The following is a 56800-nucleotide window of genomic DNA, read 5'->3' as shown; positions in this document are numbered from 1 at the left end:
AGACGAGAACGGGATAATTCGCCCATGCGCACAATTCGAAAATATCCCAACCGTCGTCTGTACGACACCGAGACCGGGCGTTTCATCAAACTCTCCGATCTGCGCTCGCTGATTGTGTCCGGAGACGATATTCGCGTAGAAGACAAGAACAGCGGCGAAGACATCACGCGTAGCCTGTTGTTGCAGGTCGTTAGCGAGGCGGAGGCCGAGGGTGGGCCGATCCTGAGTGAGCGTCTGCTCACTGATCTGATCCGGTTGCACGATCATCCGCTGCACGGTTACATGACACCCTATCTCGAGCGTAGCGTTGCGCTGTTCATGTACCAGATCGAGCAGATGCAATCTCGGGTCGGCAAGCTCGTGGAAACTGGCCCAATCAAGGCATGGCAGACCTACACCCAGGACAGTCTGAGCTGGTGGACACAGCTAATGCGCGGGGATGATCCGCCCGGTAGCGGCCCGAAATCCTGACACGCTGGGCACTCGCCGGTTTGGCCGCTGCGTTGCCGCGGTTCGAATAGACAAGAGCAAATCTTAAAGCTAAATCGGCCCAGCGCTGTTGATCAACCCAGCACGTTATCTATTTTAATGCCAAGTTGATAGCGCACCCTAAAGCCGCATTCCGCCATCGACTTCGATCACCCGCCCATGGACAAACTCGTTTTGAAAAATGAAAAGGACCGTTTGGCCGATTTCGTCGGGATCGCCCAACCGTTTCAGCGGAATCTTCTCTTTCAGCCTTTCGCGCATATTCTCTTTCATGTTGGCGACTAACCGGGTGTTGCAGAAGCCCGGCGCGACAGCGGCCACGCGAATACCGTGGCGTGCGAGCTCCCCGGCCCAGGTTGTCGTCATCGCGACCACGCCGGCCTTGGCCGCGGCGTAATTGGTCTGTCCGATATTTCCGGCGCGCGATATGCTGGAAATGTTGACGATGAGACCGCTCCCTCCGGGCGCACGCTCGGCAGAGCCTCGCTCGATCATCTTGACCACCGCCTCCCGCGTGCATAGAAAAACGCTGCGCAAGTCGACCGCCATGACCGTATCCCAGTCCTCGGACGACATCTTGCCGGTGACATTCCCGTCCTTGACCTTGACCAACAGCGCATCCCGGGTGACGCCGGCGTTGTTGACCAGACCGTCAATTTGGCCGAAATCGCCGGCTACATCGTTGAAAAGCTGTTCTACGGCCCGCTCATCGGTGACGTCTACAGGATATGTTCGGGTCTGCGCGCCGGCGTCCTGGCAGGCCGCCCCGGCCTGCGTCAGACTTTCTTCGTTTATATCCACCAGCGCCAGACGGGCTGCGTTGGCTGCCAATGTTTGCGCAATGGCCCGGCCAAGGCCCCGCCCAGCCCCAGTAATTACGATCACTTTATCTTCAACATTCATTCCCAGTCCCGACAGCAGCGCTAACCATATATTTTGAATGAGAAATAAACGAAAATAAGAATACGTCGCTCTATTTTATCGCGTCCGAATTCATATTAAATGAACTGTCGCAAAGCGGTTAGTTTCGCCCAAGTGTGCCTAAAATCACATATAAACGCCGCCGTTGACATTAATCTGCTGACCGGTGATGTAGTCGCCTTCCGCGGCGATGAACGCCACCGCGCGGGCGATTTCATCGGGGTGCGCAAAGCGACCCATAGGCACCCGCGCCAGTATTTTTTCGCGGATTTTATCCGGGACCTGGGCCAGCATCTCGGTTTCGACGAAGCCGGGTGCGATCGCGTTCACGGTGATATTGTAACGGGCCATTTCCAGCGCCATCGTCTTCGTGAACGCGATGATGCCGCCCTTGCTCGCCGCATAGTTCGCTTGGCCGAAATTGCCGATCTGACCGACGAACGAGGTGATGTTGATGATGCGCCCGTAATTTTGTTCGATCATGATCGGCCATACTTCCGAGCAGGTGGCGTACACGCTGCCAAGATTGGTATCCAATACGGCTTTCCAATCTTCGTCGGTCAGCTTCTTCATGGTTTTGTCGCGCGTGATGCCGGCATTGTTGATCAGAATATCAATATGGCCCCATTGCTCATTCACCTGCTTGATCAAAGTGCGCGCTTCCTGCATCTGGGCCATATCGGCCTGAATTGCCATGGCTTTCACGCTCTGTGCTTTCATTTTGTTGACGACGCTATCCGCCTCGGCCTTGCGCGAGCGATAGCCGATAGCGACATTGGCGCCGCGGCGTGCCAATTGCAGTGCGATGTACTCGCCGATGCCGCGCGATCCGCCGGTTACGATTGCACTTTTGCCTTTCATGCTTCGCATTTTTCCCTCTCAGCCGTTTCATACCTATAAGCTGTATGGAACGGCCATAACGTGGCAGAGCGCCCGAAAAAAAAACTTTGAGGCAGGGTTGTGTCTGCCTTTGTTTCACGTTAATCAAACCGGTTCGCTGGCTAGATGCTCATCATGTCGCGCTTCGTTTGTTGCCAAGGGTGCGAAATCCAGCGGCAGACGCACGAGCGTGGCGCCCCACGACAACCCGACACCGAAGCCGACGAGCAGCAAAAGCGCGCCTGGCTTGATTTGGCCCGAGAGCACCGCGCGCTTGAGTGCGATCGGTATGCTGCAGGAGACAGTGTTGCCGATATCTTCCATGCAGCTTATGAAGCGCGCGTCTGGCAGGCCGAGCCGTTCACGGACACCCTTTAGTACGATCGCGCTCGCCTGATGGGGCACTACGGCATCCACGTCGTCGAGGGTGATCCCGCCCTTATCGCAGACTTGCCAGACGGCGCGGGGCACTTCGCGTAGCGTGAATTCCACCACGGCACGCCCGTTCATGACGATTTTATGCGCGCTGCGCTTATTGCCGCGGTGGTCGATGTATTCCTGAGTGGCAGCGGCCGGCCGCGGGTATCGCATGCCGCTGCTGGGTACGATTAACTCCGGACCACCACTGCCGTCGGTGCCGTAAATGAACGGTCCGATGGTCGGAGCGTCGCCGCCGCCGTCGTCGTCGTCGTGATACGAAAGCAGCGTGGCCGCGGCGGCGTCGCCGAACAGCGCGCGGACACCCCGATCGTCGGGGTCGATAAATTTGCTATAGGTGTCGGCCGTGATGAGCAACAGTCGACGGGCTTGCCCCGACTCGATCAGGGCTTTGGCCACGCCGAGCGAGTAGATATAGCCCGAGCAGCCGAGGTTGATGTCCAGAGCGCCGGTGTGCGTGCCGAGCCCAAGCCGCTGCTGAACAAGGCAAGCGGTCGTCGGCGCCAGGTAATCGGGCGTCTGCGTACAAAAGATCAGAAAATCGATGTCGTCGACCGCGGTATCGCTGTTTTCGAGTAATAACTGCGCTGCGGTCAAGCCGAGATCAGAGGCGCATTCCTCATCGGCGGCGATACGCCGTGTCCGAATGCCGGTTTTTTCAATGACCTGATCCAGCGGCCAGTCGGGAAAACGCGCAGCGAGGTCTTCGATCGATTCAGTGCGCGCCGGCAGTGCATATTCAATAGCGTCGATAATGGCAGGCATGACGAATCCCGAGACGGGTACTCTGTACACAACTCACCATAGAACGCTAGGGGCAGTGCCGATATACGGCATGCTCCTATACGGCATGCTCCTTACGGCATAGCCTGGGTGGCTTGGATTGCGCGGAAGCTACGATCGCCGGCCGCTCGGGCAGGCCTTGTCACGAGACCCGGGGCCGGGACGCCGTCCAGGCTGGGTTGCACTTGATTAGCGACAGCCTGATGTGGGGTAGCATCCGGAAACAGCAGGGATGCGTTTCGTTACCAAACTGTCTCTGAAATCAGCGCGTTAAGGGCGATTATCTTGGTGTATTCATTTTATGAATGCCGGAAATAGGCGGCATTTCATATTTATATTCTAGGCATGCTCTTAGAATGACAACCACGCTTTCGGAAAATCATCATTTCCGGAATATCAGTCATTGTGCAATGCTACTTAGCAAGAGGGAGCCCATCATGTCCGACTACAGAAACGACATCAGCGATATCGGCTCGCTGCGGCAACGCTTCGGCGACGCCTGGAACGCCATCGACCCCGAGCATGCCGCGCGTCTGCGCGCGCAGAACCGTTTTCAGACCGGGCTGGATATTGCGCGCCATACGGCGAAAATCATGCGCGAGGACATGGCGGCCTACGACGCCGACCCGTCGAACTACACCCAGTCGCTGGGCTGTTGGCACGGTTTCATCGGGCAACAGAAAGCGATCTCGATCAAGAAGCATTTCGGCAGTCTGAAGGGCCGATATCTGTATCTGTCGGGCTGGATGGTCGCCGCGCTCAGATCCGAATTCGGCCCGCTGCCGGATCAGTCGATGCACGAAAAGACCGCCGTGCCGGCGCTGATCGAGGAGCTCTATACCTTTCTCAAGCAGGCCGACGCCTGGGAGCTCAATCATTGTTTCCGCGCGCTGGAGGCGGCCCGCGACACCGGCGACCAAGTCGCGGCGCAGAAGGCCCAGAGCAAAATCGACAATTTCGAGACCCATGTCATCCCGATCATCGCCGACATCGATGCCGGTTTCGGTAACGAGGAAGCCACCTACCTGCTGGCGAAGAAGATGATCGAGGCCGGCGCTTGCGCGATCCAGATCGAGAACCAAGTCTCGGACGTCAAGCAGTGCGGCCATCAGGACGGCAAGGTCACCGTGCCGCATGCCGCGTTTCTGGCCAAGATCAATGCCGTGCGCTATGCCTTTCTCGAACTCGGGGTGGACGACGGCGTCATCGTCGCCCGCACCGACAGTCTGGGCGCCGGGCTGACCCAGCAGCTCGCGGTTTCGCAGGAGCCGGGCGATTTGGGCGATCGGTACAACAGTTATCTCGACGGCGAGCAGATCGGCGACCCGTCCGAGATCGGCGCCTCCGATGTCGTGATCAAGCAGAACGGCAAGCTGGTGCGGCTCAAGCGGCTGGCCTCGGGTCTGTTCGAGTTCAAGAAAAACACCGGCGAGGACCGTGTGGTGCTGGATTGCATCACCAGCCTAAATAACGGCGCCGATCTGCTGTGGATCGAGACTTCGACCCCGAACGTCGAGCACATCGGCGGCATGGTCAGGCGTATTCGCGAGGCCGTGCCGAACGCCAAGCTGGTCTACAACAACAGCCCGTCGTTCAACTGGACGCTCAATTTCCGGCAACAAGTGTTCGACGCCTGGACGCGCGAAGGGCGCGAGGTTTCGGCTTACGAGCGCGACCGGTTGATGAGCGCCGAGTACGACGGCAGCGAATTGGCGCTCGAAGCCGATCGCTGGACCCAGGCGTTCCAGGCCCGGGCGGCGCGCGAGGCGGGCGTGTTTCATCATCTGATCACGCTGCCGACGTATCACACGACGGCGCTGTCGACCGATCGACTCGCGCGCAATTATTTCGGCGATGAGGGTATGCTGGCTTATGTGCGCGATGTCCAGCGGGCCGAGCTTCGCGACGGGATTGCCACGGTCAAGCATCAGGATATGGCCGGCTCGAACATCGGCGACGATCACAAGGCGTTCTTCTCCCGCGAGCATGCGCTCAAGGCGGGAGGGGTTCACAACACCATGAACCAGTTTGGCTAGTCTGGCGACGGTGTTGGGACCGCGGTGACTTCGACCGCCGCGGCTGGACGGGGCCCTCGGGCCCCGTCTTTTTATTTCCGTGCAACGTTGCATGGGCTTCATTTGTGCGTCAAGCCGGTATATCTTATTGATCGAATAGCAAATGGAGTATGTGTTGGGGGACACATCCACCCAGCCGGCGACCGGAGTACGGCTTAAGCAGCTTCGCCAAAGCAAGGAATTGTCGATCCGCGAGCTCGCACGCCGCTGCGGGGTCAGCCACGTATCCATCTCGCTGATCGAGCGCGGGCGGCACAGCCCATCGGTCAGCTCGCTCAAAGCCGTGCTCGAGGCGCTCGACACCACCATGAGCGCGTTTTTTTCCGACCCGTTGCCGGATGCTTCGCCGGTGGTATTTCGCGCGGACGAGCTGGTCGAACTCGCCAACGGCGTGTCGCTGTCCTATCGCCAGGTCGGGCGTAATCTCGGCGGCTCGGCGATGATGATTCTCCACGAGCGCTATGCGCCCGGCGCGGATACCGGCGAACCGCCCTACCAGCACGCCGCGGAAGAGGGCGGCGTGGTCGTGGCCGGGCGGCTCGAGCTGACCGTCGACGGCGAAGTCAGCATTCTGGAAGCCGGCGACGCCTATTATTTCGACAGCCGCCGCCCGCACCGGATGCGCAACCCCTTCGACGAACTCTGCGTCGTGGTCAGCGCCGTCACCCCGCCCACGTTCTAACGTCGAACCCTAACGTAGAACCGGCGGCCGAAAAGCACCGGATTTGTGTCGATCGCATGTCTTTCGGCCCTTTCGGCTCGTGCCGGGAGCGGCGGTACCAGCGCCTGCAACTTTCGTCGTATACCTGTCGTTCGCGATTGCGTTCATCAGGATTGGAAAATAATCTTTCCACATCGATCAGCCGAATTTTTCTCAACCATGCGCGATCTGCCTTTCGAACTCGCTGCCCGTGTCCGCTATCTGAAATCGGCGGAGCAAGCCGATCCGGGCGCGGGTGTTCAGCTCGCCGATACGGTGGGCGAAATTGTCGCCGGTGTGCGCGAACGCGGTGACGCCGGGCTCGCCGAATACACCGAGCGCTTCGACAAGGTCGAACTCGATCGCTTCGAAGTGGCGCGGGACGCGCGCCGGCGCGCGGTCGACGAACTCGACCCCCAAACCCGGCGGGACACGGAATTCGCCATCGAGCAGGTGCGCCGTTTCGCGGCCGCCCAGCGCGAGACGATGCAGCCGCTCGAGATCGAGACGCTGCCGGGCGTGCATCTGGGCCATCGCATCGTCCCGATCGCGCGCGTCGGCTGCTATGTGCCGGGCGGGCGCTATCCTCTGCTTTCGGCGCCGATCATGTCGCTGGCGCCGGGCGTGGTGGCCGGCTGCGAGGAAATCGTGGCCTGCCTGCCGCCCACGGCTCCCGAAGCCATGGTCGGCATTTGTCATCTGGCCGGCGCGACGCGCATCTTCCGCATTGGCGGCGCGCAGGCGATCGCGGCCATGGCCTACGGCACCGAAAGCGTGCCGGCGGTCGACAAAATCATGGGCCCGGGCAACGCCTTCGTGAACGAGGCCAAGCGCCAGGTTTTCGGCGTGGTGGGGATCGATGCGCTGGCCGGGCCGAGCGAAATTTTCACCGCGGCCGACGAGTCCGCCGATGCCCGCGTGCTCGCCGCCGATATGCTCGCCCAGGCCGAGCACGACCCGATGGCGCGGCCCAGCTTGGCGACCACTTCGGAGCGTCTGGCGCAACAGGCGATCGATGAAGTCGAGCGCCAATTGGCCTCTCTTTCGTCGGCGGAAGTCGCGGGCGCGGCGTGGCGCAACAAGGGCGAGGTCGTGGTCTGCGAGGACGACGACGCGCTGGTCGCGTTCGCCGATTACATGGCGACCGAGCATCTCCAGATCCAGACGCGCGATCCGGACGCGCTGCTCGCGCGTATCTCGAATTACGGCTCGGCGTTTCTCGGCGAGCGCTCCAGCGTGGTCTTTTCCGACAAGTGCTGCGGCACCAACCATACGCTGCCCACCGGTCAGGCCGCGCGTTATACCGGCGGGCTGTGGGTCGGCGCCTATCTCAAGACGGTCACGCATCAACGCATCGAATCCGACGGCGTGGCCGCGGTGGCGCCCTCGACGATCCGCCAGTCGCGCACCGAGCGCATGGAAGGCCACGCGCGGGCCGCGGCACTGCGGCTGTATCCGAACGAGATCGACGCCATCACCTCGGGCCGGCTCGAGGATGTCGTCGACCGGCCCTATAACTGATCAAACCCGCGGCACCACGCCGGTACGCGAAAAAAAGGGGTAGAAGGCATGAGCACGACCACGAATACGACCACCGCTACGGGCGGCGCGCCGGGCGCCGGGCTCGAGCGCACGCTCACCCTGTCGTCGGTGTGCATCATCGGTATCGCCTGGGTGACGCCGCTGGTGGTGCTGGCGACCATCGGCATCATCGCGCACTTGTCGGGCGGCAGCGCGCCGACCGCTTATATCCTGACGCTCGTGGCGATGGTGTTCACCGCCTACAGCTACGGCCGCATGGCGCAGGTGCACCACACCAAATCCGGCTCGGCCTATACCTATATCGGCGAGGAAATGTCCTCGCACCTCGGTTTTCTCACCGGCTGGATGATCCTGCTGGATTATTTCTTCATTCCGCTGGTGGTGTGGCTGATCGGAGCGGCCTATCTCGCCAATCAGTTCCCCGCGGTCCCGATGGCGGCCTGGATCGTGGCTTTCATCCTGCCGACCACGTTGCTCAACCTGATCGGCATCAAGACGACGACCCGTACCGACTATCTGCTGGTCGCCTTCCAGTTGCTGGTGATCGCGATCTTCGTCGCGCTGTGTTTGGCCCAGTGGGCCGGCGCGCCGGCCGGGCCGGGCGCGCTCGAACCGTTCTACAATGACGGCACCACATTTTCGGCGATCGCCGCGGCGGCCGCGGTCGCCGCGTACTCGTTCATCGGCTTCGACGGGCTGACGCTGCTCACCGAGGAAACCAAGGACCCCAAGCGCACGATTCCGCGGGCGATGATCATCGTGGTGCTGTTCTTCGGCGTACTGTTCATCACCGTGGCCTGGGTCACCCAGCTCGTGCATCCGGGCGCGCAGTTCGCCCACCCCGCCTCGGCCGCGCTGGGTATCTCGCGCGCGGTGGGCGGCAATCTGTTCGCGGCCTTCGTGCTGGCCGGGCTGGTCGTCGGTCAGTTCGCCTGCGGCCTGACCATCCAGGCGGGCGCCTCGAGACTGCTGTTCACGATGGGGCGCGACGGCGCGCTGCCGGCGCCGCTGGCGCGGCTGTCCTCGCGCGGCACACCGGTCATCAGCATCGTGTTGATCGGCCTGGCCGGGCTGATCGGCCTGTTCGTCGATGTCACGACTTCGGCCTCGTTCATCAACTTCGGCGCGTTTTCCGCCTTTACGCTGGTCAATCTCGCGGTGATCGCGCACTGGCTCAAGCATCGCCCGCAGCGCGGCGCGGCCGGGGTATTCTGGTGGGTCGTCCTGCCGGCGCTGGGCGCGATCGTCGATTTTTATCTATTGTGCAACCTGGATATCGACGCGGTGATCGTCGGTCTGATATGGCTGGTGCTCGGCATCGCCTGGCTGGGCTGGATCACCCGCGGGTTCCGCCAGCCGCCGCCGAAGCTGACTTTCGAGGAGAAACCCGAGCTTGACTGAGCAAACCGGCAATCTGCGTATCGCCCTGGCACAGAAAGCGCCCGTCGTCGGAGAGACGAACGCCAACCTCGTGTGCGTCGAGACCACGCTGGCCGGCCGTCCGGATGCCGATTTGATGGTCTGGCCCGAGCTTTATCTGTGCGGCTATACCACCGCGCGCGCCGAAACGCTGGCCGAATCGTTAGCCGGTGACCGGGTAGGGCGTTTGCGCGCGGCGGCCGAGCGACACGAAACCGCGATCGTGATCGGCTTCGCCGAGCGCCGCGACGACGGGCGGGTCGCCAACAGCGTGCTGGCGATCGATCGCGACGGCCGGATCGCCGGCTGCTATCGCAAGATCCAACTGTTCGGCGACGAGGCCGGGGCGTTCACGCCGGGCGACCATCTGGAAATCGTCGAACTGGCCGGCGTGCGCGTCGGGCTGATGATTTGCTTCGATATCGAGTTCCCCGAGATCGCCCGTGCGCTGGCGGTCGGCGGCGCCGAGCTGTTGCTCAGCGTGTCGGCGAACATGCGCCCGTTCGGGCCCGATCACCGGCTATGCGTGCAAGCGCGCGCGCTCGAAAACCGCCGGCCGCATGTCTATGTCAATCAGGTCGGCCAGGGCGAGACCTTCCTGTTCACCGGCGACAGTTGTCACGCGGATACGGCGGGCCGGGTACGCGCGAGCTGCCCGCCGCACGCCGAGGCGCTGGTGCTCGCCGATGTGGCGCTCGCGGTGGAAACCGAAGTCCGCCCGGACTATCTCGCCCTGCGGCGCGCCGTACCGGCGGTCCGCACCGCAAACGAGACTCAAAACAGCTCGGCCTGACGGGGCGGCTCGACTCGCGACGGGTCGTGGCGCGGCTCGAGCCAGGCCACGATCACGTCGCAGACATAGCGTTGTTCGTCTTCGCTTAGCGCGCGCTCTGCGCCGATGCCGTGCCATTTCGCCAGGCAGCTCCGGCAGCAGGTGGCCGTGGCGTGCTGGGCGACGAACACCGGATGATTGCGCATCGGGGTCTGTTTGCCGTCGTTTGCAGGCTCGGCCGGGGCCAGGCGCTCGCCGATAAAGCGCGCGGCATGCCGACGAATAACCTCCAGTCCGTGACGATCCAGATCGTGTTGTTCGCGCGGTCCGAGCGCGAATCGCGAACGGAAAGACGAGCGTGCCAGTGCCGTGAACAGCTCGGCGTACGGCCGGCCGGCGAGGGCGTTGTCGGAAGTTGTCGACATAGCGTTCTCCGCGTGCCGGCGAGTCTAGAGCCTGTTCATGCCGATGCGTCGACGGGTCCGGCGGCCAGGCCAAGACCGATCTCGGCCGCCTCTTGGGCGCCGATGCCCGCCCCGACCAGCGGCGCGCGCGCGCCGAAGCGCGAGACATGAATCTCGACCGGCATCGGCAGGTTCGACTGTACGGCACGTTGCAATTGTGTATTGAAGGATGGCATGTCCATGAGGCTACCGGCCAGCACGATCGCGCCGGGGTTCAGGGTGATCGCGGTGTTGGCGATGACCCAGGCAAAAGCCTCGACGACCGCGCCTGCGCCGCGGCTGTCGGCTTCCGTCTCGAACAGGGCTTGCAGCCGGGCGCTGTCCAGCGAAGTACGATCGGGTAGCGCGACGTCCAATTCCTGCAAGCGCTGCATCAGCGTCTGGGCCGGCCCGAGTCGGGCGTATCCGATCTCGCCGGCCAGCCCGGTCGCGCCGCGATACAGCGCGCCGTTGACATAAAGCGCGGCGCCGACGCCCGCGCCGATGTAGACGTAGAGAAAATTGCGCTGCGACCGCATGACGCCGAGCCGACTTTCGGCGAGCGCGGCCCAGTTAACGTCGTTGTCGACGCGCAGAATCGGCACGTCCGGCGTGAAAATTCGCTCGCGGATCGCGATGTGGCCGGCGGGAAACGGCGAATCGGGCAGGGAGACGACCGCACCGGTGTCCGGGTCGACCGGATCGGCCACCGAACATGTGGCGCCCAGGCAATCGCCGTGGGCTTTTGCCCGCGCCTGTGCCAGTAGGTCGCGGCTGGTCGCGATGAGCTGTTCCCCGCTCGTTTCGACCGCCAACGGCACGATCTTTTCCCAGACGACCCGGCGCGCCAGATCGCAGGCCCGAAGACCGACCCAGCCGCGATCCATGGCCAGGCTCAGTGTATAGCCGCGTTCGGCGTTGACGGCATACAGCAGCGGCGCGCGTCCGCGCTGGCCGGTCTGTTGTCCGGCGGGCCGGATGAGCCCGGCGCCCAGCAGCCGGCGCGCCGATTCCGAGGCCGTCGGGCGCGCGATGCCGATCGCGGCCGATATGCCGGCGCGCGAGCCGGGGCCGTGCTCGATCAGGTGACGGAAAAAGGCGCGGTCGATCTCGGTGATAACGGTTTCCGGCGCGGTGCCGTGTGAAACGGCAACAGGCCCTTGCCTGTCGGACATTGTGCTTTTGTCTTACTCGGGTGCCGAAAGCGTGACAGCAATCATCGGCGGCGGCTATGCTTCGTTTTAGTTGTTAGTAGTGCTTACAAAAAGAGAGGAGGAACCGCATGGCCAATCCCGAGTTGCGTGTCGCGGCGGCACGTCTGCCTTCCGATGTCCCCGGTGAGATTCGTGCGCTGAAACAGGCCGCGCGCGACAAGATCGGCGATGTCGAGTCGTTGTTCGCCGACGTCGAGACGTTTGTTGCGCAGGAAATCGCGGATATCGAACAGGCCCGGGCCGAAGGGCGCGATATCTGGCCCGAGATCGATTACGACGACTTGGCCGCGGGCCGGGTCGGCGAAGCCGAAAGACAACGGATTCGACGCCGTGGTTGCGCCGTGATCCGCAATCATTTCCCCCATCAGCGCGCCCGCGAGTGGGATCAGCGCCTGGTGGCCTATCTCGACGACAACGATTTCGACCGGATATATCGCGGGCCGGGCGACGATTTCTTCGGCAGCCTCTCGGCGTCCCGGCCGCCGATTCTGCCGGTCTACTGGTCGCAGCCGCAGATGGAAGCCCGCCAGGATGAGCGCATGGCCGCGGTGCAGTCGTTCATGAACCGGCTCTGGACCTGCCAGTCCGACGGTCGGCAATGGTTCGATCCCGATCGTAACCTGCTGTACCCGGACCGGGTACGACGCCGGCCGCCGGGCACCGACTCGGACGGCCTCGGCGCGCACGTCGATTCCGGCGCGATCGAGCGCTGGCTGCACCCCGCCTACCAGGCGGTCTACCGGCATGTGCTCAACCACCGTTTCGATCGCTATGATCCATGGGACGCGGCCTGGCGGGCCGAGATCGACGAATACGAAAGCTCGACCATGTGTTCGGCGTTTCGCACGTTCCAGGGCTGGACGGCGCTGTCCGACATTCCGGCCGGCCAGGGGTGTCTGCATACGGTGCCGATTCCGGCCGCGATCATCTATGTCCTGCTGCGCCCGTTGCTGGCCGACGTGCCCGAGGATTCACTGTGCGGCGCGATCCCGCATCGCGTGCTGCCGATCAGCCAGACGTGGCATCCGCTGCTGATGCGGGCCCTGACCAGTATCCCGACGCTGCGGGCCGGCGATTCGGTGTGGTGGCACTGCGACGTTATCCATGCGGTGGCGCCGGTCGAGAATCAGCAAGGCTGGAGCAATGTCATGTATATCCCGGCCGCGCCGTGGTGCGATCGCAACGCCGCTTATGCCGAGCGTGTGCGCCACGCCCTGGCGCGGGGCCATTCGCCCGGCGATTTTCCCGACGAGCACTACGAGGCCGATTGGAAAAATCGTTTTACGGCCGATGCGCTCAATCGTTGCGGACGACAGGGTCTCGGGCTGGGCGCGTAGCCTGGGCGCCGTCGCGGCCCGGCCTGCTTCGGACGCCCGGTAAGCCCGTATTGGGATTACGCGTTGGCGGCCATTGCGCGAATGCGCTCGGCAACGCGCGCATGGGCCGGTAGCGCCATGCCCAGCGATGTGCCCTGACGCAGCAGCCAACCGTTGATGGATTCGATTTCGGTGACCGCGCCGGCATGAATATCGGCCCGCATCGACGACGTGTTGGCCGCCGTGGCCGAAACCACGGCGGCGACCCGCTCGTGTGAATTTCCCGGCCAGTTCGGATCCAACCGGGCGAGCAGCGCGTCGGCCTCGTCGATTAGCGCGGTCATCTCGGCGTACAGATCGGCGCGCTCGAGCAGAGCGCCGTTGGCCACGTCGTCGATCGCCGTCAACGGATTGAGCGCGGCGTTGACCACCAGCTTGCGCCATTGCGCCGGCCGAACGTCCTCGGCCCACGCCAAGCCCGGCCAGCCGGCGGCCAGCGCGTCGAACCAGGGCGGGCGCGGCCCGCCGCCGAACGTCGTCGTGTTCTCGGCCACGACCCGCACGGCGCCGTCGGCCGCGCTCATCACGGCGCTTGTCGTTACCCCCTCGATCAGGCGCTGGCCTGCGGCCAACCGACCGTCCAGGCTGCCGAGTCCGTTTTGCAGACGAATCACGGTGGCGTCGTCGGTCAGCCGTACGCGCCCGAGCGCCGCCGCGGAGTAGGGCGTTTTACAGGCGACGATGAGCCGCGAGACCGGCGGGCATTCGGCGGGCGGCTGCACGGGCAAGTCGAACTCGTGACGCCGCACACCCTCGGCGCGGTCGAAAACCAGCCTGATTTGGCGACGATGCGCCGGGCCCGGGCGAACGATGGTGATCCCGATGCCCGCCCGGCGCAGGTAGAAAGCGGCCAATGTGCCGACGCGGCCGGCGCCCACCAGATGCCAGTGCGTGCCGTCGTCGTCTGCGCCAATGTTCGTTGCTTCATGCATACTCTGTTTCCAACGGCCATCGACGCCTCGCGGGCCCTGTTATCGTTGCGCCGGGGTTCGTGGTTATCCGAATAACCAAAAAGAGGGTATTTCGACAGCCATATCAGAGTTTCGCCCAAGCGCTGATACGCGTGGTTGAATGGACGATACCCGGCTTGTTTTTAGCGCAAAGCCCTTGGCGTGCCCGCACGCGGGCGTCGGCTCGGTAATCCTCTTTCGATTCGTGTTTGGCGAGATCGCGAGCGGCTGATAACGTCGCTGTCCAAGCCGTTGCCAGACGACGCGCCGACCGGGTATCGGCGCGTCGGCCGGGGCGCAGAGTATCGGGCTGGCTTGCCGTCGTCGCGGTCCCATGCGGCGGGTGGTCCGGCTCGGTATCGGGCGGCGGGGGATACCCCCGCCGCCCATCCCGATTCGAACGCCAGGATTTCCCGCCGGACCTGGCCGTAGGCAAACAGCGAGCACAGTACCGCGATATCGGCGGCCGCGCCGGATCGCCACAGCGAGATCAGCAGGCCGGTTCATCTCCTGCCCGCCGCCATAGCGCGCGCTCGGGTAGAAGGCCCGCGCGGACAGCCGGGTCTTGGGGCTTCGATCCTCGGGCATGCGTTGGGTGAATAAAAATCAATTGTTCCCTAGCCAGGGCTTGTTGCCGTTTCATACGGCACCGCGTTGCAACCCCAAATCGTGTCAGCCAAGGCGCAGAGCGCCGACCGCAGTCATTCTGCGGTCAAGCTCTGCAACGCCGGATGGCGCGATTTGGGGCCGCAACCCGAAGGGCCGGGGGCCCCATGTTAATTATTTATGGGCCGCAATCTAGCGTTGCAGCGCGCTACGGTAGAATGACTACCGTACGCCCGCTGCGCCTTGTCTTGCGACAGCTCGAATACATTCGGGCGGCCGCCGGCGCGGCGTCGTATGAAGCGGCAACAGGCCCCAACCTGCGCCTGTGTGCTCCGAGGCTGTTGCTGCGTAATACAGTGGACGCCGCCGCCGCGCGCGAAGATCGCGCGGGCGTCCACGCCGACGATGCGCCGGCCCGGATACAGCTCGGCCAGAATCGAGCGGGCTTCGGCGTCGGCCGGGTCGTCGAAGGTGCCCACGATCACCGCCCCGTTGATCGGCAGATGATTGATATAGCTGTAGTCGACGAAGCCGTGGGCATCGCGCAGCCGCCGCGGCGCGGGCAAGGCCGCGATGCGCCAGGCACCGCCGGCGGCCGTGGCGGCCGATTCGAATACGCGCTTAGTTTCGCGGCTGATCGCGTGATCGGGGTGGCCGGGATCGCGCTGGTCGTGTACGACCACGCACTCCGGCGAGGCCAGCGCGGCCACGATGTCGACATGGCCGAAGGTGCCAAAGCGCTCGGCGTCGCGGTGTAGCCCACGGGCCAGCCAGATGGCGTGATCGGCGCCGAGCGTGCGGGCCATTTCGGCTTCCACGTCCGCCCGCGAAAGCCTGGGGTTGCGGCGCGGATCGCGTTGGACCGTGTCGGTGAGCAACACCGTGCCGGCGCCGTCGACGGCGATGCCGCCGCCCTCGTTGACCAGATCGGAATCGATACGCGCCGCGCCGGCGAGGCGCGCGATCGTGCTCGCCACGCGATCGTCGCGTTCCCAGCGCGCCCATTCGCGCCGGCCCCAACCGTTGAAGCGCCAGTTCACCGCACCCAGCGCGCCGTCGTCATCGAGCACGAAACTCGGCCCAATATCGCGCAGCCAGGCATCGTCGAGCGGCACGGTCACGCGTTCGACCGCCGCCGAGACATAGCGCGGCGCGATGTCCTCATCGGCCGGGTCGACCAGCATCGTCACCGGCTGGAACTCGGCGATGGCGTGGGCCACGGCGGCCCAGGCGCGTCGAGCCTCGGCTATGTCGTCGGCGTTTTCGCCGGCGGTCGGCCCGACCGGCGGAAAACCCATCCAGACCCGGGCTTGCGCCACGGTTTCGGCCGGCATCCGCCAGCCGGTGACGACCTCACTCATCGCCATCGCCCTCGGCAGCCGGCCCGCCGAGCGGCCGGTCGGCGGCGACCGGCGCGGTCAGCGCGCCGTAGGTGTCCGGGCGCCGGGTCGCCAGAAACGGGAACAGCGTCAGCCAGTCGCGCCGCTGATCCAGATCGAGATCGGCCACCAGAATCGCTTCGGCATCGCGCGGCGCGGCGACCAGCACCCGGCCGTAGGGATCGGAGATGAACGAGCTGCCGTAGAAGGTCAGCCGACCTTCGTCGCCGATGCGGTTGGGCACGATCATGAACGTGCCTGCCGTGATGCCGTTGGCCACGATTACCTGGCGCCACAGCGGTTGGGTGTCGAAATCGGGGAAATCCGGTTCGGAACCGATCGCGGTCGGGTAGACCAGGATCTCCGCGCCGCCGAGCGAATAGGCACGGGCGACCTCGGGGAACCATTCGTCCCAGCAGGTCGGCAAGCCGATCGCGGCATCGGCCAGCGCGCCGTGGCGATAGACCGGGTAGGGGTCGTCGGCTGGACCTTCGCGAAAATAAGTGTTCTCGAAATAGCCTTCGGTGACCGGGATATGCAGTTTATGGGTGGCGCCGATCAGCGTGCCGTCGGGGGCGACCAGGATGGCGGTGTTCAGCCCGAGCCCGTCCGCGCCCTCGGCGCGCTGATAGAGCGATGCGTGCACCGCCACACCGTGGCGCCGCGCGGCGTCGCGGGCGAAGGTCATCGTCGGCCCGGTTTCCAGATCCTCGGCGCCGTCGGCCGCGGTGCCCGTCGCGCGCCGGTCGGCCGGGTAGCGCATGAGCGTGATTTCCGGCATAAACACCGCCGCGGCGCCGGCTTCGGCGGCGCGGCCGATGGCGGCGTCCAGCGCGGCGACGAGCTTGTCGCGATCGGCGCGCCAGGCGTGCTGCACCAGTGCTACGCGCAGCGGTGCGCGCGGCGACGGCTTGGCGCGGGCCGGTGAAAGGGGCGGGTTCGTGTTCTGAATCAGTTGCATGGGGTACTCCCGGCGGCATCGCCGCCGAATTGCCGGATCAGGGCGCGGCGTAGCAGGGCGCGCGCCTCGTCCGTGGACAGGCGGCCGGTGAGCCAGCGCTGCGACAGGCCGTCGACCAAGGCCGTGGCGATCGCCGCCTGGGCATCGGCGGCTTGCCGGTTCGGTGGCGCGGTTTTGCCGGCGGTCTGCATCAGGCCGTCGGCGATGCGCCGCTGCCAGTCGGCCGTGGTGGCGCGCAGATGCGCGGCCAGGGCGCTGTCGAAGACCGCCGATGCATTGATTTCGTGCCAGGCGGCGGCGTGATCGCGTACCTCGGGGTCATCCGAGATTTCGTCTACCAGGTTATCGATCAGCGCATCGCGCCCATCGCCGGCCGCGCGCGCCCGGCCGGCTGCGGCCGTATCGTTGACGTGGGCCAGGGTCGCGGCGAGCAGGCCGTCGCGATTGGCGAAATGGTAATACAGCAGGCCCGAGGACACGCCGGCCTCGCGCCCGATATCCGCCATGCGCAAACCGCGCACGCCGTGCCGGGCCAGGCAGCGTACGGCCGCCGCCACGATACGCGTCCGGGCTTCGTCACTATCGGGCCGGCGGGTCATGGCAAGTCGATTCCCAAGATAATGGTCAGGGTAATTGCAGGGCGCTTGAGGGCCGTTCATGCGCCATTCGAACGCCGCTCTGGCATCGATTATCATACTGACTGAATATTCAGTCAAATACTGGATATTACCGGGCCGATCGATGTTTCGGCCGCGACGATCGCCCAACGGCGGCCGGCCCGGGTAGGATAAAGTCATTCATTCAGGCGCCGGCGCGACGCCGGCACCGCGACAAGGATTTCGTCGATGGCCAAGAACACGATCGCCGATGTGCTGGCCGATCTGCTCATCCAGGCCGGCGTAGCGAACGTCTGGGGTCTGCCGGGCGATTCGCTCAACGGCTTTACCGAAGCGCTGCGCAGGCGGGAGAAAATCCGCTGGATCGGCGTGCGCCACGAAGAGGTCGCGGCACTCGCGGCCGCCGGCGAGGCCGATGCGCATGGCGGATTGGCGGTTTGTGCCGGCTCCTGCGGGCCGGGCAATTTGCATCTGATCAACGGCCTGTTCGAGGCCCAGCGCGCCAATGTGCCGATGCTGGCCGTGGCCGCCCAGATTCCATCATCCGAGATCGGGCTCGGCTATTTTCAGGAAACGCACCCGCAGAATCTGTTTATCGAATGCAGCGATTACTGCGAGTTGATTTCCAACCCGGACCAGATACCGCAGGTGCTGGAAGCCGCGATGAGCAGCGCGATCGTCAACCGCTCGGTATCGGTCATCGTGTTGCCCGGCGATGTGGCGTTGTCCGAAGCCCCCGAGCATTCGCTGCGCTGGCAGCCGCCGGTGCGCCCGAGCGTGGTGCCGCCGAACGACGCGCTCGACGTGTTGGCCGGGCATCTCAACGCGGCGTCGAAGATCACCATTCTCGGCGGTTACGGCTGCGAGGGCTATCACGACGAAGTGCTGGCCCTTGCCGAGCGCATCAAGGCGCCGATCGTGCATGCGCTGCGCGGCAAGCAATCGCTGGAATACGACAACCCCTACGATGTCGGCATGACCGGCCTGATCGGCTACTCGTCGGGCTATCACGCCATGCGCGAATGCGATCTGCTGATCATGCTGGGCACGAACTTCCCGTACCGGGAATTCTTCCCCGCGCACGGCCATATCGTGCAAATCGATATCCGCGGCTCGCACCTCGGCCGACGCAGCCCGCTAACGATGGGGCTGGTCGGCGATATCGGGCCCACGCTGGCGGCGCTCGTTCCCAAACTCGAACAAAACGCGAGCACCAAGTTTCTTGACGCCTGCCAGTCGCACTACAAGAAAGCGCGCGAAAATCTCGACGATCTGGCCACGCCGCGCGCCGACGACCAGCCGTTGCACCCCCAGTATCTGACCGCCCGCGTCTCGGCGCTGGCGCACGACGACGCCGTGTTCACCACCGATGTGGGCACGCCGACCGTCTGGGCCGCGCGCTATATTCACATGACCCGCGAACGCAGGTTGACCGGCTCGTTCATGCACGGTTCGATGGCGGTGGCCGTGCCGGCCGCGCTCGGTTGGCAGGTCGCCTATCCGGAACGCCAGGTGGTGGCGCTGGCCGGCGACGGCGGTGTGACCATGCTCATGGGCGATCTGATCACGCTGGCCGTCGAGAAGCTGCCGGTGAAGGTCGTCGTCTACAACAACGAATCGCTCGGCTTCGTCGCCATGGAAATGAAAGCGGCCGGTTATGTCGATTCCACCACCGACATTCCGCGGGTCGACTTCGCCAAACTGGCCGAATCGCTCGGCATTCGCGGTATCCAGGTCACCGCCTCGGCCGATCTCGACGAAGCGCTCAAGCGCGCCTTCGAACACGACGGCCCGGTCGTAGTCGATGTGCGTACCGCCAAACAGGAACTGTCGATGCCGCCCAAGATCGAGGCCAAACAGGCCCGCGGCTTCTCGCTCTACATGCTGCGCGCGGTCATGAACGGGCGGGGCGATGAAGTCGTGGATTTGGGCCGGACTAATTGGTGGGGGCGGTAGTCTTCCAGCGTGTCGCGATGGCGCGGGGCATAACGCCGCCCAGGCGTGGCCGCCGAGCGACTGGCTCATCCGCGACAACGTAGTGTCGGTCGATCCACTTCTTCAGCATTTGTCGCGCATTGGTGCGAGGCGGCGGTACCGGCGTGCATATTTCCAATTCTTGAAAATTCAATTATTGCAACACGTTATTATTGTATAGTGCACTGACCGCGCTTTAACGGCTTCAATAAGCCGCGCGTTCGGGGTACGGTCGAATCAAGATCGAGGCGAGGGGACGCCGTGGAGACCCGATTGCATCTCAAGCCGGGCCAGAATGGGACCAAACAATTGGTTCGGAAGTATGGCGACAGGCTGGTTTGCGTCCGCTATCGCTACGACAGCGATACCGGGCGAATAGCCGGGAGTAGCATTTGATGCAGCGGCCGACAGATGAGCCCGTGCTCGTCCGAATCGCTTACGAAGAACGAGACCTTCGAGAACGGGTCCGACAAGCGGGTGGACGCTGGCAGCCGGCGGAACGCGCCTGGGTGCTGCCTTATGGTATAGCGGCCGAGTTCGAACTGACCGCTCGCATCGTTGGAGATATATAGATATGGATGGGATATATATAGGACTAGATATATGTCGTCTACTTGGCGTTAGCGCTTAAAAGGGGGATCAATGAGTTTGGAAGAGCAACTTACTAGATGGACATCACCTTCGAGTGATACTGAGCAGGATAAGCAAGAACGTACTGAGCGGATGATTCGCCAAGCCGTGGATGCACACACCACGTTCAATAATTGTGACCTGAAAATCTATGCGAAAGGGTCCTATGCCAACAACACCAACGTTCGGGCTGATAGCGACGTGGATATTGCTGTCGAGTGCACGGAGGTTCTCTACTGGGAGGAAGCAGAACAAGGGCTCCATCCGCCTGGCAACAAATATGAGGGCGTTTGGACTCCCACAAAACTCAGATCTGAACTGCTTGCTTCCCTGAAAGCAAAGTTTGGTGAAAACGTGGATAGTAGCGGATCGACCGCAATACAGATAAATTCTGGATCTTCCCGAGTCGATGCTGATGTAGTTCCGTGCTTTAGCTATAAATATTATCTACAAAATGAAGTTCGCCCGGGGACCAAAATTTTCAAAACTGACGGAAGTAGCTTGGTCAACTATCCAGTTCAACAGTTGGATTATGGGATCGCTAAAAATAAGCGCACAGGCTACTCCTATAAAAGGGGCGCGCGGTTGCTAAAACGTATCGAGAACGTTATGGCTGAGGGTGACGAGTTTCGAGAATTGCCGTCATTCTTCGTTGAATGCCTAGCATATAACTGTCTGGATACAATATTCGCACGGTCGACTTGGACGGATCGCCTTCGAGGGATGCTTGTACACATTTGGGAGCAGCTTCAGGGTGAAGAGCCGACTAATGGGCGGTGGGTCGAAGCGAACGAGTGTTTCTATCTATTTTATCCGTCTCAAGACTGGTCACGCGAAGATGGACGTGACTTCGCCAAAGCGGCTTGGAATCATTTTGGGTTTAAATAATGCGCAACGTGACGTTACGGAGCTCAATGTACTTATTGATTGGCGCGTCCGCTATCGTGTGGTTTTCTCTTGCATATCTTAATGGGCTAGATCTATCAAAAGCCAAGGACTTCTTCAGGTTGATTCCGAAAGTCGTAAGCATTGATCTTTTGTTGATAGCGGTGTTCGTCAAATGGGGGTGGGAGTTCAAATTATTTCGTGGGTGGCTGGTTCCGTTCCCCAACCTAAGCGGAACATGGATGGGGTGCATTTATTCTGACTGGAAGAATCCACAAACCGGCGAGAAACCACCACCAATACCCGTAATGCTGAACGTATCACAGTCATTCTTCCATCTAAGTTGTGTCATGAGAACTGGAGAAATGGAAAGCCGCTCCTTTTCGGAGGGGTTTCTGATAGATCCTGATCGCCAGTTAAAGGAATTCGCGTATTCGTACACAAGTAAACCGCTTGTTAGCTTAAGTGAAAGAAGTACTCCACACGACGGTTCGGTGGTGTTTAGGATTATTGAAAAGCCAAAGCGAAAGTTAGTTGGCCGATACTGGACAGAGCGCCTGACAAAAGGGGAAATAGCACTTGAATATCACACTAGCGAATTGCTTGAAGAGTTACCATGCTCGATTGGCGAGCACCCGGTCACCGAGGATAACAGCAGGCGCTAACAAATCGCTGCAGCCGACCGTCATCCCGCTACGCGGGCTGCCGGCGGCTGAGCTCAAGCGTTAGGCGGCGCGATATCTCTTTATTGTTGTGAGGTTAAATGTTCAAGTTACAGGTTATTGATCGCCTGACGTCTGAATTCGGAAAACCAAGCCGAACAACCGTCAAGGTTACAGCTTTTGATATTGCTACTTCGCTGGGGGTAGTCGTTCAGACAGACCAGCCTAACAAGGAAGATGCCGCGTTCGTCTGGCTGCCATACCCGCCAGACGACCAAACCATTCCAGAAATTGCATTCGGAAAGGGGTCAGACACGTTTTCCCGGAAAGGCGGAAAGGGGTCAGACACGTTTTCCCGGAAAGGGTCTCGGAAAGGGGTCAGACACGTTTTCCAGACACGTTTTCTGTGCACGGAAAGGGGTCAGACACGTTTCCAGACACGTTTTCCACTAGGCTCTGCAGTTGACTGCCAAACCGCTTCGCGGTTTGGTCCCTCCGCAGCCTTCGGCTGCTCTGGCGGCAAGTGAGCTTGGGCATTGGGCATTAGGCATCAAAGAGAATCTTGTTACTTGATACTAATGGGAATATCATAACCCATGAGTAAGGCCGACAAAATTCTGGAGAAGATGCGTCGTAATCCGAAGGATTGGCGTATGGAGTCCTTAGAGACGGTTGCCCAGAGACATGGCGTTGATGTTCGAAAAACGGGTGGCAGCCACTTTGTTTTTCTGCACCCGGATTCGGAATTAGCAGTTACCGTGCCGTTCAAACGTCCTATTAAGCCGGTTTACATTACCCAGTTTCTTGCTCTACTGGAAGATATCGGAGTTCAGTGATGCAGCAGGAATTTGATTACCCGTTCGAGTTACGGCCTCTGGCCAACGAAGAAGGTGGCGGCTGGCTAATTTCCTTTCCGGATTTGCCAGGGTGCATTTCCGATGGTGAAACACCGGAGGAAGCTATTGCAAACGGTAAAGATGCCTACGCGGCGTGGCTCCAGGCAGCAAGAGAGGCCGGGCGCGAAGTGCCTAATCCCGGTGAGCTTCCCAGTGGAAAATTTATTGCCAGAGTTCCGCGTAGTTTGCATGCGCGCCTTACTGCTCGCGCGCGGCAGGAAGGCGTTAGCATGAATGCTCTTGTTTCCTCATTTCTGGCCGAGAGTCTCGGACGTAAGGAAGGAACTCGACGGTAATGCCCACGAGAAGGCCAACAAACCTGTCTCTTGATAATGCCTCGTTCCAGGAAGCGAAGGCACTTGGGGCCAACGCATCAAGGTCCGTTGAGGCAGGTATTGCTGAAGCCGTGAGACATTCAAAACGGGAGCAGTGGCTTTAGGATAATGAAGCTGCCTTGAAGAGTTCTAACGAGTATGTCGACTCCAACAGCCTTCCGCTATCCCAGCATCGCCAGTTCTGATGGCGCGTTTCGACGTGTGTCGAAACCAGGGCGGTAGCTGATTCCGAAGAAGCCGAAGGTTGGTACGAAAATCGGCAGGGCGTGGTCGCAATATTCGGCGGCCCGGTTGTCGCGGGCGCGATCCCAGACGTTGCTCGTGTTCGAGCCTCTAGCAGCAGGCAGGCGACGGCGCGACGAAACCGCCGCGTCGCCGCCGGTCCTTGGTCGTTATACGCCGATCTTGTTCAGCGCCTTGCCGGACAGCAGGTTCTTTTCGATCTTCTCCAGCGAGATGCCTTTGGTTTCGGGTACGAGGCACAGCGTGAACACGATGAACAAGGCGTTGACCGCGGCCAGGATACCGAAGGTCCACGGCCCGCCGATGCCGGCAATCATGACCGGGAAGAAGAAGCCGATGCAGAAGTTGCCGATCCAGTTGGCGCCGGTCGAGGCCCCGATCCCGAAATCCCGGCCCCGAATCGGCTGGATTTCGGCGCACAGCGTCCAGATCAGCGGGCCCGCGGACATGGCGAAGCCGACCACGAACAGCAGTACCATCGCCAGCGCGCCGTATTGCAGCAAGGCCGTGCTGGCGCCGAACGTCAGGATGAAGCTCAGCAACGCCATGGTCACAGCCATGATGGCAAAGCCGGCGTAGAGAATCGGTTTACGGCCCCAACGATCGATGAAGGCGATGGCGATGAAGGTGGCCAGCACGTTGGTCAGACCGGTGATCACGGTCGCCCAAAGACTGGCCGACGTGCCGTCGAAGCCCGACATCTTAAAGATTTCCGGGGCGTAATACATGATGACGTTCATGCCGGTGAACTGCTGCACGAGTTGCAGCGCGATGCCCAGAAAAACGGACCGGCGGAAGTTCGGGTTGTGCTTGAACAGCGCGTAACCCTGCGACTCGGACTCCTGTTCGATCGCTTCCTGGATCTCGCCCATCTCGTATTCGACCTCCTCGGAGGTGCCACGCAGCCGGGACAATACGTTGCGGGCCTCGTCGATCCGGTCCTTTGCGGCAAGCCAACGCGGGCTGTTGGGCACCGCCAGGGCGCCGAAGAACAGCAGCACGGCCGGGATCACCAGCACGCCGAACATCCAGCGCCAGCTCTCGATATAAGAGAACAGCAGGTTGGAGACGAAGGCGGCCAAAATACCGATGGTCACCATCAGTTGATAAAACGAGATCGTCGTGCCGCGGATGCGCTCGGGCGTGACTTCCGACAGATACAGCGGCGCGGTGAACGAGGCCACGCCCACCGCCAGCCCGAGCACGATACGGCCGATCCACAGCAGCGTCGGCCCGGGCGTGACCACGCAGATTATCGCGCCGACGATGAACAGCAGCGACGAGACCAGCAGTGCGCGTTTGCGGCCCATGCTCTTGGAGATCGAGCCGGCGGACAGGGCGCCGATGGCGGCGCCCACCATCATGGAGGACACGATCCAGCCTTCCATCGCCGAGGACAGGTTGAAGTCCTGCTTGATGAAGGGTAGCGCGCCCGATATGACGCCGATGTCCATGCCGAACAGCAGGCCGGCCAAGGCGGCCAAGCCGCAGGACAGCCAGACCATGGGCACGATTTCGGCGTGCGTGACGCTTTCGGGCGTCGATTTCGATGTCGATGTTGCAGCACCAGTAGCACCGGCCATATCGAATCTCCTTGAATACAGGGGGAAATAGAAAAAGCTACGTCTAAAATATCCGCGATGGCAGGCCCTGCCCATCGCCGAAGGCTAGGCATAAGACTAATGTCTCAGATAGCTGGAACTTATGTTCCGCTTGTTGGAACTTTTTGGCATACGGCGGATGAGCAGGCGATGAATACGACTCCGTCCGGGCGAGCGATCCCGCGCAGCGCGGCCCACATGCGCTCGAGCGCCGCCTCGGCCTCGCTGTTGATCACGTAGCCGGCCGCGGCGTGGTCCGCGACACCCCGCCAGGTGGGCCTGCCAGGTGGGCTATATCGGCAAGCGTACGGGCGTTCATCGCGAATCGGTTCTTCTTGTGTAAGACTTTTGTCTGGAGCGCTGATTTTTACTTGATTTTGCGTCGGCATGGTTTCAGCTATACGCCGAAAGATGTAGCCGCCGTTGTCGCGGATCGCCCGTTCCCGGAGTTGCCATGCTCGAACTTACTCCCGATGCCGTTCTGCTCGATCAGACCGCCGACGACTGGCGCGACGCCCTGATCCAGGCCGGTGCGGCGCTCTCCCGGGCCGGTTTGGTCGATCCCGCCTACGGTCAGGCGTTGTTTCAGCGCGAGGGCGAGTCTTCGACCTATGTCGGCAACGGCATCGCCATTCCACACGGCACGCCGGCATCGCGCGATTACGTCAAGACCACCGGTCTGCGCCTGCTGCAATATCCCGACGGGCTGGATTGGCACGACGGCAACCGGGTATCGCTGATCATTACCATCGCCGCGGTCAACGACGAACATCTGGATATCCTGCGCCGGCTCACCCATGTGCTGGATGCGCCCGGCGTGGCCGAAGGGCTGGCGAGGGCCGAAAAAGCCGCCGATGTCATCGCGCTGTTGTCGCGGACGCCGGTCGAGCCGCGGCTGGATCGCGCGACGGTGGCGGCGCGGGTGCCGGTGTCCTCGCGTGAGAGTCTGGCTATGGTGGCCGCCGCACGGCTGCTGGAAGCCGGCGTGGCCGGGCCGGCCTTCATCGGCGAGATCGTGGGTCAGACCCCGGTATCGCTCGGCGACAAGCTCTGGCTTGTCGAGGGCAGCGCCGAGGTCACGCAGCCGGCGCTCGGCGTGGCCACGCCGGCCGAGGTGGCCGATGCCGCCGCGGTGTTCGTGTTGGCACGCGCGGCGCACGCCGGCCGCGCCGCCGCCGACGCGACGCGAAGCCTGCTCGAACGTATTCTGGCGGTGCTCGAATCCGGCGAAGCGGCCGGTCTGGCGCAGCTCGACGCCGCCGAGCTTATCGGCCGTCTGGCCGGCGAATCGGCCGCCACCGAGGTGCTGCGCGTGCGCGTGCGCAACGCCCACGGCCTGCATGCGCGCCCGGCCAAGAATCTGGTACAGGTCGCGCGCGAGCAGCGCCTGCCGATCAAGGTAAGGCTGGAGTCGGGCGGCGCTGATCCGGTATCCGCGGCGAGTCTGACCCGGGTGCTCGGGCTCGGCGCGCGACGCGGCCAGATGCTGGTGTTCTCGGCCGAAGGCCAAGGCGGGAACGAGGGCGCGACCGCCGCGCTCGAGGCGATCGGCAACGCCGTGCGTTCCGGCCTCGGAGAAGACGTGTTGCCGCTGGAGGACACCGGCGCGGCCCGGCCGTCGCGCAACAAGGCCGAGCCGCGTGTCTATGCGCCGGCGCCGGCCGCCGATACCGCGCTCGACGCGGTGCCGGCCTCGCCCGGCATGGCGATCGCGCCGGTGTTCGTGCTGCGGTTGCCGGAATTCGATTACGCCGAAACCTCGGACGACTCGATCGGCGAGCGCAAGCGGCTCGATGCCGCCATTCGGGCCGCCTACGGCCAGCTTGCCGTGCTGACCCGGGCGGCCGACGGCGGCGACATGGCCGAGATCCTGTCCATGCACGAAGAGATGCTGCGCGATCCCGAGCTGCGCGAGGCCGCGATCGAGGCGATCAACGAAGGCGCGTCCGCCGAGGCCGGTTGGTGGTCGGCCGTCGAGACCTCGGCCCGGGCCCAGGCCGCGCTGCCCGACCGGATTCTCGCCGAGCGCGCCGCCGATCTGCGCGACGTCGGCCGGCGTGTGCTGGGGCTGCTTTGCGGCGTGGCCATGCCTCAGCCGCCGGACCATCCCTATATTCTGGTGGCCGAGGACATCGGGCCGGCGGACGTGGCCCAGCTCGATACCGAGCGCGTGCGCGGCCTGCTCACGGCCAAGGGCGGGGCCACCTCGCACAGCGCGATCCTGGCGCGCTCGCTCGGCATCGCCGCGGTGGTCGGCGCTGGCGAGGGCGTGCTGTCGCTCGCCGACGGTATCGAGATGATCATCGACGGCGAGCGCGGTCGCGTGGTGCCCTCGCCCGCCGCCGAGCGCCGCGAGCGCGCCGAGCGGGCGATCGCCGAACGCGCCGAACTCGAGGCCGAGGCGTTCGCCACCCGCTTCGAACCGGCGATTACCACCGATGATGTGCGCATCGAGGTCGCGGCCAACCTCGGCAATACCGCGCACGCCGCCGACGCGGTCGAACGCGGCGCCGAGGGCGTGGGCTTGCTGCGGACCGAATTCATCTTCATGGCCCATCCCGCCGCGCCTGATCTGGACACCCAGGTCGCCGAGTACAGACGGGCTTTCGACGCGCTCGGCCCGGATCGGCCGCTGGTGGCGCGCACGCTGGATGTCGGCGGCGACAAACCGCTCGACTATTGGCCGGTGCCGCCGGAGGGCAATCCGTTTCTCGGGCTGCGCGGTATTCGGCTGGCGCTCAATCGGCCGCAGATCCTGGAAACCCAGATACGCGCGTTGATTACCGCGGCCGAAGGCCGTCCGTTGCGCATCATGTTCCCGATGGTCAAGGACGCGGCCGAGTTCCATGCGGCCAAGGCCATCTACGAGCGCGTGCTCGGCGAGTTCGAGCGCGTCGATGTCCAGCTCGGCGTGATGGTCGAGGTGCCATCTTGTGCGTTGCTGGCCGACACGCTGGCGCCGCACGTCGACTTCTTCTCCATCGGCACCAACGATCTGACTCAGTACACGCTGGCGATCGACCGCGGCCATCCGCAGTTGTCGGGCCAGGCCGACGGCCTGCATCCGGCCGTGCTGCGCTTGATCCTGATGACCGTGGCGGCGGCCGAAGCGCATGATTGCTGGGTCGGCGTCTGCGGCGAGCTGGCCAGCGATGCCCAAGCGGTCGACGTACTGGTCGGGCTCGGCGTCAACGAACTTTCGGTCAACGCGCGTCAAGTGCCACTGGTCAAGGCGCGCGTTCGCCGGCTGTCGCAGGCCGAATCCTCCACCCGTGTTGAAACGCTGTTGGCGTTGGCCACCGCCGCCGAGGTGCGCGAACAGCTCGAGACCGCCGATTTCCGGGCGCCGGCGGATTGAAAAAACAGACCCTGGAGTCGAAGAATGAATATCACCATAGTCACGGCCTGTCCCGGCGGAAATGCCACGTCGTGGCTGGCGGCGCAGCGGCTGGCGCGGGCGGCCGAGCGGGCCGGGCATACGCCGGCCGTTCACGGCGAGAATCCGGGCGCGGCCGATCTGGTCATCGTTGCCGCCAGCGCGCCGGTCGATCTGTCGCGCTACGCAGGCCGGCCGCTGTATCGCGCGACGCCGGCCGATGCGCTGGCCGATCCCGGACGCGTGATCGAAACCGCGCGAGGGGCGGCGACGCCCTACGATCCGGCCGAGGATGCCGAGCTCGAACCGGAGCCGGCGGCCGAGCCGGTGAGTCGGGCCGGCGGCGACGGCGCCCGCATCGTCGGCATCGCGGCCTGCCCGTCCGGCGTGGCGCATACCTTCATGGTCGCCGAGGCATTGACCGATGCCGGACGTTCGATGGGCCACGAGGTGCGGATCGAAACCCAGGGCTCGGTCGGAGCCCGGGACGCGCTCACCGACGAGGAGATCGCGGCGGCGGATATCGTGCTGCTGGCCTGCGATATCGAAGTGGACGACTCTCGCTTTGCCGGTAAGCGGGTCTATCGCGCCTCGACCGGCGCGGCGTTGCAGCGCGCGCGGGCGACGATCGAGGCCGCGTTGGCGGAGGCCGCGGTCGAGCCCGAAGGCCCGGCCGAAGGCGGCGCACCGGCGCCGGAGCCGGAGCCCCAGGACGCCGTGAAAGACGGCATCAAGGACCGCGGCGTCTATAAACATTTGTCGGCTGGCGCGTCGTTCATGCTGCCGATGGTGGTGGCCGGCGGTTTGTGCATCGCGTTGTCGTTCGCGTTCGGCATTCATGCCGCGGACGAACAGGGCAGCTTCGCGGCCGCGCTGATGCAGATCGGCGCCGGCTCGGCGTTCAAGCTGATGGTGCCGGTGCTGGCCGGTTATATCGCCTATTCCATCGCCGGCCGGCCGGGCTTGACGCCGGGGCTGATCGGCGGCTGGTTGGCCACCGGTATCGGTACCGGCTTCATCGGCGGTATTGTCGCCGGCTTTCTCGGCGGCTATACCGCGCTCGCGGTCAAGCGTCTCGTACCGCTGCCGGCGAGCATCCAGTCGCTCAACCCGGTTCTGATTATCCCGCTGCTGTCGAGTCTGGCGACCGGGCTAGTCATGATCTATGTCATCGGCGCGCCGGCGGCGGCGACCCTCAGCACGCTCACGAGCTTCCTGAATTCGATGGGTTCGACCGATGCCGTGATGCTGGGTCTGCTGCTGGGCGGCATGATGTGCCTCGACATGGGCGGGCCGATCAACAAGGCCGCCTATGCGTTCGGCGTGGGCTTGTTGTCCACGCATACCTATCTGCCGATGGCCGCGATCATGGCCGGCGGCATGGTGCCGCCGATCGGGCTGGGCGTGGCCAGCCTGGTCGCCCGGCCGAAGTTCGATGCCGCCGAGCGCGAAGGCGGCCTGGCCGCGCTGGTGCTCGGGCTGTGCTTCATCACCGAGGGCGCGATTCCGTTCGCCGCCCGCGACCCGTTACGGGTGATCCCTTGCTGCATCGCGGGTGGCGCGGTGGCCGGCGGCTTGAGCATGTACTTCAGTTGCAAGCTGATGGCGCCGCACGGCGGTTTGTTCGTGCTGCTCATTCCCAACGCGATCAACCACATCGGCCTTTATTTGGGCGCGATTGCCGCCGGTTCGCTGGTAACCGGGCTGGTTTACGCCGTGATCAAGCCGCGCCTGACCGGCGGGGCGGGCGCGGCCGATGTCGCCGATTCGCTCGATCTGAATCCCTCGCGGGCATCCTGACGCTCGCCATCCCGCTCTTTCGTAGCGCGACGCACCGGCGCATATTGGGCGGGTTGATTACTCGCTTTTAGCGGAGATTAGGAATGGCTTATATTCAGGTCGCCACGGAAAACTCGGCTCCGGTCGAGCTTTATTACGAGGATGTCGGCGCCGGGCGCCCGGTCGTGTTGATTCACGGCTGGCCGCTGTCCGGCCGCTCCTGGGAGAACCAGGTCCGCCCGCTGGTCGAGGCCGGCTATCGCGTGATCACCTACGATCGGCGCGGCTTCGGCCATTCGTCCCAGCCGTGGAACGGCTACGACTACGATACCCTGGCCGCCGATCTCAACGCGCTAATGGAACGGCTGGATCTGCACGATGCCACCCTGGTCGGCTTTTCCATGGGCGGCGGCGAAGTGGCGCGCTATCTCGGCACCTACGGCGGTTCGCGTATTGCGGGCGCGGTGTTCGCCGCGGCCGTGCCGCCGTATCTGTACCAGACCGACGACAATCCCGAGGGCGGTCTGGACGACGCCACCATCGAGCAGTTCGAGGCCGGCGTGACCGGCGACCGGCTGGCCTTCATGGACGATTTCTCGTTCAAATTCTTCTCGACCGAGGAAGATGGCCTGTGGGTCAGCGAGGCGGCGCGCATCTATCACCGCAATCTGGCGTGGGGCGCGTCGCCTAAAGGCACGCTGGACTGCATCGCAGCCTTCGGCCGGACCGATTTTCGCGCCGACCTGGCGCGCATCGATGTGCCCACGCTGGTCATCCACGGCGATGCCGATGGCATCGTGCCGTTGGAGGTTTCCGGCCAGCGCACCGCCGAAAGCATAACGGATGCCTCGCTGGTGGTGATCCAGGGCGCGCCACACGCCGTCAACGCCACGCATGTCGATGAATTCAATCGCGCGTTGATCGAGTTTCTGGACTAATACCAACCGCTACCATGATGTAACGATAGCCGATAAGAAAAAGAGCAAGTCCGCAAATAAACGCCGATGTATGCAAATAAAGAAAAATTTATTTTTATTTGCGTTTTTCGCGTTCATTTGCGGACTGTTTTCTTCTTCCTTTTGTATCCTTGTTTTGCAGGCCAGCCTGCAAAAATATTAGGCGGCTTTGTGTTTCATCGAAGCCATGTCGATCACGAAGCGATACCGGACATCGCCCGCTTTCATGCGTTCGAAGGCCTGGTTGATGTCGTTGATGTCGATCATCTCGACATCGCAGGTGATGCCGCGCTCGGCGCAGAAATCGAGCACTTCCTGGGTCTCCGGCATGCCGCCGATCAGCGAACCGCCGATCACGCGGCGCTTGAAGATCAGGTTCATGCCGGTGATGGCCGGCTCGATCGGGTCCAACAGGCCGACCAGAATATGAGTGCCGTCGTACTTCAGCGCGCCCAGATACGGATCGATCGGATGCTGGACCGGCACCGTGTCGAGCATGAAGTCGAAGGTTTCCGCCACGGCGTTCATCTGATCGTCGTCGGTCGAGACCACGACATGATCGGCGCCGTTGGACTTGGCCTCGGCGACCTTGGACTCGGAGCGGGTGAACACCGTGACTTCTGCGCCCAGCGCCCGGGCGAGCTTGACGCCCATATGGCCCAGACCGCCCATACCGATCACGCCGATCTTGTGGCCGGGTTTGACGCCGTAGTGCTTGAGCGGCGAATAGGTGGTGATGCCGGCACACATCAGCGGCGCGGCGGATTTCAGGTCGATGCCGTCGGGCATCCTGAGCACGAAGCGCTCGGCAACGACCACGAAATTGGAATAGCCGCCCTGGGTCATCGTGCCGTCGTGGCGATCTTCGCTGCCGTAGGTCATGGTGAAACCGTTCAGGCAGTACTGTTCCAGCCCGTCGTTGCAGGCTTGGCATTCGCGGCAGGAATCGACCATGCAGCCGACGCCGACCAGATCGCCTTCCTTGTAATTGCGGACCTCGGGGCCGACCTGCGTGACCCGGCCGACGATCTCGTGGCCCGGCACGACCGGAAATTCGGTGAAGCCCCAGTCGTTCTTGGCAAAGTGTAAATCCGAGTGGCAGACGCCACAGTAGAGGATCTCGATCGAAACATCGTCCGGCCGCGGATCGCGACGCTCGAAATGCCAGTGCTCGAGCGGCTGGTCGGCCGCGTGCGCGGCGTAGGCTTGGGTCTCGGTAGGCATGGGGTCTCCTTTGCATCGGATGAGTGCAGGCGCCGGCCTGCCGTCGATATTCAGGATGGGTTCGCCGGCCGGTTGAAACCATAGGCGTTTCTGGCTTGTTTATGCCCGAAACTATGAAAGACGGCGGCGTAGGCGCGGTAACCGGGGCGAGTTCGTGCACAATTGTATGCCTGTTCAGCAGTACGGCTTCGTGATGACCGAGCAGACGATCCGGCAGACAAGAAGGTCCGATTCGGCGTTACACGGCCGCATGGTCCGAACGATCGAACGCCATATACGCCATGACGGCTTCAACGACACGGCGCTGCATGCACTGTCGCTGGTGGCGTCGCACTGCCGGCGCGCACGCGAGCCGATCGTGTACGAACCGGGGCTCATCTTCATCGTTCAGGGCGAAAAAACCGGGTTTATCGACGACCGCGTGATTCGCTACGGCGCCGGTCATTACCTGGTGCAGGCGATGCCCTTGCCGTTCGAGTGCGAAACCGGCGGCTCGGCCGACGAGCCGTTGCTGGGCGCCGCGCTGCGTATCGCGCCCGAACTGCTGGCCGAACTCGCGGGCGCCGTGGGTCCGGTCGAGGCCGGCCGGGACATTGCGCACGCCGCGGACACCTTGCCCATGGCCGCGGTGACGCTCGACGGCGCCATCGGCGAGGCGTTGGAGCGGTTGCTTGATTGCCTGGATGATCCGGCGGCTGTGCGGGCGCTCGGCCATGCCCGAATTCGCGAAGTGATCTTCGAGGCCCTGCGCGGGCCGCAGGGGCATCTGCTGCGCCAGTTGCTCCAATCCCAGGGCGCCTACGCGCGGATCGGCGGAGCGATCGAGACGTTGCGCGCCGATTATGCGTTACCGCTGTCGGTGCCCGCGCTCGCGGCGCGCGCGCATATGAGCGTGTCGAGCTTCCATGCCCACTTCAAGCAACTCACGCGGATCTCGCCGCTGCAATACCAGAAGCGTATCCGCCTGTTGCGGGCGCGCGATCTGCTGATTCGGAACGCGGCCAACGTCAGCGGCGCGGCCAGCGCGGTCGGCTACCAGAGCGCGTCCCAGTTTTCGCGCGAGTACAAACGCTATTTCGGCGTCGCGCCGACCCACGATCACGGGTTCGGGGCCGACGCGGTCGACGAGTCGATCGCCTCCTAGTCCGAAGATCTTCCCCGGCCGCGCAGCACCTTGAGCCGGCCGCGGCGCTTTTTGTCGTCGGTGCGTTTGCGGCGGGCCGCCTTCGACGGCCGGGTCGGCCGGCGTTTTTTCGGTGTCCGGCCGGCGGCGGCCACGATCGCGGCCAGCCGTCGGCGCGCATCCTCCAAATTGGCTTCCCGGCTTCGATACTGCTGGGCCTTGATCACGATTGTGCCGTCGCGCGTAAAACGCTGATCGGCGCCCGCACGCCCCATCAGCCGGGTCTTGTAAACCTCGGGCAGCGACGATGTCTGGATCGCGAAACGCAGGTGTACGGCCGAATTGGTCTTGTTGACCTTTTGTCCGCCCGCGCCTTGCGCGCGCACGGCCCACCATTCGATCTCGTGTTCCCCCAGAACGACGGTATTGGAAATACGCAGCATCGCGACGATCGGCGCGGATGAATGGCTTCATGCTGGTACAGGTGGGCGATTGCGGCAAGCCCGGGACGAAGGGGTGCATCCGATCGCTAAAAAGCTGTATAAATAGACAGTATGGAGACGATCGAAAAACTGGCGATTCTCGCGGACGCCGCCAAATACGACGCGTCCTGTGCCTCGAGCGGTACCGCATCGCGTTCGTCGCTCGGCGGGCGCGGGGTCGGTTCGGCCGGGGGCTCGGGTATCTGCCATGCGTACGCCCCGGACGGCCGCTGTATCTCGCTGCTCAAAATTCTGTTGACCAATTTCTGTATCTACGAATGCAGCTACTGCATCAACCGCAACTCGTCGAACGTGCGCCGGGCGCGATTCACGCCCAAGGAAGTGGTCGATCTGACCCTGGATTTCTATAAACGCAACTATATCGAGGGGCTGTTTCTGTCCTCGGGCGTGATCCAGACCGCCGACTACACCATGGCCCGGTTGGTCGAGGTCGCGCGCTGCCTGCGCATCGAGCACGATTTTCGTGGCTATATCCATCTCAAGACCATTCCCGACGCCGACGGCGAATTATTGGCCGAAGCGGGGCGATACGCCGATCGTCTGTCGATCAACGTGGAGCTGCCGACGCGGGTCGCACTGCGCGAGCTCGCGCCGGAGAAGGATCATCGCACCATCAAACTCTCGATGGCGCGTATTCGCGCCCGTCGGGAAGAGCAGGCCGAGGCGCGCCGCGCCGCCCGGCGTATTACCAGCGCACGGCCCAAACCCGCGGCGATCGAGCGCTTCGCGCCGGCCGGCCAGTCCACGCAGATGATTATCGGCGCCGAGCCGTCGACCGACGCCGAGATTCTGGCGACCACGGCCGATTTGTATTCGTCGTATCGGCTGAAGCGCGTCTATTTTTCCGCCTTCTCGCCGATTCCGGACGCCTCGGCGAAGCTGCCGGCGCGGCGCACGTCACTGGTCCGCGAGCACCGGCTGTACCAGTCCGACTGGCTGATTCGTTTCTATGGCTATCGCCACGACGAGATCACCGCCGGCGACGACGCGGCGGCCGGTATGCTCGATTTGGAGGTCGATCCCAAATTGGGCTGGGCGCTGCGCAACCGCGCTTATTTTCCGGTGAATCTCAATCGTGACGATCGCGAGCGGTTGCTGCGCGTACCGGGGCTCGGCGTGAAATCGGTCGACCGTATTCTCGCCCTGCGGCGCTGGCAGAAAGTGCGGCTCGAAGACCTGGTCGCGCTCAAGGCCGGGGTCAAGAAGGCCATGCCGTTCATAGTCTGCGCCAACCATCACCCGGGCATCGGCGAGGCGAGCAGCGCACGGCTCGCCGCGCGATTTGCGCCGCCCGCGGCCGCGCAGCACAGTTTTGACTTCTAGCCCGTGCGATCAGGGAGAACGAGCAGCTATGGCCGACCCGATTTTCTGTGTGTTGACCGGCGATATCGTGAAATCGTCCGCGTTATCCGAGCGCGCGCTAGATACCGTCATGCAGGCGCTGTCCGATATGGCGGCGCGCATGGGCACCTGGCCGGGCGAGACCGACGTGCGCTATGAGCGGTTTCGCGGCGATGGCTGGCAAATGCGGCTGCACGCGCCGGCGCACGCGCTGCGCGCCTGTCTGTTCGCCCGGGCGGCGGTTCGCCTCGCCTGCGATCGGGGCGAAACGCGTATCGGCGTGGGCATCGGCGCCGCCGAGGCCGGGGCGAGTTTGGCCGCCTCCTCCGGCTTGGCGTTCGAGCGCTCGGGGCGCGGTTTGGAAGCCTTGGGCGTACATCGGCTCTGGCGTATCGAAGGCGGTTTCGATACGTCGGCCGCCCGGGCGCTCGCGCTCGGCCTATTCGCGGTTTGCGACGAACGTTCCCGGCACTGGACCGCGCGCCAGGCGGATATTTTCATGCGCCTGGCCGGCCCGGCGCCGCCGCCGATGAACGATGTGGCCGACGCGCTGTCGGTCCAGCCGCAGACGATTCAGACGCATTTCACGCGCGCCGGCGGCCATGCATTGTTTGAAGCGATCGAGGCTTTCGAATCGGCATGGGCATGAGGTTATGCCGGGCCGGCGGCGCCCATAACAGCCATTTTCGACTGTTTTTAAATAAACAGCCGAAAATGGCTGTCTGGATACGCCCAGGCGTGGCCGGGCGAATGAGCGCGCCATGATGCTAAAAAGCCTCGTCGCGCTTGTGTTCGCGCATGTCCTCGCCGACTTCCTGTTCCAAACCCGTGGTCTGGTCGTGGCCAAGCACCGGCCGACGATTTTCGCGCTGCATATCGGCTGCGTCGCGATCACGGCAGCGCTCGCGCTCGGCGCGGCGTCGCTCGGCGCCTGGGCCGCGGTGGCGCTTGTTGCCGGTTCCCACGGCATCATCGATGCGTGCAAAATTCATCCGCGCGTCGCGGCCTGGGCGGCGATGACGCCGTTCGGTTCGCTGCGGCTGTTCGCGATCGATCAGGTCGCGCATCTGACGTTCGTCGCCATCGCAGCCGTGCTTTGGCCGCATGCTTTTTCGGCCGGGCTCTGGCCGATTCTGCTGGGCGGTTCGAGCGCGCAGTTTCTGTCGATCGGCTTCGCGCTCGCCGGCGGTTTCTGGTTGGCGACCCGGGCCGGCGATTTAATGCTGGCCCAACTTATGCTCGGTTTTCATTCCGCGCGGGCCGCCGGCGAGGACCGGGTCGCCGGCGAGGACCGGGCCACCAGCGAGGATAAGACCGGCAGCCCGCAGCTGCCCGGGGCCGGCGCCTGGATCGGCTGGCTCGAACGTACGCTGGTGTTTCTGTTCGTACTGCTTGGCCAGTTCAACGCGATCGGTTTCGTGATCGCGGCAAAATCGATTCTGCGGTTTCGCTACACACGTGAGCCCCGGGTCAGCGAGATTGTGATTATCGGCACATTGGCCAGCTTCGGCTGGGCGATCATCGTCGCGCTACTCGTGCATGCTGCGCTCGTCGGCTTCGGTGTCTGAGCATGGAACAGGCGTCGCTGTTCGGTACACGCGCCACGGCAAACGGCCACGCCGCGGTCGTGTTCACGCCCGATTTCGCCGGCTGGCAGGCGGCGGCCCGGGCGCAGTGGCAGGCGGGCATGGCGCCGGATGCGCTCTGGTGGCAGCCCGATCGCCACGCGAGCCCGCCGCCGGTATCGGCCGGCGGCGTGGAACCGCGGGTGCCCCGGCAGTTTATGACGCTGGCCCGAGCCGCGGCCTGTTATCGCAGCGCCGATCGTTGGACGCTGCTGTATCGGCTGCTATGGCGGCTTACCCACGGCGAGCGGCATCTGCTTAGGCTGGTGGGCGATCCCGACGTGGCGCGGGTGGATCGCTACGCCAAGGCGGTCAAGCGCGATGTGCACAAGATGAAGGCGTTTGTGCGATTTCGTATTCTGGCGGAGCCCGGTTTCGAGGAACCGCGTTACGTCGCCTGGTTCGAGCCGGAGCACGAGGTGGTTGAATACGCGGCCGGATTCTTCCAGCGCCGTTTCGCGAACATGCGGTGGTCGATCCTCACGCCCGATCGCTGTGCGCACTGGGAGGGCGGCGGCGATATATGGTTTTCGCCGGGCGCCGACCGGACAGCGGCGCCGGACGGCGATGTCACCGAGGATGCCTGGCGGGTCTACTACCGCAGCATCTTCAACCCGGCGCGGGTCAAGATTCGAGCGATGATGTCCGAAATGCCGGCGAAATACTGGAAGAACCTACCCGAAGCCGCGCTGATTCCGGGCCTGATCGCCGGCGCGGATCGCGATGTCGCCGCGATGACGGCGGCGCGGCGCGAACGCGACGATCTACGCTGCGGACCGACCCCGGCGTCACCCGGGGCCAGGCTCGCCCGACAAACCGAAGCGGCGGCGCCCGGCTCGCTCGAACAGCTGGCGCTGCGCGCGGCCGGCTGTCGCCGTTGCGGGCTATGCGGCCCGGCCACCCAGACCGTGTTCGGCGAAGGACCGGAACACGCCCGTATCATGCTGGTCGGAGAACAGCCGGGCGACGCCGAAGATCTGGCCGGGCGGCCGTTCGTCGGCCCGGCCGGACGCCTGCTCGACGCCGCCCTGGCCGACGCCGGGCTGGACCGGCGGTCGCTGTATGTCACCAACGCGGTCAAGCACTTCAAGTTCACGCCGCTGGGCAAAACGCGTGTGCACGCCAAGCCCGATGACGACCAAGTGCGCGCCTGCCGCCCCTGGCTGGAGGCCGAGATCGCGCGTGTGCGCCCCGAGATCGTGGTCGCGCTCGGCGCCACGGCCGCGATGTCGCTGCTCGAGCGTCCGGTGTCGGTAACGCGTTATCGCGGCCGGCGTATCGATTGGCGCGGTCGATGCCTGGGCATGACCGTGCACCCGGCGTTTGTTCTGCGCGCGGCCGAACGCCGCACGCTCGAATATCGGCGGTTCGTATCCGATCTGGCCGCCGTCGCGGGCGGGCGCGATACCAACCATTGATAGGGTCCGCAAACCGCCCTTCGACGGCTGAACCGCGACTGATTTGATCCGGCAGGTTTGTTCCGGCGATCGAGGCCGGCCGCCGAATCGCGGTATGCTCGGAGAGCGGCCGTCTCGACCACGAGGCGGCCGGCGACAACTACCTTGACGGATAGGGATCGCAGGAGGCGAACATGGGCCGAGCAGAGGATTCGACACGGGCCCGACTGTTTGATCAGGTGTCCAGCCTGACTTTCAATCTGTCACGCCAGGCGGTCGGCGCGCTGGCCGGCCGTGTCGGCGGGCTGACGCTGCGTATCGGCTCCACTCTCATTCTCGACCGGAGCCAGCGCAAGCGCCTGTCGGCCGAGCAGCGCGCGTGGATGACGCGCGCGGGCGCGGCGATCCACGACGCGCGCACCACCGCCGGGCTGTCGCTCGACGGCTTGGCCGAAGCGCTCGATCTGGAAGACAAGACCGTACTCCAGGCGATGGAGCAGGGCAGCGCCACCGTTTCGTTCGAACTCATCCTGCGGCTGACCTCGCTGCTGGCCCGCAACGACCCGATTCCGTTCCTGATCAGCCTGATCCGCGGTTTCAACCCGCGTTTATGGGCGCTGGCCGAGGATTGGGGCATCGGTCATCTGCCGACCATGATCGAGCGCGACCGCAAGTGGATGAACATCTACCGCGGCAACGACGCGGTGCGCCAGTTGCCCGAAGCCGAGTTCAACCAAGTGCTGGCGTTCTGCAAGAGCTCGATGGAGACCGCGATGGCGCTGCGCGCCGGCCGCTTCGAAGCCGATCCGCCGCCCGGCCGGGGGCACGATCCGGCGCCGCCGGGCGAACCCGGCGACGAGGACGAGCCGTTCTAAAACATACCGGCGTTGACCAGCATATGGACCCAGATCGAGGCCGCATAGCCGAGCGCCACGGCCCAGCTCCATTTCAGGTGCGAGACGAAAGTGTAGTAACCGCGCGCCTGGCCCATCAGCGCCACCCCGGCGGCCGAACCGATCGACAGCAGGCTGCCGCCGACACCGGCGGTGAGCGTGACCAGCAGCCATTGACCGTCCGGCATCGACGGATGCATCTGAATCACCGCCGCCATGATCGGGATATTGTCCACGATCGCCGACATCACGCCGATCGCGGTATTGGCCCAGGTAGCGCCGATTTGACCGTACAGTGCATTGGCCAGCACCGACAGATAACCGAGAAACGCCAGCCCGCCGACGCACAGCAGCACGCCGTAGAAGAACAGCAGCGTGTCCCATTCGGCCTCGGCCACGTGCCCGAACACGTTGAAACGCTCGGCGGAGTCGCCGCGCTCCTCGTGCCGGATCAGTTCGGGCGGGGTCATTTCGTCGGCTTCGCGATAGGCCGCCAGCGCCTGATCCTTGCGCAGCGCCGTCTTCATGAGGAAATACATGAGCAGCTGCAGATAGGCCAGGCCCAGCATCATGCCGAGATAAGGCGGCAGATCGAACAGGCTGTGGCCGATGACCGCGGTGGCGATGGTCGCCGCGAAAGCGATCAGCACGCCATAGCCGCCGCGGCGTACATAGCTCGTGTCCTCGCTGGCCTCGGGCGCGCCGGACGGCACGGCGAACTGCATGATCGCCGCCGGCACCACGAAATTGACCAGCGCCGGCACGAACAAACGGAAGAACTCGAAAAAGTTCAAAACCCCGGTTTGCCACACCATCAGCGTGGTGATGTCGCCGAACGGGCTGAAGGCGCCGCCGGCGTTCGCGCCCACGACGATGTTGATACAGGCCAGCGAGATGAAGCGCTTGTTGCCGCCGCCCACGGCCAGCGCCACGGCCGAAAGCACCAGAGCCGTGGTCAGGTTGTCGATCGCCGGCGAGATGATGAAGGCCAGGAAACCGACGATCCAGAACAGCTTTCGGTAGGAATAGCCGCGCGCCGCGAGCCAGGTGCGTAGCGCCTCGAAGATATGGCGATCGGTCATGGCGTTGACGTAGGTCATCGCCACCAGCAAAAACAGAAACAACCCGGCGAACTCGACCAGGGTCTCGGTCAGGGCATCTTCCACCGCGGCCGGAACCCCGGTGAAATGGACGTAGGCCGCGATCAGCATCCAGATCAGCCCGGCGGCCAGAATGACCGGCTTGGACTTGCGCAGATCGGTATATTCCTCGAGCGCGACCAGCACATAGGCGACCACGAACAGCGCCAGCGCCAGCAGCCCCGGCCAGGCCGTGGTCAAGTCGAGACCGCGGCCGGCGGCGCCCGAGCCCGACTCGGCCGCCCAGGCGGTTATTGGCAGGAGCCAGCCGCCGACGACTGGCGCCCAGGCCAGGAACATACGCTTTGCGGTCATCGACATTCCCCCGACGCTCGGCGCCGGTGCCGAGCCGCTGCATGATGAAAGCCCGTTAGCTTAGCAAGATGCCGGCATACGGGATAATGGCGCGCCGCAACCGATGCCTCGCCGGTGCGCGGAATCGGCGTACCGGGCATGGCTACGTAAGGTTCCCCATATCCGCTTCGCCGTTGTTAAGCTAACGTAAATAGCGCCTGTGCCGACGGCACGCGCCGTACCGGTCGGCACGCCGCAAGGGAGGGGTATACGGCGATGATGGAGCGTTGTACAGCGACAAGCCGTATCGCATGCGCTGCGCTGGGGCTTGGTTTGTCGTGGGCGGCGGCCGGTCCGGCCCATGCCGGCGGGGCTCTCGATCTGGAGCGCAGCGTGGCGCAGTTCGTGGTTATCGACAACGAGCGCCGGGCGATCGCCGAGAATCAAGCGCCGCCAATGCCGCATGACGGTCCGGCCCGGCCGGGCGATCCGGAAGCGCCCGAGGAACTCGACGCGTCGCACAACGTGGCTATCTTGCCGCAGATCGGCTACGACCCGGAAGTCGGCTTCATCGTCGGCGGCAAGTTCAGCGACATCAATTTCGGCGAGTCGCACATGAATCTCGACATCGGCGCCACGCAATCGACCGGTGGCGAGACCAGTTTCGTCGCGACTTGGGGCGCGCCGCATGTGTTCGGCAGCGATTTCATCGGTATCGTGCGGCTACACTACGAGTTGCGCCCGACGCACGATTTTTATGGCCTGGGTAACAACAGCGTCGGCGACGATCCGCTCAGCCAGCACGAGTATCACGGTACGTCGCTGTTGTTCACGCTCGCGCGCCGGCTGGCGCCGCACTGGGTGGCGGCCGGCACCATCGGCTACGACCGCATCACGATCGGCCCCGGCGATCCCGAGCCCGGCAAGCGCTCGACCACCGATGCCTTTGGCCATCTGCCCGGTATCGAGGGCGGTTACAACAATCCGCTGTCGTTGGCGATCATCTACAACACCCAGCGCGATCTGACCCGGCCGGAGCAGGGCTGGAACGTGATCGGCAAAATCACCCACGTCGGCCCGGAACTCGGCAACGATTTCAACTATACGCGTTTCACCGGCGACGCCAGTTATGTGCATCCGATCGGATCGTCCGCCCATCTGATCGGCGTGCGCGTCAATGCCCAGTATGTCACCGGCAGCGGCGACGATCTGCCGTTCTATGAATTCGCCTCGCTGGGCGGTTTCGACAGTCTCGAGGGCTTCTATCCCGATCGTTTTCTGGGCCAGAGCCGGGTGTTCGCGCGCGTCGGTTATCAGCAGTTGCTCGCGGATTTTGACTTCTACAATATTTGGCGCGTTCGGCTCGACGGCACCTTGTTCGGCGGCGCCGGGCGGGTCTTTCTGGATCGTTCGCGACTGCCCGACGATCTGCTGGCCGAAACGCCGGAAGTCGCGCCGGGGCTTTCCGACGACATCCGATTCAGCTACGGCGCCGGCCTGCACATCGCCCTCGGCGAGGCGCTGTCGACCCGATTGGACGTGGGCTTCTCCGGCGAGAGTAAGGGGCTCGTCTATCTCTCCTTCGGCAACGCGTTTTAAGCTGGGCGTTTTGCCGCGCAGGCAGGGAGACTCATGAATCCAGGCAAGGGTATCGTGGCCGGCTTCATCGCCACGGTGGCGATTTCGGTGCTGATGATCGTCAAGGCGTTCTCGCACCGGTTGTCGGCTTTCAACACGATCGAGATCATCCATCGGCTGCTCGGTGGCCCACTGGTCACCGGCTGGATCGGGCACTTCGTGATCGGCTCGCTGATCTGGGGCGTGTTGTTCGCCGTGTTTTATCGCCGACTGCCGGGCGGGTATGCCGTTGTACGCGGTTTGGTTTTCGGCGTATACGCGTGGCTGGCGATGATGCTGTTGTTCCTGCCGGTCGGCGGCATCGGCTTCTTCGGTGTGGCGATCGGCTGGCCGGTGGTGGGGTTCACTTTGGCCATTCACTTGGTCTACGGCGCCGTGCTCGGCGCGAGCTATGGCTCGATGACCGGTCAGCGCTGAAGCAAAGAACGGTATCTCTGTCCGGTTGAATCCGATGCGCCGCCCGGCCCACGCGTGCGACGCGCGGGCCGGGCGCGCACGTCAGGCGGCTTGTTTCTGTCCGTGCCGCTGCGTATAGATATGGATCAGATCGAGCAGGATGTTGGCGCTTTCGGTCTGGTAGGCATCGATTTCGTCGCTGCCGGTCGCGCCGGGGGTCTGCTCGGGCAGGGTATCGACCGGGTCGGCTTCGTCGCCGTTGGCCGCCTCGGCGTCCTCGTCCTGTGCGTTTTCGAACGCCTCGTAATCCTTGTACGGCTCCTTGCCCGTGGCCTTGCGGTGCGCGTTGGCCAGAGCCAGTATCCGGTGATCGAGTTGCTGCTGCTCCTGGCGCCGCTTGTCGATATCCAGCGATACCGTGTCCTGGCTGCTCTCCTGGCGCGCCAGCTTGATCCGGTTGACCAGATACTGGAAGTCCGGATCGTCGGCCACGCGCTGACGATGGTTCTTCTTCAGCGTGGGCAGCATGTGCCCGATCGCGTCCGATTCCGGATAGGCGGTCGGCGGAATGGTGTCGTAGGGCAGGGCGTTGGGCAGCGAAGACTCGCCGATCTTATCCGGATCGATCGCCGACGGATAGGTGATGTCCGGCACCACGCCGCGATCCTGTGTGCTCTTGCCCGTGACGCGATAGAACTTGGCCTCGGTCAGCTTGAGCTGGCCGGCGGACAGCGGCAGCAGGGTCTGGACCGTGCCCTTGCCGAAGGTCCGGCTGCCCAGGATGAGCGCGCGGCCGTAATCTTGCAGAGCGCCGGCCACAATCTCCGAGGCCGAGGCCGACAAACGATTGGTCATCACCGCCAGCGGCCCGGAATAGACCGCGCCCTGGTTGCGGTCGCCCAGCACCTGAATATTGCCGCTGGCGTCCTTGATTTGCACGCCCGGAGCGGACCCCATGAACAATCCGATCAGATGCATGGCTTCGCCGAGCGCGCCGCCGCCGTTGTTGCGCAGATCGAGGATGATGCCGTCGACGTTGTCCTTTTTCAGCTTGATCAGCTGTTTCTTTACGTCGTCGGAGGTGCCGTTGTAGAACGACGGCAGCGTGATCAGCCCGATCTTGTGGTCGGTGCCGTTTCGCTTGACATGGATGACGCGCGAACTGGCGGCCTGATCCTTGAGCTCGATCTTGGCGCGCTGGAGCGTGATCGTCTTGGTCTGGCCGTTGTCTTGGGGCGAGATCTGCAGCCGCACGTACGTGCCGGCCTTGCCGCGGATCAACTGCACGGTTTCATCCAGACGCATGCCGATCACGTCGACGAAATCGCCTTTCTTGCCCTGGCCGACGGCGATGATGCGGTCGGTCGGCTTGAGTTTGCCGGATTTGGCGGCCGGGCCGCCGGGAATCAGACGCACCAGTTCGGCATAGCCGTTCTTCGAGCGCAGCTCGGCGCCGATGCCTTGCAGCTGTAGGTTCATGTTGATGCTGAAGTCTTCGTAGCGCCGGGGCGAGAAGTAGTCGGTGTGCGGGTCGTAGCTATGGGTATAGGCGTCCATGTAGACCGAGAACGCATCGGTCGGCTCGGCTTGGCGCAACTGCTTGAGTTCGTTGGTATAACGCTGGGTCAGCCGCTTCTGGATCTCGGCCGGATCGATATCGTTGAGCCGCAGTTCGATCACCTGGTTCTCGAGCTGCTTGGTCCAGAGTCTCTCGCGGGCCTCGGCGCCGGCCGGCCACGGCGCGTTCTCGCGGTCGACCTTGAATATTTCCTGATCGTCGAGATCGAGCGAACCCAGCCCCTGCTCGATCCGATCGAGTGCCCACTGATCGATCTGGATGCGCCGCTTTTGATAGGTGTTGAAGATGTCGTAGGCGGCGGTCAGGTTGCCGTTCTTGAGCTGGTCGTCGAGTTCGTCGGCGTATTTTTTCTTCAGACGGGCGACGTCCGAGGCCAGAAACACGCTGTGTGTGCTGTCCAGGTCGTTGAGGTACGCCTTGAAGAACTGCTCCGAGAACGCGTTGTCGAGCTTGATTTTGTTGTAGTGGTTGTTTTGCAGCTCGCGCACGATTTCCTGATCGATTTGGCTCTGATTGTTGTCCGGCACCAGCGGGGTATAGCCCTTGGCCGGGCCGGCGCCGGCATCCGGCACCGGTATTGGCGTCGGTTGATTTTCCGAAGCGGCACAGCCGGTCTGGACGCACAGCATCGCCAGAAGCACAAAGAACAGGGCTAAATTGCGCATGAAAATCAAGTGTCCTATCGAATCGACCGCGGTAACGCGGCCACGGGATCGTGGAAGGCTGGAGCGGCGTGCCGGCGCCGCCTGAAAATCGTCGAAATTATCGGCACGATCGACAACAATACATGAACGATGCCTTGTGCAGGAATACGCACGCGCCCGGGGCCGCCGGCCCGGACGCGCCACGCGTGAATGCCGGCACGCCGGCGGTATCGACGACGGCGACGGCGCGATACGCCAATCGTTCATCGGCGCAGCGCCATACGCCGCGGCGGCCGGATGCACGGCGTCGTACGTTATCGGCAGTAGCGAGGGGTTCGCGGGACATCAAAAACGCCGGGATCGATAATGGGCGACCGGGAAAAATGCTAATAAATTCATGTTACAAGACACTGAAAGCCTGGTTCGCGGGCTGGCGCGCGGCGGCGCCGGATCTAAAGCGCTGCTCGCTTCGGTCGATTTGTATACAATGAATTCGCGCGCATTCGAGAACTGCCGCCGCGAAACCGATGATTAAAGGTTTCGTGCGCGGGCATCGGCGGCCGACAAGACCACGTAGTGTTCGGATAACGGACCGCCGGCTTATCTTGTGATCGAGCGCGTGAGAGGGGGCGCGCGTTGCATTATAAACGGCACGCGGCCATGAGCCGTGTATCGCTTCGATGCCGGAGCTGTCGTTCTATGGATGCCGCTGCTTATCTAGTTAAAAACTATCAACCGGGTCTGGTCCTGTTGTCGATCGCCGTCGCGATCCTGGCCGGCTACGCCGCGCTCGATCTCGCCGATCGCGTGTATGCCGCGCAGCGCCGTTATGCTTGGATTTGGCTGGCCGCGGGCGCGCTGGCTCTGGGCTCCGGGATTTGGTCGATGCACTTCATCGGCATGCTCGCGCTGATGCTGCCGATTCGTATGAGCTACGATCCCGTGCTCACGGCGTTGTCGTGGCTGATGGCCGTCATGGCGTCGGCGGCGGCGCTGCGATTGGCCTGCCAGACGCGGCTGGATCATAAGACCTGGCTGGCCGGGGCCGCCTTCATGGCGCTGGCGATCGTGAGCATGAACTACACCGGCATGTACGCGCTGGAGATCGAGCCGGGTATCGTTTACGACCCGCTATGGGTGGCGTTTTCGGCCCTGATCGCGCTGGCCGGTTCGGCTGCTGCGCTCGGCCTGTCGTTCGCCTTGCGCGATATCCGCAGTCGGCTACGCACGCTCAAGAAGGCGAGCGCCGCGGCCTTCATGGGGGTGGCGATCGCGGGCATGCACTACGCCGCCATGGCCGCGGCGAATTTCCCGGCCGTCAGTCAGGGGTTGGGCGGGGGCGGGGTCGACAAGACCTGGCTGGCGTTGCTGATCAGTTCGCTGTCGGTGGTGCTGCTCGCGGCGGCCCTGCTGGTGGCGGCCCTGGATCGCCGGCTCGAGACCCAGACCGCGGATCTGGTCGCCTCGCTGCGCCAAGCCAACGACCAATTGCGCCATAGCAGCCATCATGATGCGCTGACCGATCTGGCCAACCGCAAGCTGCTCGACGAACGACTGGCGCGCGAGATCGAGTACGCGCGGCGGCGGGGCAGTGGCTTTGCCTTGTTCTATATCGATCTCGACGGGTTCAAGCTGCTCAACGACAATCTCGGCCACCGCGTCGGCGACGAGATGCTCGAACGGGTGGCGGGCGCGATGTGCGAGACCATGCGCGATAACGATACGGTCGCGCGCATGGGCGGTGACGAGTTCGTTATTCTGGCGGCCGGCGCCGACGGCGCGGCGGATATCGACGCGTTGGGCCGCCGCCTGCTGCTGGCGATCCGCGAGGCCGGCGGCACCGCGCCCGGGTTGTCGGCGAGCATCGGTTGGGCTCGCTTCCCCGTGCACGGCGAGACCGGGCAGGCGCTGATCACCGCGGCCGATCGCGCGATGTACCACGCCAAGAGCAACGGCAAGAACAACTATGTCGGCTACCGGCCGGAGATGGCGCGCCGGGCGGAGGACGAATTCAACCTCCAGCGCGAACTGGGCGCGGCGATCGCCTCGGGTGCGATCGTGGTTTATTACCAGCCCATGTACCGGCCGGTCGACGGCACGTTGTGCGGCGCCGAGGCGCTGGTGCGCTGGCGTGATCCCGAACGCGGGCTGATCACGCCGGACCGCTTTATCCCGCTGGCCGAGCGGTGCGGGTTGATCGACGATTTGGAACGCGCCGTGCTCGATATGGTGTGCGCCCAGATTCGGCGCTGGCGCGACAACGGGCTCAGCGTGCCGCGGATCTCGGTCAATCTGTCGGCGGCGCGGGTCAGCGATCCGCGCTTGCCGGGCGCGGTGCAGCGTTACCTCGATCATTACCAAATCGAGGCGCAGTCGCTGATGTTCGAGGTCACCGAGTCGGTGGCGATCAAGGGCATGTTGGAAGCGGTCAACACTCTCAAGCGCTTCGCGCGCATGGGCGTGGATGTGGCGTTGGACGATTTCGGCACCGGCCACTCGAGTCTGTCGTATCTGGAAAAGCTGCCCATCCAGCAGCTCAAGATCGACCGTTCGTTCATCCGCGAATTGGGGGCGTCGATGCCGCAACAGGCCGCTATCGTGCGCTCGATCGTCACGCTCGCGCACAATCTGGGGCTCAGCGTCGTGGCCGAGGGCGTGGAGACCGAGGAGCAGTTGCGCTATGTCACCGAACTCGGCTGCGACCAGATGCAGGGCTATTTGTTCAGCCGCGCCGTGCCGGCCGAAGACTTCGCCGCGCTGTTGACCGGCGGGCGTTTCGGCGAGCGCGGCGTCAAGCGCTCGGAAGCCACGGCGCCGACGGGGCGGACAACGGCGCCCGGATACGGCTAGAGGCCTTCAAGGGCCCGGCCCATGATGCAGTTTATGGCCCGCGATCAGGCGCACGCTACACTGGCCGGCATGCGCTGGTTTCGTCTGCAACGCGTCACCACGTTCGATCGTTTTGCCGACGCCATCCGGGTGTTCGTCGCGCTGCTCGGGGTGATCGTCTATTCCGGATTGCGCGAGGATGCGCATCAGCTGATCCCGCTGATGCTCGGCGTGATCGCCAGCGCCATTGCCGAAACCGACGACGGCTGGCGTCGCCGGGCCCGGGCGTTGCTGCTCACCCTGATCTGTTTTTCCGGGGCCGCGCTCACGGTCGAGGCGCTGCTCGACATGCCCTGGGCGTTCGCGCTGGCGCTGCCGGCGGGCACCTTCGTGCTGATCATGCTGGGCGCGGCGAGCGGGCGTTTCGCGACTATCGGCAATGCCACGTTGTTGTTGTCGGTCTACACCATGATCGGCGTGACCCAGCACACCGGTGGGCCCAAGGCCTTCTGGCTTGAGCCGTTGCTGCTGGTCATCGGCGCGGCCTGGTACGGTGTGCTCGCCCTGGCGTGGAACGCGGTGTTCGTACACCGCCCGGTGCGTCAGTCGTTGGCCCGCCTGTACACCGCGCTCGACGATTATCTGGTCTGCAAGTCGTGGCTGTTCGAGCCGGTGCGCGATTTGAATGTCGCCGCGCGGCGCAGCGATTTGGCGCACGCCAATGCGCGGGTGGTCGGCGCGCTCAACGACACCCGTCTGGCGCTGGTGGACCGGCTTGCTGGCCGGCGCTCGCGCTCGGCCATGGCCGGGAATCTACGTCTGTATATGGCGGCTCAGGATATTCACGAGCGCACCAGCTCCGCGCATTATCCCTACCAGGCGCTGACCGAGGCGTTCTTCCATAGCGACCTGATGTTCCGTTGCCAGCGGTTGCTGCGGGTTATCGGCGCGGCCTGCCGTACGCGGGCGGCGGCGCTGCGCTACGACGAGGCGTTCACGGACGACGGCCGCGCCGCGGCCGCCGTGGCCGATCTGGACGCCGCCATCGCGCATCGGCGAACCATGACCGACGCACCCGGCGCGGCCTTGCTATACGCCATGGACGATGTCGCCGATAACCTGCGCGATCTAGCCGGGCGTGCGGCGGGCGCCGGCGAACCCGGCGAGAACAGCGATACCGCGCTGCAGAATCCGCTGCCGCAGTCGCCGATGGAGATCTGGCGGCGTATCCGCGTGCAGCTCAACCCGGCCTCGGCGCGCTTTCGTCATGCGCTGCGCCTGGCGTTGGCGATGTGGGCGGGCTATCTCGTGCTGCTGGCCGTGCATCCGGCCCAGGGCTACTGGATTCTTCTGACCACCATGCTGGTTTGCCAGCCGGACTACGGCGCCACCCGCACGCGCTTCCTCCAGCGCGTCGGCGGCACCGTCGCTGGTTTGGTGCTCGGCTGGGCGCTTTTGCGGCTGTTTCCATCGCCCGAGGTTCAACTGCTGCTGATCGTGGCCTCCGGCGTGGTCTTCTTCGCGGCCCGGTTTCGTCGTTATTTCGTTGCCGCCACCGGCATCAGCGTGCTCGTGCTGGTTTCGTTTAACCAGATCGGCAACGGCTTCGATCTGATCTGGCCGCGCTTCATCGATACCGTGATCGGCGGCGCGCTGGCGGCCGTCGTCATGCGGCTGGTGCTGCCGGACTGGCGCGAGCGCGAACTGCATCATCGGCTGGCCGATGCGTTGCTCGCCCACGCCGCGTATCTACGCGCGCTGTTCGACCAGTACCGTGTTGGGCGTGCCGACGATCTGGCCTATCGTATCGCGCGTCGCGACGCCCACAACGCCGACGCCGCGGTCAGCACGCACGTCGCCACCGCGCTGGCCGACCCACGCGGCGCCCGCAGCGACAGCCGCGAGGCGCTTGCGGTGCTCGCCTGCGCCCAGACATTGATTGGACATCTGTCGACGTTGGGCGCGCATCGCGAAAAGCTGGCCGAAAACGACGCGGCCGCGCTCGACGAGGCGGTCGGCCATATCGCCGAAGCGCTGGATCACGTGGCCCACGGCCTGATTCGCTCGGAACCGGCGCCGTTCGACGGCGAGGCCGCGGCCCGTATTTACGACCATCTGGCGCGGCTGCGCCCGGCGCATGACGGCACTACGCGGCTGGTCGCCGGTCAGTTGCAGCTACTGCTAGACGAACTGCCCGAACTGCGGCGCATCTGCGCGCGCCTGACCGGGCAAGCAACCGATATCTGGATACCGCGCGGCTGAAGCCGCTCAACCCGGATCAGGGCTTTTGCCGAGCGTGGCCTTGTCGTGGATCTCGCTGCGCAGCGCGCGGATGAACATGGTGCCGAATCCGCTGGCGTGGCAGAACGCTTCCAGCTTGTCGCGCACCAGCTTGCGGTAGTAGATCGCGATGCCGCCGGTGAAGAACAGCACGCTGGCAAACAGGAACTGCGCCGCGGCCAGGGTCGTGATCTGTGTTTCCGCCGGATCGCCGAGATGCCAGAGATAGGGGATCGTGGCCACCAGGAACAGCGCCGAGCCCACGATGAACTGGGCCACGGTGATGTTGAACAGCTGCATGTAGAGCATGGACGGCGCCTCGACCACCTGCAGGATGTTGACGAAACCGCCGATCACGAACAACGCCGAACCCACGATGAAACACCAGCTGCCGATCGCCGTCGTACCCAGCGCGGGCAGGAAAAAAATGCTGCCGATCGTGAACAGCGCCGAGCCGAGCACGTACGACACGGCGGTGACGAATTCGATATGATCGGCAAACGTATCGGTATTGTGCGTGCGCCAATACTTGAACACTTCGAGCAGATCGTGGCCGGTTACCAGCAGATACAACAGCGAGCCGATAAAGAACAGCCAGTCGCCGTAAGCGAGATATTCCGACAGCGCCGGAAAATAGAACACGCTACCGGCCACGAACGTCAGTCCGCCGATCTTGTAGCTGAAGGCGTTGATCGTTTCCCAGACCTTGTGGGAGTTGCTGCGTTCATCGCGCGAACGCAGATTGGTGACGCGCGGACGGTGGGTGATCAGATGCGGCATGGCGTGCGCACGAGCATGGGGGGTAAAACGGGCGGATGTATCATGCGACGGACCGTCATGTTCGCTCGATGTGGGCCGGCGGCGCTGTGAGACCGCGTTGCCTTACACCCCAGCCGATCAGCAGCAGCCCCAGACTCAGCAGCAGCCAGCCCGGCGGTTCCGGAATGGCGGTGTCGTCATCCGGCGCGGACGGCGCGTCGGTGTCGAAGCGGCCCGTCAGGATGCCGCTGCCACGATTCAACGTATTGTAGGTCGCTGAAAAACTACCAGGGCTTTGTCCCAGTGCGAGATTCAGGCTGCAGCCCGGACAGGCCTCGTTCGAGCGGGGCAGGGTCAACTGATAGAACAGGGAATCGAGCACGGCGCTGTCGTCGGAAGCCGTTCCCGTCAAACGTGCATTGCCGGGTACGGCCAGGGTGCTGAAATCCAGGCGGCCGATCTTCAGATCGATGTCCGTTACATCGGGGGCATCGAACGCGCCGCCGTGATAGGTGCTGGAGAAGGTGATCGTACCGGCCAGCACGCTGTTGCGATCGATGCCCGAAGCGCCCGGCGACAGGTTCATGAAATCCGGCGTGCCGGTGAACGACACCATGGTGGCGCCGGCCACGCCCGGCACGAACGACACGGCCATGACAACGATGACGGTCCACACATGGCCACGCATAGCGTGCGAAACTCCGGTGATCATTGCGTTTTCCCTCGAAATCGCGGCAGCCTCATGTCGGCGTTGATGAACGCCCGGCCACGATCGGCGCGACTGCCGGCATCGATCATACGCCGCCGCGCTTGCGTTGTTCCAGGTTTTGCGCGCACGGGACGGGCAAACAGCAACGCGCGGACTGGGCTTGGCCGACTGGGAAAAGTTGGCGCTCCCTAGGGGACTCGAACCCCTGTTTTCGCCGTGAGAGGGCGACGTCCTGGACCGCTAGACGAAGGGAGCGCGTCGGGCGCGAAGTATACGCCTGCCGGGTCCGCGATGCGAGGGATGTCGGCGAAACCGGCGGCAACAGGCCCTTAGGAAAACAGATGCCCGTTCCCCACGAACAGGCGATAGCCGATGAGCAGGCCGTAGACCAGCAACAGCGCGACCACGACGAGTGTGATCGTGCGCGGGCCTTGTTGCACCGGCTCCGGCTCGCCGCGACGCCGCCGCCGCCAGCGTTGCCATCGGGCGCGCAGCAGAAGAACGACGATGACGAACGCGGCCAGCCAGAACAGAAGGCGCACGTCAGTAACCGGCGCCGGGCGAGGTGATGTGGGCGAGAAAGAGCGGGCCCAGCCGCGGCTCCATGATCAGGGTGAACACCACGCCGAAGGCCGCGCCCCACAAATGGGCGCTGTGATTGATGTGATCGTGGCCGAGCCGGCCGGCGTAGAGCCCGTAGGCGGTGAACGCCACGCCGTAGAGAATCGCCGGCACCGGCACCACAAACACATAGATCGTCGACCACGGCGCGAGCAGGATGAAGGCGAACAGTACCGCCGAGACCGCGCCCGAGGCGCCGAGGCTGCGATAGTGCGAGTCGTTTCGATGCCGGAGATAGCTCGGCAGGGTGGAGACCACGGCCGCGGCCAGATAGAAGGCGACGAAGCCGGCGATACCGATGTAGCGCTCGAAAAAACCTTCGATCACGCGGCCGAAGAAGAACAGCGTGATCATGTTGAAGGCCAGATGCGCGCCGTCGGCGTGCACGAAGGCGTTGGTCACCAGCCGGTGATATTCACCGCGACCGACCGCCGGCGGCCACAGCAGCAGCCGGTCGAGCAGGCGCTGGTCGGAAAAACAGGTGATGGAGACCGCGCAGGTGACCGCGATCAGGGCAATAGTGACCCACATGCAGGGTTCCGGGTAACGGGCACAACGCGCCCGAGTATACGGTGCGCAGGGCCCGGATCGAACCGCGGGTTCAGTCGAGCTGATCGACCCGGATCGCCGGATGATTGAAGGCGACCAGGCCGGCGATGATTTCGAGCGCCGCCAACGGCGCGTCGTAGGCCCAGGCGGCGTCGGTGAATGTCTGCCCGCCCGCGGTCACATGAAAATAGCGGGCCTCGCCCTTGTAGGGGCAGCGGGTGCGCGTGGCCGACTCGATCAGGGCGTTGGCCGCCACGTCGTCGCGGGGGACGTACAGCACCGGCCGGTGGCCGCGTTCTTCCAGCAGCACGGCGCGCCGCGTGCTCGCGATCAGGCGCGTATCGGCGCTTATGTTGACGGGGGTAGTCAGCGGCATGGTGGCAATGCGTGATTCGTCTTGGCGTTCGGGCATGGCAGCTTCCGGTAAGGGCCTGTTGCCGTTTCATACGACGCCGCGCCGGCGGCCATTTTGGTGCAAGACAAGGCGCAGCGGGCGTACGGTAGTCATTCTACCGTAGCGCGCTGCAACGCTGTATTGCGGGAAAATGGCCCCGGCCCTTCGGGTTGCGGCCCAAATCGCGCCATCCGGCGTTGCAGAGCTTGACCGCAGAATGACTGCGGCCGGCGCTCTGCGTCTTGGCTGACACGATTTGGGGCGCAACGCGGGGGCCGTATGAAGCGGCAACAGGCCCTAGGCCGTGCGATAGCGATAGAACAGATGTTCATCCTTGCGCGGACCGCTGATCGACCAGTCGAGATCGAAGCCGGTCGGGGTCAACGACAGCGCCCCGCGATAGACATCATCGCCGCAGAAATGGGGTTGCCGGCAGGTCAGGCGGCTGTCCGTTTCGGTAACCAGCTCGAACAGAAACACCGCGGCCGAGGCGCCGAAACGTTCGTGATACAACTGCAACCGATCCCCGGCGCGCCGCCAGCGATAGATATTCTCGAATACCACGCTACGCCCCGCCGGCGCCGGAGAAAACCGGCCGCGCTCGATTAGTCGCCAGTCGTCGCCGTCGGCCTCGGCGACGATGTCAGCGGTGGCCGCGCCGCGCCAGCCGGTTTGCGAGGCGGGGCCGGGCCGGGCTGTCAGCGACAGCCGGCGCAGGCCGGGCAATCGCTGCCATACTCGTATAATCGCGTCATCTGTTTCGTTGTCTGCCGCCGCCTCGATCGCCATGCGCTATCTCGTTGCCGTTACCGTGCTCTGGGCTTTTTCCTTCAGCCTGATCGGTGTCTATCTGGCCGGCCAGGTCGATATCTATTTTGCCGTGTTGGCCCGGATCACGCTGGCGCTGGCCGTATTCGCCCCGATGCTGCGCCCGCGCGCCACGCCAAGCCGGGCGGCGCTGGGCCTGATGGCGATCGGCGCGGTCCAGATCGGGCTGATGTATCTGTTTTTCTATCAGTCGTTTCTGTTCATCTCGGTGCCCGAGGTGCTGCTGTTTTCGATCGTCACGCCCATCTACATTACGCTGCTCGACGATCTGCTGGCCGGCCGCTTCGCGCCGCGCTATCTGCTGGCGGCGGTGCTGGCGGTCGCCGGCGCCGGCGTGATCCGCTATACCCAGGTTGGCGACCAGGTCTGGGTGGGCTTCGCCCTGATGCAGGGCGCCAATCTGTGCTTCGCGATCGGTCAGGTCGGCTATCGGCGCCTGGCCCCGAGTCTGGCCGCCGGGGTGCCCTTGCACCGGCAGTTCGGCTGGTTCTTCGTCGGCGCGTGGCCGGTGGCCGCGCTGTCGTTCGCGGTCTTCGGCGATCGCACCGCGTTGGCGCATACGCCGGTCCAGTGGGCGGTGCTGGCGTGGCTGGGCATCGCGGCCTCGGGTATCGGCTATTACGCGTGGAACCGTGGCGTGGCCCGGGTGGATGCCGGCACGCTGGCGGTGATGAACAACGCCCTCATTCCGGCCGGCCTGGCGGTGAATCTGCTCATCTGGAATCACGACGCCGATCTACCGCGGCTGGCGGCCGGGGCGGCGATCATCGGCGCCGCGCTCGCGCTCAACCGGCCTTGGGCCCGGCCGGTCGTCGCCGGCGCCCGCTGTTAAGATCAAAAGATAAAGCCTGCCTGGGAGCGCGTCATGGATTTCTTCTTCAATGCCCCCGATGATGTCGTCGACGACGGCTTGTCCGGACTGGCCCATATCGCGCCGGTACGGATCAGTGAGCGCGGCTCGGGCATGCGGCTGATCGTGGATCGCGAGTTCGACCGCCGGCGCGTGGCGGTGGTCTCCGGCGGCGGGGCCGGCCACGAGCCGTCGCACGCCGGTCTGGTTGGGCGCGGCATGCTGGCCGCGGCGATCGCGGGCGATTTGTTCACCTCGCCGAGCGTGGAGGCCGTGTTGGCCGCGATTCGCGAGGTGACCGGGCCGGCCGGCTGTGTTCTGGTGATCAAGAATTACACCGGCGACCGGCTCAATTTCGGTCTGGCCGCCGAGCGCGCCGCCCGCGAAGGCTATAGCGTGCGCACCGTGATCGTGGCCGACGATGTCTCGCTGCCGGAGGATGTCGGCGCGCGCGGACTGGCCGGCACGGTGCTGGTGCACAAGATCGCCGGCTACCACGCCGCCGCCAGCGCCGATCTGGACACGGTCGCCGAGCGCGCGCAGGAGACGATCGACGGGCTGGTTTCCATCGGTCTGTCGCTGTCCAGCGCCGTGCTGCCCGGCGGTAAGCGCGAGCCGCGCTCGCCGGAACTGGGGCTCGGCATCCACAACGAGCCGGGCGTGTCGGAAGTCGCCCCGCGGGATGCCGCGCAGGCGGTGGAACTGGCGCTAGAGCCGTTGCTAAAGGCCGCCGATCGGCGCCACGGCGACGCCGAATGGGTGGTGCTGCTCAACAATCTGGGCGGCTGTTCCACCCAGGAGATGGGCGTGCTCACCGACGAGGTGCTGCGCCGACTGCCACGCGGCCGCGCCCGGGCCGCCGTCGTGCCGGGCGCGCTGATGACCTCGATGAACATGCACGGCTTTTCCATCACGCTATTGCCTTGCGACGACGAGGTGCAGGCCGCGCTGGCCAGTCCGGTGTCGGCCATCGGCTGGCCCGGGCTGGCCTCGGTGGCCGAGCCCGAAACCTTTACGCCGGCGCTCAGCGAAGACAAGACGCCCGGCGACGGGCCCCGCGATGCCGGGCGCGCCGATCGGCTGCGCGTCGCGGCCGAGGCCCTGACCGCCGCCCGTGAGGATCTCGACGATCTCGACGCCGCCGCCGGCGACGGCGATACCGGCACCGCGTTCAATCGCGGCGCCACCGCCATTCTCGGCGCGCTCGACGACGATCGCCTGTCCACCGGCGAGGATGCGCGGCTGGCCGACGAGATCGGCGATCTGCTCGCGCGTGACATGGGCGGCTCGTCCGGCGTGCTGCTCTCTATCCTGTTCACCGCGACCGCTGCCGCCCTGCGCGAGAACAAGCCGATCGGCGAGGCGATCGTGGCCGGTATCCGGCGCATGCAGGACTACGGCGGGGCTCAAACGGGCGATCGCACCATGCTCGACGCGCTGGTGCCGGCGGCCGAAGCGCTGGCCGACGGCGGCTCGCCGGCCGATGCCGCCCGCGCCGCCCGCGAGGGCGCCGATGCGACCGCCGACATGGGCCGCGCCCGGGCCGGCCGGTCGGCCTATGTTCGCGACGAGGCGCTCGCCGGCATCAAGGATCCGGGCGCCGAAGCCGTGGCCCGTGTGTTCGAGGCGCTGGCCGGTTGAGCGCCGTGCGCCAGACTTCTTCTCTGTTTCGCCGTCCGGATCAACTCATGACCGTCGATATGCGCTCGCCGTTTCGTATCGTGCTGCTGGCCACCGGCGGCACCATCGAGAAGAGCTACGACGCGGCCGCCGGTACGCTGACGCTGGACGCGCCGGTGATCGAAACCCTGCTCGACGCGCTGGACCAGCCCGACGTGCAGATCGAAGTGCGGCGGGTGATGTCGGTCGATTCGCTCGATATGGGCGAGGCGGAGCGCGCCGCGATCGTGGCCGCCGCGCGTGCTTGCCTGGTCGATGACGCGCCCGACGCGATCCTGATCACCCACGGCACCGATACCCTGGCCCAAACCGCCGCGGCGCTCGCCGGGAGCCTGGCCGGGCTGGACCGCGCGGTGGTGCTGACCGGCGCGATGCGCCCGTATCGCGTGGCCGCCAGCGATGCCGCCCAGAACGTGGCCCAGGCGGTGATGGCTGCGCGCCTGCTCGGCCCCGGCGTCTATGCCGCTTTCCACGGCCGGGTGATCCCGGCCGGGCGCATCGTCAAGGACTATGACCGGCTCACGCTGGTCGAACAAAGCACTTGAAACAGACCGATTGCGCGCAAGGTTCTGCGTATCAGCGGCCGCGGACATTCCCGCGGCCG

Annotated in this window: 49 protein-coding genes and 1 tRNA gene; 29 read left to right on the top strand and 21 right to left on the bottom strand. The window is 64.3% G+C overall.

Features of this window, described 5'->3' with window-relative positions:
- Positions 1–24 precede the first annotated feature (24 nt).
- Positions 25–471 (top strand): polyhydroxyalkanoate synthesis repressor PhaR, encoded by a 447-nt coding sequence (gene phaR / locus VFJ08_RS06340; RefSeq protein ID WP_324996319.1) that lies wholly within the window; start codon positions 25–27, stop codon positions 469–471.
- A 138-nt stretch (positions 472–609) separates the two neighbouring features.
- On the opposite strand, the gene VFJ08_RS06335 is transcribed toward phaR, so the two are convergent.
- From VFJ08_RS06335 to VFJ08_RS06325, 3 genes are all read right to left on the bottom strand, one after another.
- A complete protein-coding gene (locus VFJ08_RS06335; protein ID WP_324996317.1) occupies positions 610–1392 on the bottom strand; it encodes an SDR family oxidoreductase in 783 nt (260 codons plus the stop codon).
- 144 nt (positions 1393–1536) lie between these two features.
- Entirely contained in the window at positions 1537–2280 is a 744-nt protein-coding gene (locus VFJ08_RS06330) for a 3-oxoacyl-ACP reductase family protein (protein WP_349256961.1), read from the bottom strand.
- A 114-nt stretch (positions 2281–2394) separates the two neighbouring features.
- Positions 2395–3492 (bottom strand): ketoacyl-ACP synthase III, encoded by a 1098-nt coding sequence (locus VFJ08_RS06325; protein WP_324996313.1) that lies wholly within the window; start codon positions 3490–3492, stop codon positions 2395–2397.
- 455 nt (positions 3493–3947) lie between these two features.
- Between VFJ08_RS06325 and VFJ08_RS06320 the strand changes: the two genes are divergently transcribed.
- The 5 genes from VFJ08_RS06320 (at position 3948) to VFJ08_RS06300 (ending at position 10039) form a co-directional block, all read left to right on the top strand.
- Positions 3948–5546: an isocitrate lyase gene (locus VFJ08_RS06320; protein WP_324996310.1), complete on the top strand. Its 1599-nt coding sequence runs from the start codon at positions 3948–3950 to the stop codon at positions 5544–5546.
- Between the two features lie 154 nt (positions 5547–5700).
- Positions 5701–6267: a cupin domain-containing protein gene (locus VFJ08_RS06315; protein ID WP_324996308.1), complete on the top strand. Its 567-nt coding sequence runs from the start codon at positions 5701–5703 to the stop codon at positions 6265–6267.
- A gap of 198 nt (positions 6268–6465) precedes the next feature.
- On the top strand, positions 6466–7806 hold the full coding sequence (hisD, locus tag VFJ08_RS06310) for a histidinol dehydrogenase (RefSeq protein ID WP_324996306.1): 1341 nt from the start codon (positions 6466–6468) through the stop codon (positions 7804–7806).
- Positions 7807–7854: 48 nt separating this feature from the next.
- A complete protein-coding gene (locus VFJ08_RS06305; RefSeq protein ID WP_324996304.1) occupies positions 7855–9228 on the top strand; it encodes an APC family permease in 1374 nt (457 codons plus the stop codon).
- Positions 9221–10039: a nitrilase-related carbon-nitrogen hydrolase gene (locus VFJ08_RS06300; protein WP_324996302.1), complete on the top strand. Its 819-nt coding sequence runs from the start codon at positions 9221–9223 to the stop codon at positions 10037–10039. The genes VFJ08_RS06305 and VFJ08_RS06300 overlap by 8 nt, the downstream gene beginning before the upstream one ends.
- On the opposite strand, the gene VFJ08_RS06295 is transcribed toward VFJ08_RS06300, so the two are convergent.
- Both VFJ08_RS06295 and VFJ08_RS06290 read right to left on the bottom strand, forming a co-directional pair.
- Positions 10021–10443: a DUF4186 domain-containing protein gene (locus tag VFJ08_RS06295; protein WP_324996301.1), complete on the bottom strand. Its 423-nt coding sequence runs from the start codon at positions 10441–10443 to the stop codon at positions 10021–10023. The genes VFJ08_RS06300 and VFJ08_RS06295 overlap by 19 nt on opposite strands.
- Before the next feature lie 35 nt (positions 10444–10478).
- Entirely contained in the window at positions 10479–11636 is a 1158-nt protein-coding gene (locus VFJ08_RS06290; RefSeq protein ID WP_324996299.1) for an ROK family protein, read from the bottom strand.
- Between the two features lie 107 nt (positions 11637–11743).
- On the opposite strand from VFJ08_RS06290, the gene VFJ08_RS06285 reads away from it, so the two are divergent.
- Positions 11744–13012, top strand: a complete 1269-nt coding sequence (locus VFJ08_RS06285; protein WP_324996297.1) for a DUF1479 domain-containing protein — start codon at positions 11744–11746, stop codon at positions 13010–13012.
- Between the two features lie 56 nt (positions 13013–13068).
- On the opposite strand, the gene VFJ08_RS06280 is transcribed toward VFJ08_RS06285, so the two are convergent.
- From VFJ08_RS06280 to VFJ08_RS06265, 4 genes are all read right to left on the bottom strand, one after another.
- Complete coding sequence (locus VFJ08_RS06280; protein WP_324996295.1) at positions 13069–13983, bottom strand: 2-dehydropantoate 2-reductase; 915 nt, start codon at positions 13981–13983, stop codon at positions 13069–13071.
- Between the two features lie 794 nt (positions 13984–14777).
- Positions 14778–15968 (bottom strand): agmatine deiminase family protein, encoded by a 1191-nt coding sequence (locus VFJ08_RS06275; protein WP_324996293.1) that lies wholly within the window; start codon positions 15966–15968, stop codon positions 14778–14780.
- Complete coding sequence (locus VFJ08_RS06270; protein WP_324996291.1) at positions 15961–16947, bottom strand: nitrilase-related carbon-nitrogen hydrolase; 987 nt, start codon at positions 16945–16947, stop codon at positions 15961–15963. The genes VFJ08_RS06275 and VFJ08_RS06270 overlap by 8 nt, the downstream gene beginning before the upstream one ends.
- Positions 16938–17546: a TetR/AcrR family transcriptional regulator gene (locus VFJ08_RS06265; protein ID WP_324996289.1), complete on the bottom strand. Its 609-nt coding sequence runs from the start codon at positions 17544–17546 to the stop codon at positions 16938–16940. Before VFJ08_RS06265 ends, VFJ08_RS06270 begins: the two co-directional genes overlap by 10 nt.
- A gap of 246 nt (positions 17547–17792) precedes the next feature.
- Between VFJ08_RS06265 and poxB the strand changes: the two genes are divergently transcribed.
- The 6 genes from poxB (at position 17793) to VFJ08_RS15735 (ending at position 23050) form a co-directional block, all read left to right on the top strand.
- Positions 17793–19520, top strand: a complete 1728-nt coding sequence (gene poxB, locus VFJ08_RS06260; protein WP_324996287.1) for a ubiquinone-dependent pyruvate dehydrogenase — start codon at positions 17793–17795, stop codon at positions 19518–19520.
- 660 nt (positions 19521–20180) lie between these two features.
- Complete coding sequence (locus VFJ08_RS06255) at positions 20181–21056, top strand: nucleotidyltransferase (protein ID WP_324996285.1); 876 nt, start codon at positions 20181–20183, stop codon at positions 21054–21056.
- A gap of 26 nt (positions 21057–21082) precedes the next feature.
- Positions 21083–21718, top strand: a complete 636-nt coding sequence (locus VFJ08_RS06250; RefSeq protein WP_324996283.1) for a hypothetical protein — start codon at positions 21083–21085, stop codon at positions 21716–21718.
- A 593-nt stretch (positions 21719–22311) separates the two neighbouring features.
- Entirely contained in the window at positions 22312–22551 is a 240-nt protein-coding gene (locus tag VFJ08_RS06245) for a type II toxin-antitoxin system HicA family toxin (RefSeq protein ID WP_324996281.1), read from the top strand.
- Entirely contained in the window at positions 22551–22907 is a 357-nt protein-coding gene (locus tag VFJ08_RS06240) for a type II toxin-antitoxin system HicB family antitoxin (RefSeq protein WP_324996279.1), read from the top strand. Before VFJ08_RS06245 ends, VFJ08_RS06240 begins: the two co-directional genes overlap by 1 nt.
- Positions 22907–23050 (top strand): type II toxin-antitoxin system CcdA family antitoxin, encoded by a 144-nt coding sequence (locus VFJ08_RS15735; RefSeq protein ID WP_349256960.1) that lies wholly within the window; start codon positions 22907–22909, stop codon positions 23048–23050. Before VFJ08_RS06240 ends, VFJ08_RS15735 begins: the two co-directional genes overlap by 1 nt.
- A 288-nt stretch (positions 23051–23338) precedes the next feature.
- On the opposite strand, the gene VFJ08_RS06235 is transcribed toward VFJ08_RS15735, so the two are convergent.
- A complete protein-coding gene (locus tag VFJ08_RS06235) occupies positions 23339–24772 on the bottom strand; it encodes a sugar porter family MFS transporter (RefSeq protein ID WP_324996277.1) in 1434 nt (477 codons plus the stop codon).
- A gap of 472 nt (positions 24773–25244) precedes the next feature.
- On the opposite strand from VFJ08_RS06235, the gene ptsP reads away from it, so the two are divergent.
- The 3 genes from ptsP to VFJ08_RS06220 all read left to right on the top strand — a co-directional run bounded on the left by ptsP (position 25245) and on the right by VFJ08_RS06220 (position 30883).
- Positions 25245–28148: a phosphoenolpyruvate--protein phosphotransferase gene (gene ptsP / locus VFJ08_RS06230; protein WP_324996276.1), complete on the top strand. Its 2904-nt coding sequence runs from the start codon at positions 25245–25247 to the stop codon at positions 28146–28148.
- A gap of 24 nt (positions 28149–28172) precedes the next feature.
- Positions 28173–29966 (top strand): fructose-specific PTS transporter subunit EIIC, encoded by a 1794-nt coding sequence (locus VFJ08_RS06225; RefSeq protein WP_324996273.1) that lies wholly within the window; start codon positions 28173–28175, stop codon positions 29964–29966.
- An 83-nt stretch (positions 29967–30049) separates the two neighbouring features.
- A complete protein-coding gene (locus VFJ08_RS06220) occupies positions 30050–30883 on the top strand; it encodes an alpha/beta hydrolase (RefSeq protein ID WP_324996271.1) in 834 nt (277 codons plus the stop codon).
- 177 nt (positions 30884–31060) lie between these two features.
- Here the strand turns inward: VFJ08_RS06220 and VFJ08_RS06215 are convergent, their stop codons facing one another.
- A complete protein-coding gene (locus tag VFJ08_RS06215; protein ID WP_324996269.1) occupies positions 31061–32125 on the bottom strand; it encodes an NAD(P)-dependent alcohol dehydrogenase in 1065 nt (354 codons plus the stop codon).
- A 166-nt stretch (positions 32126–32291) separates the two neighbouring features.
- Between VFJ08_RS06215 and VFJ08_RS06210 the strand changes: the two genes are divergently transcribed.
- Positions 32292–33269, top strand: coding sequence for an AraC family transcriptional regulator (locus VFJ08_RS06210; RefSeq protein ID WP_324996267.1), 978 nt, complete (start codon positions 32292–32294; stop codon positions 33267–33269).
- Here VFJ08_RS06210 and arfB read toward each other — a convergent pair.
- Positions 33266–33691 carry an alternative ribosome rescue aminoacyl-tRNA hydrolase ArfB gene (gene arfB, locus VFJ08_RS06205; RefSeq protein ID WP_324996265.1) on the bottom strand — a complete coding sequence of 142 codons (426 nt, stop codon included), beginning with the start codon at positions 33689–33691 and terminating at the stop codon, positions 33266–33268. The genes VFJ08_RS06210 and arfB overlap by 4 nt on opposite strands.
- A 111-nt stretch (positions 33692–33802) precedes the next feature.
- Here arfB and VFJ08_RS06200 point away from each other — a divergent pair, with 111 nt between their 5' ends.
- The 5 genes from VFJ08_RS06200 (at position 33803) to VFJ08_RS06180 (ending at position 38989) form a co-directional block, all read left to right on the top strand.
- On the top strand, positions 33803–35074 hold the full coding sequence (locus VFJ08_RS06200) for a putative DNA modification/repair radical SAM protein (protein ID WP_324996263.1): 1272 nt from the start codon (positions 33803–33805) through the stop codon (positions 35072–35074).
- A gap of 28 nt (positions 35075–35102) precedes the next feature.
- The gene (locus VFJ08_RS06195) at positions 35103–35741 is read left to right on the top strand and encodes a hypothetical protein (protein WP_324996261.1); all 639 of its coding nucleotides are present in this window, start codon (positions 35103–35105) and stop codon (positions 35739–35741) included.
- Between the two features lie 112 nt (positions 35742–35853).
- Positions 35854–36660: a DUF3307 domain-containing protein gene (locus tag VFJ08_RS06190; RefSeq protein ID WP_324996259.1), complete on the top strand. Its 807-nt coding sequence runs from the start codon at positions 35854–35856 to the stop codon at positions 36658–36660.
- A 2-nt stretch (positions 36661–36662) separates the two neighbouring features.
- Positions 36663–38135 carry a UdgX family uracil-DNA binding protein gene (locus VFJ08_RS06185; RefSeq protein ID WP_324996257.1) on the top strand — a complete coding sequence of 491 codons (1473 nt, stop codon included), beginning with the start codon at positions 36663–36665 and terminating at the stop codon, positions 38133–38135.
- Between the two features lie 173 nt (positions 38136–38308).
- Complete coding sequence (locus VFJ08_RS06180; RefSeq protein WP_324996255.1) at positions 38309–38989, top strand: helix-turn-helix transcriptional regulator; 681 nt, start codon at positions 38309–38311, stop codon at positions 38987–38989.
- Here the strand turns inward: VFJ08_RS06180 and nhaD are convergent.
- Entirely contained in the window at positions 38986–40461 is a 1476-nt protein-coding gene (gene nhaD, locus VFJ08_RS06175) for a sodium:proton antiporter NhaD (RefSeq protein WP_324996252.1), read from the bottom strand. The genes VFJ08_RS06180 and nhaD overlap by 4 nt on opposite strands.
- A gap of 312 nt (positions 40462–40773) precedes the next feature.
- Here nhaD and VFJ08_RS06170 point away from each other — a divergent pair, with 312 nt between their 5' ends.
- Both VFJ08_RS06170 and VFJ08_RS06165 read left to right on the top strand, forming a co-directional pair.
- Positions 40774–42039, top strand: coding sequence for a BamA/TamA family outer membrane protein (locus VFJ08_RS06170; RefSeq protein ID WP_324996250.1), 1266 nt, complete (start codon positions 40774–40776; stop codon positions 42037–42039).
- A gap of 33 nt (positions 42040–42072) precedes the next feature.
- The gene (locus VFJ08_RS06165; RefSeq protein ID WP_324996248.1) at positions 42073–42495 is read left to right on the top strand and encodes a DUF6789 family protein; all 423 of its coding nucleotides are present in this window, start codon (positions 42073–42075) and stop codon (positions 42493–42495) included.
- A gap of 81 nt (positions 42496–42576) precedes the next feature.
- On the opposite strand, the gene VFJ08_RS06160 is transcribed toward VFJ08_RS06165, so the two are convergent.
- Entirely contained in the window at positions 42577–44718 is a 2142-nt protein-coding gene (locus VFJ08_RS06160) for a carboxy terminal-processing peptidase (protein ID WP_324996245.1), read from the bottom strand.
- 678 nt (positions 44719–45396) lie between these two features.
- On the opposite strand from VFJ08_RS06160, the gene VFJ08_RS06155 reads away from it, so the two are divergent.
- Positions 45397–47547 carry a putative bifunctional diguanylate cyclase/phosphodiesterase gene (locus tag VFJ08_RS06155; RefSeq protein WP_324996243.1) on the top strand — a complete coding sequence of 717 codons (2151 nt, stop codon included), beginning with the start codon at positions 45397–45399 and terminating at the stop codon, positions 47545–47547.
- Positions 47548–47568: 21 nt separating this feature from the next.
- Positions 47569–49788, top strand: coding sequence for a YccS family putative transporter (gene yccS, locus VFJ08_RS06150; protein ID WP_324996241.1), 2220 nt, complete (start codon positions 47569–47571; stop codon positions 49786–49788).
- Positions 49789–49794: 6 nt separating this feature from the next.
- On the opposite strand, the gene VFJ08_RS06145 is transcribed toward yccS, so the two are convergent.
- From VFJ08_RS06145 to VFJ08_RS06115, 7 genes are all read right to left on the bottom strand, one after another.
- The gene (locus VFJ08_RS06145) at positions 49795–50586 is read right to left on the bottom strand and encodes a YrhK family protein (protein WP_324996239.1); all 792 of its coding nucleotides are present in this window, start codon (positions 50584–50586) and stop codon (positions 49795–49797) included.
- A gap of 55 nt (positions 50587–50641) precedes the next feature.
- The gene (locus VFJ08_RS06140) at positions 50642–51220 is read right to left on the bottom strand and encodes a hypothetical protein (RefSeq protein ID WP_324996237.1); all 579 of its coding nucleotides are present in this window, start codon (positions 51218–51220) and stop codon (positions 50642–50644) included.
- Between the two features lie 233 nt (positions 51221–51453).
- Positions 51454–51529 (bottom strand) — tRNA-Glu (locus tag VFJ08_RS06135).
- 74 nt (positions 51530–51603) lie between these two features.
- Positions 51604–51816, bottom strand: coding sequence for a hypothetical protein (locus VFJ08_RS06130; protein ID WP_324996235.1), 213 nt, complete (start codon positions 51814–51816; stop codon positions 51604–51606).
- 1 nt (position 51817) lies between these two features.
- Entirely contained in the window at positions 51818–52426 is a 609-nt protein-coding gene (locus tag VFJ08_RS06125; protein ID WP_324996233.1) for a rhomboid family intramembrane serine protease, read from the bottom strand.
- Positions 52427–52496: 70 nt separating this feature from the next.
- The gene (locus tag VFJ08_RS06120) at positions 52497–52856 is read right to left on the bottom strand and encodes a DUF427 domain-containing protein (protein ID WP_324996231.1); all 360 of its coding nucleotides are present in this window, start codon (positions 52854–52856) and stop codon (positions 52497–52499) included.
- Positions 52857–53135: 279 nt separating this feature from the next.
- Positions 53136–53627 (bottom strand): DUF6314 family protein, encoded by a 492-nt coding sequence (locus tag VFJ08_RS06115; RefSeq protein ID WP_324996229.1) that lies wholly within the window; start codon positions 53625–53627, stop codon positions 53136–53138.
- Here VFJ08_RS06115 and VFJ08_RS06110 point away from each other — a divergent pair.
- Genes VFJ08_RS06110 through VFJ08_RS06100 form a run of 3 tightly spaced genes read left to right on the top strand, consistent with a single transcriptional unit; the run spans position 53626 to position 56741 of the window.
- Complete coding sequence (locus VFJ08_RS06110) at positions 53626–54498, top strand: EamA family transporter (protein ID WP_324996226.1); 873 nt, start codon at positions 53626–53628, stop codon at positions 54496–54498. The two genes, VFJ08_RS06115 and VFJ08_RS06110, sit on opposite strands and share 2 nt — an antisense overlap.
- Positions 54499–54531: 33 nt before the next feature.
- Positions 54532–56157, top strand: coding sequence for a dihydroxyacetone kinase subunit DhaK (locus VFJ08_RS06105; protein ID WP_324996224.1), 1626 nt, complete (start codon positions 54532–54534; stop codon positions 56155–56157).
- A 47-nt stretch (positions 56158–56204) separates the two neighbouring features.
- Positions 56205–56741 (top strand): asparaginase domain-containing protein, encoded by a 537-nt coding sequence (locus VFJ08_RS06100; RefSeq protein ID WP_324996222.1) that lies wholly within the window; start codon positions 56205–56207, stop codon positions 56739–56741.
- Positions 56742–56800: the final 59 nt, after the last annotated feature.

It is taken from the genome of Salinisphaera sp., assembly GCF_035690525.1.
Classification (GTDB): Bacteria; Pseudomonadota; Gammaproteobacteria; order Nevskiales; family Salinisphaeraceae; genus Salinisphaera.
Note: the sequence above shows the minus strand (reverse complement) of the source record. Positions and strands in the feature narration are given on the sequence as shown.

Bases quoted from the DNA above. Each gene is read 5' to 3' on its own strand.
- VFJ08_RS06245 (WP_324996281.1), top strand. From the start codon at position 22,312: ATGAGTAAGGCCGACAAAATTCTGGAGAAGATGCGTCGTAATCCGAAG.
- arfB (WP_324996265.1), bottom strand. From the start codon at position 33,691: ATGCTGCGTATTTCCAATACCGTCGTTCTGGGGGAACACGAGATCGAA.
- VFJ08_RS06215 (WP_324996269.1), bottom strand. From the start codon at position 32,125: ATGCCTACCGAGACCCAAGCCTACGCCGCGCACGCGGCCGACCAGCCG.
- VFJ08_RS06305 (WP_324996304.1), top strand. From the start codon at position 7,855: ATGAGCACGACCACGAATACGACCACCGCTACGGGCGGCGCGCCGGGC.
- nhaD (WP_324996252.1), bottom strand. From the start codon at position 40,461: ATGACCGCAAAGCGTATGTTCCTGGCCTGGGCGCCAGTCGTCGGCGGC.
- VFJ08_RS06110 (WP_324996226.1), top strand. From the start codon at position 53,626: ATGCGCTATCTCGTTGCCGTTACCGTGCTCTGGGCTTTTTCCTTCAGC.
- VFJ08_RS06235 (WP_324996277.1), bottom strand. From the start codon at position 24,772: ATGGCCGGTGCTACTGGTGCTGCAACATCGACATCGAAATCGACGCCC.
- VFJ08_RS06105 (WP_324996224.1), top strand. From the start codon at position 54,532: ATGGATTTCTTCTTCAATGCCCCCGATGATGTCGTCGACGACGGCTTG.
- VFJ08_RS06165 (WP_324996248.1), top strand. From the start codon at position 42,073: ATGAATCCAGGCAAGGGTATCGTGGCCGGCTTCATCGCCACGGTGGCG.
- VFJ08_RS06115 (WP_324996229.1), bottom strand. From the start codon at position 53,627: ATGGCGATCGAGGCGGCGGCAGACAACGAAACAGATGACGCGATTATA.
- VFJ08_RS06255 (WP_324996285.1), top strand. From the start codon at position 20,181: ATGAGTTTGGAAGAGCAACTTACTAGATGGACATCACCTTCGAGTGAT.
- VFJ08_RS06155 (WP_324996243.1), top strand. From the start codon at position 45,397: ATGGATGCCGCTGCTTATCTAGTTAAAAACTATCAACCGGGTCTGGTC.
- VFJ08_RS06190 (WP_324996259.1), top strand. From the start codon at position 35,854: ATGATGCTAAAAAGCCTCGTCGCGCTTGTGTTCGCGCATGTCCTCGCC.
- VFJ08_RS06330 (WP_349256961.1), bottom strand. From the start codon at position 2,280: ATGCGAAGCATGAAAGGCAAAAGTGCAATCGTAACCGGCGGATCGCGC.
- hisD (WP_324996306.1), top strand. From the start codon at position 6,466: ATGCGCGATCTGCCTTTCGAACTCGCTGCCCGTGTCCGCTATCTGAAA.
- VFJ08_RS06265 (WP_324996289.1), bottom strand. From the start codon at position 17,546: ATGACCCGCCGGCCCGATAGTGACGAAGCCCGGACGCGTATCGTGGCG.
- VFJ08_RS06285 (WP_324996297.1), top strand. From the start codon at position 11,744: ATGGCCAATCCCGAGTTGCGTGTCGCGGCGGCACGTCTGCCTTCCGAT.
- VFJ08_RS06120 (WP_324996231.1), bottom strand. From the start codon at position 52,856: ATGCCCGAACGCCAAGACGAATCACGCATTGCCACCATGCCGCTGACT.
- VFJ08_RS06180 (WP_324996255.1), top strand. From the start codon at position 38,309: ATGGGCCGAGCAGAGGATTCGACACGGGCCCGACTGTTTGATCAGGTG.
- VFJ08_RS06295 (WP_324996301.1), bottom strand. From the start codon at position 10,443: ATGTCGACAACTTCCGACAACGCCCTCGCCGGCCGGCCGTACGCCGAG.
- VFJ08_RS06210 (WP_324996267.1), top strand. From the start codon at position 32,292: ATGCCTGTTCAGCAGTACGGCTTCGTGATGACCGAGCAGACGATCCGG.
- VFJ08_RS15735 (WP_349256960.1), top strand. From the start codon at position 22,907: ATGCCCACGAGAAGGCCAACAAACCTGTCTCTTGATAATGCCTCGTTC.
- VFJ08_RS06325 (WP_324996313.1), bottom strand. From the start codon at position 3,492: ATGCCTGCCATTATCGACGCTATTGAATATGCACTGCCGGCGCGCACT.
- VFJ08_RS06195 (WP_324996261.1), top strand. From the start codon at position 35,103: ATGGCCGACCCGATTTTCTGTGTGTTGACCGGCGATATCGTGAAATCG.
- VFJ08_RS06280 (WP_324996295.1), bottom strand. From the start codon at position 13,983: ATGCATGAAGCAACGAACATTGGCGCAGACGACGACGGCACGCACTGG.
- VFJ08_RS06200 (WP_324996263.1), top strand. From the start codon at position 33,803: ATGGAGACGATCGAAAAACTGGCGATTCTCGCGGACGCCGCCAAATAC.
- VFJ08_RS06250 (WP_324996283.1), top strand. From the start codon at position 21,083: ATGTACTTATTGATTGGCGCGTCCGCTATCGTGTGGTTTTCTCTTGCA.
- phaR (WP_324996319.1), top strand. From the start codon at position 25: ATGCGCACAATTCGAAAATATCCCAACCGTCGTCTGTACGACACCGAG.
- VFJ08_RS06270 (WP_324996291.1), bottom strand. From the start codon at position 16,947: ATGCAACTGATTCAGAACACGAACCCGCCCCTTTCACCGGCCCGCGCC.
- VFJ08_RS06125 (WP_324996233.1), bottom strand. From the start codon at position 52,426: ATGTGGGTCACTATTGCCCTGATCGCGGTCACCTGCGCGGTCTCCATC.
- VFJ08_RS06240 (WP_324996279.1), top strand. From the start codon at position 22,551: ATGCAGCAGGAATTTGATTACCCGTTCGAGTTACGGCCTCTGGCCAAC.
- VFJ08_RS06275 (WP_324996293.1), bottom strand. From the start codon at position 15,968: ATGAGTGAGGTCGTCACCGGCTGGCGGATGCCGGCCGAAACCGTGGCG.
- poxB (WP_324996287.1), top strand. From the start codon at position 17,793: ATGGCCAAGAACACGATCGCCGATGTGCTGGCCGATCTGCTCATCCAG.
- VFJ08_RS06225 (WP_324996273.1), top strand. From the start codon at position 28,173: ATGAATATCACCATAGTCACGGCCTGTCCCGGCGGAAATGCCACGTCG.
- VFJ08_RS06320 (WP_324996310.1), top strand. From the start codon at position 3,948: ATGTCCGACTACAGAAACGACATCAGCGATATCGGCTCGCTGCGGCAA.
- VFJ08_RS06335 (WP_324996317.1), bottom strand. From the start codon at position 1,392: ATGAATGTTGAAGATAAAGTGATCGTAATTACTGGGGCTGGGCGGGGC.
- VFJ08_RS06140 (WP_324996237.1), bottom strand. From the start codon at position 51,220: ATGGCCGTGTCGTTCGTGCCGGGCGTGGCCGGCGCCACCATGGTGTCG.
- VFJ08_RS06145 (WP_324996239.1), bottom strand. From the start codon at position 50,586: ATGCCGCATCTGATCACCCACCGTCCGCGCGTCACCAATCTGCGTTCG.
- VFJ08_RS06185 (WP_324996257.1), top strand. From the start codon at position 36,663: ATGGAACAGGCGTCGCTGTTCGGTACACGCGCCACGGCAAACGGCCAC.
- ptsP (WP_324996276.1), top strand. From the start codon at position 25,245: ATGCTCGAACTTACTCCCGATGCCGTTCTGCTCGATCAGACCGCCGAC.
- VFJ08_RS06100 (WP_324996222.1), top strand. From the start codon at position 56,205: ATGACCGTCGATATGCGCTCGCCGTTTCGTATCGTGCTGCTGGCCACC.
- VFJ08_RS06290 (WP_324996299.1), bottom strand. From the start codon at position 11,636: ATGTCCGACAGGCAAGGGCCTGTTGCCGTTTCACACGGCACCGCGCCG.
- VFJ08_RS06160 (WP_324996245.1), bottom strand. From the start codon at position 44,718: ATGCGCAATTTAGCCCTGTTCTTTGTGCTTCTGGCGATGCTGTGCGTC.
- yccS (WP_324996241.1), top strand. From the start codon at position 47,569: ATGATGCAGTTTATGGCCCGCGATCAGGCGCACGCTACACTGGCCGGC.
- VFJ08_RS06220 (WP_324996271.1), top strand. From the start codon at position 30,050: ATGGCTTATATTCAGGTCGCCACGGAAAACTCGGCTCCGGTCGAGCTT.